This window comes from Marinobacter sp. UBA2688, from assembly GCF_002352785.1.
Classification (GTDB): Bacteria; Pseudomonadota; Gammaproteobacteria; order Pseudomonadales; family Oleiphilaceae; genus Marinobacter; species Marinobacter salarius.
Window position 1 is genome coordinate 477384 of record NZ_DELU01000026.1, and the last position, 44356, is coordinate 521739.

Consider the following 44356-nt stretch of genomic DNA (forward strand, 5'->3'; position numbering starts at 1 on the left):
TGGCGTAACCATCCAGCAGGGAGGCCAGCTTCAAGGGCTCTTCTGCCAACCCCCATTCCGGCGGCCGATTCTGCCGGTGGCGGGCCACCCGCCGGGTCATTTCCTCATCGTCGGCGATCGCCGTTGCAACATAGACCACCGGTGAACCGGCGTCACAGGCAATACGCTCCGCCAGCGCGGTTTTGCCGGATCGAATGCCCCCAAGGACCAGTGTATGAATAGCAGACAAAACCCAACCTCTCGTGTGTAAACCAACTCTATCTTGCCCAACATCATGGCCGTAAAACAGCGCCACTGCTATATTGCGTGATAAATTCCAGAGGCGTAACCGGTGCGAAAAGGAAGCGAACAATGCAGGCAGAGCTGATCGAGATACGCAACCACCTGGCCCAGCACGCCCCGTTTGATGAAATGCCGGAGAATGTCCTGGACCGTATCGTCTCCAGCATCGAAGTCGCCTATTTCCGCGCTGGCACAGACATTCTCACGCTGGGCGAACGAAACACCTACCTGCACTATGTGCGCAGCGGCGCCGTCGAGATTTATCGCCGCTCTGGCGAGCTATACAACCGCATTACCGAAGGTGAGATTTTCGGTCAGTTTGGTCTGCTGATGAACAAAACCGTGCGGTTTCCGGCCAAGGCTATTGAAGACTCCCTGATCTACCTGATTCCCGACGAAATATTTCAATATTTGTGGGAAAACGACGAGAATTTCACCGATTTTGTCGAAATTGAAGACCATTCACGTCTTCGGTCGGCACTTTCACGGCGGGAGAAATCGAATCAACCGATGACAGCACGGGTGACCCGGCTGATTTCCCGCGAGCCCGTGATGGCGCCCAACACCGTGCGCCTTCAGGAGGCCGCCCGAATCATGACGGACCGGGGAGTGTCGGCCCTCTTGCTGATGGACGAGAGCGGCAAACAGCCCCGGCTTTCAGGCATCATTACCGACCGTGACCTGCGCACCCGCGCCCTCTGCGAGGCACTGCCGTCGGAAACACCCATCAGCGACATCATGACGGAAGAGCTGATCACCACCCGTTCCGACGCCTTCATTTTCGAGGCCATGCTGACCATGCTGCACAACAACGTGCACCACCTGCCGGTAATGGAGGGTGACAAGGTGCGGGGTGTGATTGCACTGTCGGACATCGTCAAACACGAATCCCAGAGCAGCCTGTATCTGGTCAGTAACATCTATCATCAGCAGGATGTGAAGGGCCTGAAGCGCCTGAGCAAGGACGTGCCCAACACCTTTGTGCGCATGGTCCGTGAAGATGCGAACTCCCATATGATCGGCAGTGCCATGGCTGGCATCGGGCGCACCTTCAGCCAACGACTGCTTGAGCTGGGAGAGGAAAAGCTGGGGCCACCACCCGTGCCTTATTGTTTTATGGCACTCGGCTCCATGGCCCGGGACGAACAACTCGTTGTCACCGACCAGGACAACGCCATGGTGCTGGACGACAGCTTCGATCCGGCCCAGCACGATGAGTATTTCCTCGCCCTGGCGAAGTTCGTCAGTGATGGCCTGGCAGAGTGCGGCTACAGTTACTGCACCGGCGATATCATGGCCACCAACCAGAAGTGGCGACAACCGCTGCGGGTGTGGAAGGAATACTTCGCCGACTGGATCGAAAATCCCAAGGCGGAGGCGCTGCTCAATAGCAATATCTTCTTCGACCTGGACGGCATCCATGGCCGCACCGAATATACCGAAGAGTTGAAAACCTTCATTGCGGATAAAGCGAGCAATAGCCAGCGCTTCCTGGCCATGCTGGCCCGCAACGCCCTCAACCGCACGCCACCGCTGGGCTTTTTCCGTACCTTTGTGATGGAGGAAAGCGGCAAGCAGGCCAAGACCTTCAACCTGAAGCGTCGCGGCACGGCACCGGTGTCGGATCTGATCCGGGTGCATGCCCTGGCCTGTGGCTCACGGGCACAGAATACCTTCAACCGGCTCAAGGCCATTGGGCAAACCAAACTGATCCCGGAAGATGGCGTTGATAACCTTCGGGATGCCTTCGAGTTTATTGCCATAGTACGTATTCGACATCAGGCCCTCTCCATCGAAGCAGGAAGAGAGCCAGACAACAATGTGCGGCCGGAAGACCTTTCGCCATTCGAACGCAGTCACCTGAAAGACGCTTTTCAGGTGGTCGGCCAGGCACAAAAGTTCCTCAAATTCCGCTACAACCCCCAGGCTACCCGGAATGTCTGATGGTAAGACAGCACAGATCGACACTTTGTCCTGGCCCGAACAGTACCGGGAACTGGCAACACAAACGAAAGACCCGCGACTGAAGACGTTCTACGGGGCAGGTTGTGTGGCGCCGGAAACGCCTCTGAGCGACGTCCCGTTTGTAGCCGTGGATTTCGAAACCACCGGCCTGGACCCTGACAGTCACTCCATCGTCAGTATCGGTGTGGTGCCCTTTACCCTTGACCGTGTGCAACTGGGTGGTTCGCGGCACTGGCTGGTGAAACCGCAACTGCCGTTACACCAGACCTCTATCACGATACATGGCATAACCCATGCCGATATCGACAAGGCCCCTGATCTGGCCGACGTACTGGACGAATTTCTGGAAAGCATGGCCGGGCGCGTACCGGTGGTGCACTACCGCAATATCGAACGTCCGTTCCTGAACATGGCACTGAAGTGGCGAATCGGGGAGGACATACGCTTTCCGGTGATGGATACCATGGCCATTGAGGCTTACCTGCATCCGAACCGGAAACGCTCCTGGTGGCAGAAGTTGAAGGGTCAGCAGCCGATCTCAATTCGGCTGGCAGACAGCCGGCGGCGGTATGGGCTGCCACACTACCCACCGCACAATGCCTTGGTGGATGCGCTGGCCAGCGCCGAGTTGCTGATGGCGCAGGTCCAGCATCACTTTTCGCCAGAGACCCCCATCGGGGATCTCTGGCTGTAACGGGTTGTTTTAGTTGGAAGCGGTACGGCTGGCTTCTTTCACTTCACTGATCAGCGCGCCATACCCTTCCTTCTCCATGTTCTCCAACGGGATGAACCGAAGCGCGGCCGAGTTCATGCAGTAGCGCAACCCCGTTGGCGCCGGGCCGTCGTTGAACACGTGCCCGAGGTGGGAATCCGCATAGCGGCTACGGATCTCCGTACGGGTCATGAAGAAGCTGTTGTCCTCTTTCTCCACCACCATGTCCGGGCTGATCGGCTTGGTAAAGCTGGGCCAGCCAGTGTTGGACTTATACTTGTCACGGGAAGAGAACAGCGGCTCGCCGGACACAATGTCCACGTAGATACCGGCCCGTTTTTCATCGTAATACTCATTACGATAGGCAGGCTCGGTGCCATCCTCCTGGGTGATTTCGTACTGCGTCTCGGTCAACCGTGCCTTGAGTGTTTTGTCGTCAGGCTTGGTGAACGTGTCCGGATTGAATGCCTCAACCCGGCTGAGGTTCATGCCGGTATTGCCCTCAGATGCTTTGTTAACAGTGGCCTGTGCGGAACCACCGTTGTTCTCGGGGCGATACTGCGCATAGTCCACTTTCTCGTCCTCGCCCCAGACTTTCTCGATAAACTGGTAGCGGCCGGAGTTGAAGGTGTAGAACTGGTAGCGCACCGGGTTCTTCTTGTAGTAATCCTGATGGTATTCCTCGGCGTCGTAGAACGCTTCGAAAGGCACCACTTCAATCTTGACCGGATGATCGTAACGGCCGGATTCTTCCAGTGCCTTTATCGAGGCTTCGGCGGCGCGCTTCTGGGCGTCGTTGTGATAGAAAATCGCCGGCCGGTACTGTTTGCCCCGGTCCACATACTGGCCTTTCACGTCGGTCGGGTTGGCCGTACGCCACAGAGCCTGGAGCAGGCCTTCATAGGTGATCGTGTCAGGGTCGTAGTACACCTGGACCGCCTCGGTATGGCCTGTGCGGCCACCAGCTACCTGTTTATAGTTCGGGTTCTTCTCATCGCCGCCACTATAACCAGACACCGCCTCAACAACGCCGGGTACTTTCTCTTCATACGCCGCTTCCACGCACCAGAAACAGCCACCAGCGAACGTAGCAACCGCCAGGCCTGGGTCATCCGGGGCGTATTGTGATTCCGTCCCTTTGGAGGCGCCAACCTGGAAACCGGTCAATGCGAACGCTGCCGCAATAGACGTCAGTAACAGATACCGTTTCATAACCTTAACCTCTTGCCTTTTGAATACTGAGACCAGTTTGCACGGGATTCATCACATCACTTTCTCCAGTTTATTACGTTTGTATAACGCCGGAGAGATCATTATGGATGCAGGCAGCCCTATTCGGGTGGCCCTACCGGTAAGCGTATGCAGAAGGATGCCCCGCCGGAGCTCAGGTTCTCAACGCAGATATCACCGCCCTGAAGACTCATGATCCTACGGGCGATAGCCAGCCCCAGGCCGGCGTGGCCGGAACCGCCGGACGATTCGCCCCGGTAGAAAGGATCGAAAATGTGGGGCAGGTCCTCCTCCGGAATACCGGGGCCACTGTCGTGCACACAGACCTGCGGCAGCCCATCCGCCTGCCCGAACACCACTTCAATGCGGCTCTCTGAGGGACTGTAGGCAATGGCATTGCCGATCAGGTTGTCCAGTACCCGCTCGGTCATGGCCAGGTCCGCGTACGCCAGGGGGAGGTCCGGATCGCCATCCACCACAAGTTCCAACTGCCGGGTGCTGGCTTCCTGTCCATGTTTCTGGACTACATCGTGCACCAACTCCGCCAGCGGAAAGGGTTCCGGCACGGGCTGCTTTTCCCGGGCCTCGAGAGCAGCAAGCTCAAACAGCTCGTCCACCAGGCGGCTCAGGCGTCGGCCCTCCTTGAGGGCAATGTCGAGAAAGCGATCTTGCTCTTCCGCTGTCAGCCGGTCACGCCTGAGCTTGAGGCTTTCGATATAGCCCTGCATCGAGGCCAGCGGCGTACGCAGGTCATGGGACACCTGGGCCACCAGTTGCCGGCGCTGGGCGTCTTTTTCCGTCAGCAGTTCGATCTGGGACGCAATTCGGCTAGCCATGTCATCAAAGGTGGCACCCAGGTAGTCAATTTCGTCGCGCACCACTGGCCGCCGGCCCCGCCAGGTGCTCTGTAGGGCCTGTCGACTCATGTCACTGTGCTCGAAATCTTCCACCAGCCGGGTCAGCAAGGTCAGCCGGCGTGTCAGCAGCCGGAAGACCGCCAGCCCCGCTATCATCACCACCGCCAGACTGATAATCAGAGCCCAGGCGCTCAACTCCACCAACTGGCCACCCCGGGCCATGGTTTCCGCAGCATCGTATTCCTCGCCGCGCAGCACCACATAGAGATACCCTTCAGGGTTTTCAGCCGACGGCACCGGCGTTACGGAAAAGACTTTCTGCCGGTCATGGCTGCGGGGGTCGTCGCCCAGTACCGGGTAGCTGTCCATATCGTTCATCAGGCGGCGGATGGGTTCGAGCGAGACCTGCTTGCGTTTGATCTTCGCCGGATCAGCGGAGTAAGAGAGAATGGTGCCGTCCAAATCCAGCAGATAGATTTCAATGCTGGGATTGATGGTCATGTACAGCGCAAAGAGTTCTTTCAGGGCGCCGCGGTCGAGTTCCCCTTCACTGACCAGATTCCTGTCTGCCACCAGGTCTTTCGCCAGATCCCGGTGCAGCTCCTGATTAACAGACGCGTTGTACTCCCGCAGGGAATACAAGCTGAAAAAGGTGTACAGCAGACCAACGGCCAACAGGAGCAGGAAAAGACCTAACGTCAGCCGGGTGTAGAGTGTCTTCAGCATGGTTCAGTCCCGGAAGCGATAGCCCACCCCCCAGACGGTTTCGATAAACTCCGGTCGCGCCGGGTCTTGCTCAATCTTGCCGCGCAGACGATTAATGTGGGTATTGACGGTATGCTCGTACCCTTCGTGATTGTATCCCCAGACCTTGTCCAGCAGCTGAACCCGGCTGAAGACTCGTCCCGGGTGGCTGGCAAAGTGCCAGAGCAGGTCGAACTCGCGGGCCGTCAGTTCCACCTCCTGTTCCCATACGAACACTCGGCGCCTGGCCGGATCGATACGCAAACCTTCAGTGTCCAATTCACCCAACTCTTCGGGCCCGGACGTTTCGCCTGACGAACTCGACATGGCGTCCACCCGCCGGAACAGGGCTTTCACCCGTGCCGACAGCTCGGCCACGCTGAAGGGTTTGGTGAGGTAATCGTCCGCCCCCATCTCCAAGCCCAGTACACGATCCAGCTCCGTGCTTTTCGCTGTCAGCATCAGCACCGGCACATACCCGGGGCCGGAGCGAATCTCCCGACACACCGAGAGACCGTCCATTCCAGGCAACATCAGATCAAGCACCACCAGGTCGATGTCCCCTTCGCGAAAACGCTCCAGCCCGGTATCGCCCCGGTCACAGAGAACAGCATTCATGCCAAGGTCCGCCACGTGCATTCGCACCAGCTCCCCGATACCCGGGTTATCCTCAACAATCAGTACGTTTCGTGTCATAAGTTACTGGCTCTGGAAGCTCGCAAATTACCGTTAGTTGATACCAGTGTAGAGCCAAAAGTTCACAAATGTATCACGCCGATATCAGGCCTCCAGGCTGCCCAGCAGGCGTTGACGGATAATATTGTCTGCTTCATCCATAATGCGGCCAATCAGTTCCTCACAACTGGGAATGTCGTGAATCAGTCCCGCCACCATGCCACAGCTCCAGGCGGCCTCATCCATCTTACCTTCCTGAAGCACCAATCTGCCTTTCACTCCAGTGACCAGATGGCGAATGTCATCAATGGTTTCGGTACCGGCTTTCGCGTGCTCGATGCGGATGATTTCTTCCACGGCAGCGTTGTTCATTACCCGCTCGGTGTTACGGAGGTTCCGCATAATGAGGCGGGTCTGGAGTTCGTCCGCTTCGACAATGGCCTGCTTGACGTTATTGTGGATGGGGGCGTCTGTGGTGGCCAGAAAACGGGTACCCATGTTCATGCCCTCTGCACCCAGTGCCATCGCGGCTACCAGGCTGCGACCATCCGCCATACCACCTGACGCAACAAATGGAATGGTGAGTTCTTCCGCAGCGCGGGGCAGCAGGATAAAGTTGGGAATGTCATCCTCGCCCGGGTGGCCGCCACATTCGAAGCCGTCCACGCTGACCGCATCGCAACCAATTTTTTCGGCCTTCAGGGCATGGCGCACCGAGGTGCATTTATGGATAACCTTGATACCCGCGGCCTTGAGCTGCGGCATGTATTGCTCGGGACTGCGCCCGGCGGTTTCCACCACCTTGACGCCACCGTCGACAATGGCCTGGATATAGTCCGGATAGGGGGGCGCCTTGAAGGATGGCAGGAAGGTCAGGTTTACTCCGAAAGGCTGGTCGGTCATCTCAGCACAACGTGCAATTTCCCGAGACAGGTCTTCCGGGGTAGGCTGGGTCAGCCCGGTGATTATACCAAGACCACCGGCGTTGGAGACGGCTGCTGCCAGCTCTGCATAACCCACGTGATGCATGCCACCCTGGATAATCGGGTGACGGATACCAAACAATTCGGTGATTCTGGTCTTCATAGCGGGCTTCCTGTTTTGTCGTTAGAATGAAATCGAGTACCGATACGAGGTTGCAGTGACAGAAAAAACAACAACAAGGGCGACACCAGCAGATGCCTTCCGGCGTGCACGGAGAATGTGGCTGAAAGGTGAACGAATTCATCTGGCATCGCTGTCTGCAGAATTGAATATTGGCAGGGCCACCCTGTTTCGCTGGGTTGGCAACAAGGATTTACTGCTGGGGGAAGTGCTCTGGTCACTCTACGAACCCCTGAGGCTGGAAGCGCTGAACGCAACACCGGGGAACGGCGTCGACTTTGTCGTCGGGGTATACCGTCACATTAACTCCACCCTGTTGCACTCTGAACCTTTGCGGCGGTTTATCCGCGAAGACCCGGAGTACGCACTCAAAATCCTGACGTCATCCCAGTCCACGCTTCACAGCCGTACTGTTGAGGCCAACACCCGCACCCTTCGGGATCAGATTGCGGGCGGACATATTAATCCACCCCTGAACGTGAACAGCCTGTCCTACTTCATGGTGCGCCTGGCCGAATCCTGCCTGTACAGCGACATCATCAACGGTCGCGAACCTCGTGAAGAGGAGCTGGAGGACGCCTGTACCGCTGTTCGTGTAATGCTTGGCGGAACGGCCTGAACAGAGACCTATCCGCCACAGTCCGTCAGGCACGGGGTGGGGCCCTTTTCTGCCGGGAAAAAGATGTCTGAGCGAAGCGAGTTCTTTTTCCCAGAAGAAAAGGGCCCCACCTCGGGCCTTGCCCGCTGACGAGCAGGCTTAAAGCTGCAGGGACCGCACCTCCAGAAACTCTTCAAGTCCCCACTTACCAAACTCACGCCCGATACCGGAGTGGCCGAAGCCGCCAAACGGCGCCAACGGGTTGAAGTCCCCACCGTTGACGAACACCTGCCCGGTGCGCAGTTTGCCTGCCACTTTTTTCGCGTGGGCGTCATCGGCCGACCAGACAGCGCCGGACAGTCCATAGGCAGTGCCATTGGCGATCTCGATGGCCTCGGCTTCGTCCTGATAAGGAATCACGCACAGCACTGGGCCGAAGATCTCCTCCTGGGCAATGCGGCTGTCAGGTTTGACGTTGCCGAACACCGTGGCCTTGACGAAGTAGCCCTTGTCGCAGCCTTCCGGAGCTTCCGGGCCGCCGGCAATCAGGGTGGCGCCTTCTTTGATACCGATGTTGATAAAGTCGATGACTTTGTCCCGCTGCTGGGCCGAAGCCAGCGGGCCCAGGCGTGTGGTTTCTTCCAGCGGATTGCCCGGCGTCATTTTCGCCACCGCATTAGCGGCCAGTTCGCAGGCTTCGTCATGCTTCTGGGCCGGCACCAGCATGCGGGTCAGCGCCGTACAGGTCTGACCTGAGTTCAGCAGGCAGTTGTTGACGGTTCCCTTGACCGCTTTCGCCAGGTCGGCATCCGACAGGATAACCGAGGCGGACTTGCCGCCCATCTCCAGGGCAAAGCGCTTGAAGTCATCGGCAGCAGCGTGGGCAATCAGGCTGCCGGTGCGGGTGGAGCCGGTGAACGACACCATGTTGACGTCCGGATGTTTGATCAGGGTGTCGCCCACGGTGTGGCCTTCGCCGCAGACCAGGTTGAAAACACCCTCGGGCAGGTCTGTCTGGTCCAGAATATCCGCCAGGATATAGGCACTCTGGGGCGCGATTTCAGACGGCTTGAGCACCACCGTGCAACCGGCGGCAATGGCCGGAACCACCTTGAGGATGACCTGGTGCAGAGGGTAATTCCAGGGGGTGATGCATCCCACCACACCCACCGGCGTGTACTGCACCTCGGAGTTGCCGACCTGTTCGGCAAAGGTGAATTCCGGCAGCATTTTCAGGTAGCTTTTGGTGATGGTGGCCGGCAGCCCCGCCTGAATACCGGTGGCCAGTTTGATAGGCATCCCCACTTCCCGGCATACCGTTTCGGCTATCTCACCCGCCCGTTCTTTCAGGCCGGCATGCAATTGCTCCAACACGTGCAATCGCTTTTCCAGTGTGCTTTCCGACCAGCTTTCGAAAGCAGTGCTGGCAGCGGCGATGGCCTTTTCCATTTCCTCGCGACCGGAGGCGGGAACCTTGGCAATCACGTCGCCAGTGGCCGCTTCGTGAACATCAATGGTCTCACCATTCCAGTTCTGCCATTGGCCGTTGATGTAGTTTTTGCTGAGATCATTCATGGTTCTGCTCCTGAATCAGTCGAACACGATCACGCCACGGGCGTTCTTGCCAGCCAACATATCATCGAAGGCCTGGGGTGCGTCATCAATGTGGTAAGTGCGGGTGACAAGTTCGTCGAGTTTGAGCTTGCCCGCCTTGTAGAGCCCCAGGATACGTGGGAAATCGTATTGTGGACGTGCGGAGCCCAGCCAGCTGCCCTTGAGGGTTTTCTCGTCGGCTGGAAGCGTCAATGTGGTGATAGAAGTTCTATCCTTTGGGTCTGAAACGCCCACCACCACGGCGGTACCACCCCGACCCAGGCATTTGTAAGCCTGTTCAACCACTGCGCCGGCGCCCACGCATTCGAAGGCGTAGTCCACGCCGCCCGTGAGTTTTTTCACGGCTTTGGCGCCGTCCTCCACCTCGCTGATATTGACGGTGTGCGTGGCACCGAACTCACGGGCCATTTCCAGCTTTTTCTCGTTGTTGTCCACTGCCACGATCATTTCCGCGCCGGCGGTGACGCAGCCCTGAATGGCGTTCAGCCCCACGCCGCCTATACCGAATACCGCCGTGCGGGACCCCGGTTCAACGTTGGCGGTGTTGAACACGGCACCAACGCCGGTCATCACCGCGCAGCCCACCAGAGCGGCGTTCTGCATGGGCACGGATTCATCCACTTTGACGCAGTTGTCCACGTGCATGGTGGCATATTCCGCCATCACGCCGCAGGCGCCGAACACGTTGAGATCCTCACCATCCGCGCCTTTGGTGCGAACAGTGCCATCGGGCAGGGTAAACATGGCTTTACGGGCGTTTTCACAGAGCACCGGGCGGCCACGAACACACTGACGGCATTTGCCGCACATGGAAATAAAGGAACTGACCACGTGGTCGCCTTCCTTGAAGGCGGTGACACCCTCGCCCACTTCAATAACAACACCGGCGGCTTCGTGACCGAGCACCAGGGGCGCGGGGTAGGGAATTTTGCCGGTGGTGGCGGACTGGTCACTATGGCAAACGCCACAGGCTCCGATCCTGATGGTGATTTCGTCCCGCCTCGGACCTTCCACGGTAATGGTTTCCACCTGAACGGGTTGGCCCCATTCGCGGCAGACGACGGCTTTGGCTTTTCTGTCCATTCTGTTTACACCACCTCGAAAAGACCAGCCGCGCCCTGGCCACCGCCAATGCACATAGTTACGACCACATACTTGGCACCACGGCGCTTACCTTCGATCAGGGCATGACCGGCCAAACGAGAGCCCGTGACACCGTAGGGATGGCCAATGGAGATAGAGCCGCCGTTGACGTTCAGCTTTTCCATGGGAATGCCCAGGCGATCACGGCAGTAAACTACCTGCGACGCGAAGGCTTCGTTCAATTCCCACAGGTCGATATCGTCCATCTTCAGGCCATTCCGCTCCAACAGGCGTGGAATCGCGAAAACAGGGCCAATACCCATCTCATCCGGCTCACAGCCCGCCACCGCGAAGCCGCGGAAAATACCCATGGGCTCGATGTTGTTTTTCTCGGCATAGGCGCTGTTCATCACCGTACACACGGACGCACCGTCAGACAGCTGGGACGCGTTACCGGCGGTGACGAACTGATTGTCTCCGCGCACCGGATTCAGGCCCTGGAGGCCTTCCAGAGTGGTGTTGGGGCGGTTGCACTCGTCACGGGTCAGGGTGACGTCCTTATAACTGACATCCCCCGTTTCCTTGTCCTTCACCATCATAGTGGCGTCAAAGGGCACGATTTCATCGTCAAACCGACCCGCTTCCTGAGCTGCGGCGGTGCGCTGCTGGGAGATCAACGCGTACTCGTCCTGAGCCTCACGGCTAACGCCATAGCGCTGCGCGACAATGTCGGCGGTCTCAATCATCGCCAGATACAACTCGGGCTTGTTCTTCATCAGCCAATCGTTGGTAGCGTGGAAGCTGTTGAGCTTCTCGTTCTGCACCATGGAAATGGATTCGACGCCACCCGCCACCATGGCCGGTACCTTCTCCGACACCACCCGCTGGGCGGCAATGGCGATGGACTGAAGGCCGGAACTACAAAAACGGTTGATCGAAAGGCCAGCGGTGGTTACCGGCAGACCGGCACGAATCGCCGCCAGCCGAGCGATGTTCTTGCCCTGGGCGCCTTCATGGAACGTAGCGCCGAGGATGACATCTTCAACAATATTCGGGTCGATACCCGCACGCTGCACAGCCTGCTGGATCACATGGCCGGCCAGATCCACGCTGTGGGTGTTGTTCAGTGCGCCACGGTAGGATTTACCAAGACCGGTACGGGCAGTGGAAACAATAACGGCATCAGACATAACAAACTCCTTCGTAAACGTGTAGGTGGCTCAAACCTCGGCAGTATGGTCGGTCACGGGGTGGGGTGCCTTTTCTGCCGGGAAAAAGATGTCTGAGCGCAGCGAGTTATTTTTCCCAGAAGAAAAGGCACCCCGCCTCGGGACCAGCCACCACACCAGCAGGCCAGGCTTTTAAAGGTCCGAAAACTTGCGCCCTTCACTGACCAGTTTTTGCAACAGGGCTGCTGGCTTCCACTGCTCGCCCCCCAGGTCATCGTAGAACTGTTCAACGGTGCCAAGTATGTTGTCCAGACCAATCTGATCCGCCCAGAACATCGGCCCACCCCGATAGGCCGGGAAGCCATAGCCGTAGATCCAGGTAATGTCGATATCCAGGGACCGGTCCGCAATGCCCTCCTCCAGAATCTTGGCACCCTCATTGACCATCACGTACATGCACCGCTCCAGAATCTCCTGGTCGGTGATCTCGCGGGACTTGATACCCTGCTCCTGACGGAACTCGGCAATAACCCGGTCCACTTCCGGATCGGGAATCGGCTTGCGATTACCCTCTTCGTACCTGTACACGCCCGCCTGGGTCTTCTGGCCAAGGCGCCCCTGCTCCGCCAGCTTATCCATCCAGCTCGCCGGCACGTCCTCACCTGCCTTGCGACGCTCCTGACGGATGCTGTAGCCAATATCGATACCGGCCAGGTCCGACATCGCAAACTGCCCCATGGGGAAGCCCAGGTCGGTCAGTACCTTGTCCACCTGTTGCGGGCTCGCACCTTCGTTGACCAGCGCCATGGCCTCTGCGCCTCGCTTGTGCAGCATGCGATTGCCAACGAAGCCATAGCAGTTGCCCACCATGACCCCGACCTTGCGAATCTTCTTCGCCAACGCCATGGCGGTGGCCTTGACCTCATCAGAGGTTTTTTCGCCGCGCACAATTTCCAGCAGCTTCATCACGTTGGCGGGGCTGAAGAAGTGCAGGCCAATCACGTCCTGCGGACGTTTCGTTGCCGCCGCAATGTCATCAATACTGAGGGTGGAGGTGTTGGACGCCAGAATCGCACCCGGTTTGCAGGCGTCGTCCAACTGACCGAAAATCTTTCTCTTCAGTTCCATGCTTTCAAACACCGCCTCGATCACCAGATCCACATCGCTGAAATCGTCATAGGTCAGGGTGCCGCTGATCAGGCTCATGCGCTCCTCAACCTGGGCCTGGGTGATACGGCCTTTCTTCGCGGTGTTCTCGTAGTTTCGGCGAATCACTGCCAGACCCTTGTCCAGCGCCTCCTGCTTGACCTCGGCGATGGTCACGGGTATCCCGGCGTTGGCGAAGTTCATGGCAATGCCGCCACCCATGGTGCCTGCACCTATAACACCCACTTTATGGATGTCACGAACAGGTGTTTCCTTGGGAAGACCTTTCACTTTGGAGACTTCCCGCTCGGCAAAGAAGGCATGAATCAGGCCCGCACGCTGTGGGGACTCCATGCACTCCATAAACAGTTCACGCTCACGCTTCATACCGTCTTCAAAGGGCAGGCTGAAGGCGGCTTCCACCGCATCCACGCACTTGAACGGGGAAAACTGGCCCCGAGCTTTCTTCTGCAGGCCAGCGCGGAACTGTTCAAACACCTCGCTACCCTTGTCGGCCTCAAGCTTATCGGTCAGATCCCGTACGCGACGAACTGGCTTTCCTTCATCGGCAATGTTCTGTGCGTAGGCCAGGCCAACGGCCTTGATGTCATTGCCATCTTCAACCGCATCAACAATGCCCAGGGCCAGAGCGTCTTTAGCGCCAACAAACTCACCGGAAGTGATCATTTCCAGGGCTTTCTGCGCACCCGTCAAACGTGGCAGGCGCTGAGTGCCCCCGGCTCCGGGCAACAAGCCCAGCTTTACTTCCGGCAATCCCACCTTGGCGCTGCTCAAGGCCACCCGGTAATGGCAACCCAAAGCGGTTTCCAGGCCACCGCCCAGCGCAGTGCCATGAATTGCCGCAACAATTGGCTTGTCGCAGTTCTCATATTGGTCAACAACGGACGGCAGCCCCGGATCCTGCATGGGCTTGCCGAACTCGCTAATGTCGGCCCCGGCAATAAAAGTGCGGCCTTCGCACACCAGCAACAGTACCTTGGCGTCGGCGTCTTTCTGGCCCTGCTCCAGTGCAGCCACCAGGCCGGAACGAACCGCATGGCTGAGGGCGTTCACCGGCGGATAATTCACGGTGATCACGCCGATGGAGCCTTCCCGGTTATAAGTCACGACCTCAGACATAATATCTCCTCGCCATATATGGAATGTAGTTTTAACAAGCGAAACATAGTCACGATTTAATACAAGTTTTCGGCAGGTTTCAACCATGAACTAAAATGCAGGCATAAAAAAACCCCAGAACGAATTCTGGGGTTTTTCGAGAAAATCGGCTCGGGGAAGGCCCGGACGGGGATCTCTCTCCGAAACACGCTGTAAATACATCCCTGTACGCTCGGCTCCGCCATCCATGGCTCCGCACGGTTTCGGAGAGAGATCCCCGTCCGGGCCCACGCTTTATCAGTTAGCCCGCAAAATCAAACACCGAGCGATTCAATATCGCTGGCCAGCATCGCCAGTTGGTGAGCAATGGATTCCCGCAGCTTTTCCCCGGAAATCAGATAGGAAGGCGCCGCACAAGTCAGCGCCATAATGGTGCCATCCTGCAGGTGAATGGGCACACCCGCAGAGTTGATGTTGCGATCCCACTCGCCGAGCGACAGGCAGAAGCCATACTTCTTGTAGTCTTCCATCGAGCGCTCAAGGCCCTCCTGCTTCTCCGGCCAGGCGTCACCATACTTGGCTTCCATGGCATCCGTGATGACCTTGCGGCCTTTATCCGAAATGGCACAGTAGTAGGCTCGACCGGCCGATGTGGTGGCCATGGGCAGCTTCAGACCGATATCCATACGCAGCAGCGATGCTTCCGGCGGCAGGCGATTTTCCACATAGATCATGTGCAGACGATCGCGGCACGTCAGGCCCACGGACATGTTGGTCTGACGGGCAAACTCGTCCATGTAAGGCTTAGCCAGCTGGCGCACTTTAAGGTTGGAAACGTAGGCGTAACCAAGAGCCAATACACCGGAGCTGAGCTGGTACTTTTCCAACTGGGCGTTATAACTGAGGTAACCCAGCTTGGTCAGGGTGTAGGTCATGCGCGAAACGGTGGGTTTCGGCAGCCCGGTCAGGCGCGCGATGTCCTGATTGCCCAGAATCACCGAGCCCTGGCTAAAGGCGCGAAGCACATCCAGGCCACGGGAAAGTGCCTCTACAAACTTGCGATCTTTCTCAGGCTTTACCGGTTCACCATCACCGGATGCTGCCAGGAGTTCCGGCGGGGTGGCTTGTGCTTTTGTCATAAACGGGCGTCCTCCAACAGCTGCGCCTGATCCGCTGTGCCCGGACTACCGGGGCTATGTTCGGATAGTAAGAAAAGATGCGGTATTTTAATCGCTGCAGATATCAAGTACCAGAAACCATTATCAAAAGTCGTGCCAAATATGAAACACTCTTCCTTTATGTTTCAATTCTCTTCCAATATCGCGACACAAGACCCCGGGTTTACGGATAGTTTGCGGTATATTATTCTGCAATGTGAAACTTGGTAACTGAATTAGAAGCCGATGACAACCCCGGAGAGCACATGAAAGTTCTATTTGTAGCAGGAGACCCCAAACCGGAGCGCTGGACCGTTCCCATAAAGGAGCTGCTTCCGGAAGCCGAGGTTCACGTATGGGACGCCAACGGCCCGGCGGTGGATGCCGATTACGCCATTGTCTGGCAACCACCGGAACAACTGTTTGAGCGCGAGAAAAGGCTTAAAGCCGTGTTTAACCTGGGCGCGGGAATCGATGGGTTGCTGGCCGTGCCCAATCTGCCACCTCAACTGCCCATCGTGCGTCTGGAAGATGCCGGCATGTCCGCGCAAATGGCGGAATACGTGTTGCACCAGCTACTGGAAGCCAGCCGGGGCATGGAAACCTACCGCGAGCAGCAACGCCAGGGTACCTGGAAAATTCATCGCCCGATCAAGCGCAGTGAGTGGCCAGTAGGCGTCATGGGCCTTGGCCATATTGGCAAGCGGGTGGCACGTACCCTCGCCGGCCTGGATTACCGGGTCAACGGCTGGGCCCGCAGCAAGCACGACCTGGACGGCGTCTCGACCTTTTCCGGTACCGAAAACCTGACCGATTTCCTGCAATCAACCAGGGTTCTGGTGAACACTCTTCCACTGACCGACGAAACCCGGGACATCCTCAATCATAAGCACCTCAGCCAACTCATGCCCAATGCCGTGGTGATCAACGTGGGCCGGGGAGAACACCTGGTGGAAGAGGACCTGATCAAAGCCATCGAAGACGGCCATGTCGCCCGGGCGTCCCTGGATGTGTTTCGCCAGGAACCCCTGCCCGCGGATCACCCCTTCTGGCAGCGGCCGGAGATCACCATTACGCCACATATCTCGGCGCGCACCCTGAGGGAGGCCACCCTGGAGCAGATCACCGGTAAGATCCAGGCACACTATAATGGTCAGCCGATTTCCGGCATCGTGGACCCCAGCCGGGGCTACTGAACCACTGAACATTGGCGCCGCTCGTTGTATGCATCAATCAGCTCGTGGCCGGCGCCATCACAAACATCCCCCACAGCATCAGCAATAACAGCGGAATGGAGAGCAGGACAAAAGCGCCGTTCCAGCCAAACGCCACCAGCCAGCGTGACACCTGCCCGAATCGTGACAGCAACATGACAGCCGGGCCGAACGGCGACAGCATCATGGCCAGGGAGAAACCAATCACCAGGGCGACCGCAATCGGCAGGGGGTTCACACCCTCGGCGACCAATTGTGGCATCAACCCCGCCTGAACACTCAGCACAGTAATCGGGATGATGCCGATGGCTGAGAGCATCGGCATCATTAGTAACCCACACACTGCCAGTAAAAATACTCCCAGTTCACCAGTGGCCATGCCTGCCAGGGCATCCGCCGGAATCACCGAGACCAACGCCACGCCTAACCCGGCGGAACCTGCGAAGATAGACATCTCGTTGCTCATACCGAGCATATTGTCAGTGGCTTCCCGTATCGCCATAGCTGGCGAGCGATCGTGCCAGAACATATAAAGAAGGGTGGCCACCGGCACCGTCAGCATGGCGGCCACCGACACCTTCAGTTCCGTTAACTGCACCAGCAGTCCCATCGACGTAAAGATAACCAATACCAGCAATACTAGCCGCCCACTTCCGGCCGGCCAGGCTTCCAGCGGTTCGCGCTCAACGCTGACCCTACGAAAACGCTTATGCTCCAGCCCCCATCCCACCAGAACCAGCAATACCGCACTGCCAATGCCATAGGGCAGCAGGCCCGACCAGCTCAGGGAGGGTACTTCACGGGTAATAATGGCGACCGCAACACTGGTTGGCGCAACCAGCGGCACCAGCGCAAATCCTCGCAATGTACTGATCAGCACACTGCGCAACCAGCGCACCCGCGAAGCCCCGGTAATACCCCGCTGCCGCAGGGTATCCGACAACGTGCCGCAAAGCAGGTTCATCACGCCGAAGTTCAGCACTGACGCAATGCCGCAACTCACCACCGCGTATTTCGGGTACAGCAACGCCGGGCGACCACCTAGCAGCACATCGTGTATACGCTGCAGCACCTCAAGCCGTCGAACCAGGCATTGCATCATCCCCAGGCTTCCCAGGAACGCCGCATAAAAGGCAGCGTTGGACGCGGCACGCATCAGATCCTCGGCGGTCAGTTGCCGGATAACCCCCAGATAACCGATCACAACCAGCGAGATCAGGAACAGGTAACGGGAATACGATTGCAGCCGCCTCAGCGCCAGCGTGAAATAAAGCACAAACAACACACCCGCAAAGGCACTGACCTTTATGCTGGAAAGGCAAAGCGCCAAAAGCTCCAGAAAAACCGCAGCAGGAACCAGAAAACGGCTCATAGCAGATTACTGACCTTGGTTGGTGGTATCGGTTGCATTTCAAACAGACCCGGATTAGTCTTCAACAATCAATATACAAAACTTAATTCCGCTATACGAAACTATATCAACACTAATGACATGACAAGCCCACCCCTTCCCTCCTTACAAACGGAAGATCACAATGGGAACCATGTCTGATCAAATGGGAGATGCCATGAGCGCTTTCATCTACGATGGGCTACGAACACCCTTCGGTCGACACGCCGGCGCACTGGCCAGGGTTCGCCCTGACAACCTTCTGGCCAGCGTTATCAAAGCGCTGGTTGAGCGCAACGCCTTTGCCCTTGAGGCCTACGAAGACGTTATTGCCGGTTGCACCAACCAGGCCGGCGAGGACGCCCGAAACCTGGCCCGCCACGCCGGACTGTTGGCCGGCCTTCCTGTTGAAACCGGTGGCCTGACCGTTAACCGCCTGTGTGGCTCTGGCCTGGCAGCCATCATCGACGCCGCCAGGGCGGTTCGCTGCGATGAGGGCGAGCTGTTTGTCGCCGGCGGCGCTGAAAGCATGAGCCGGGCACCGTTTGTGATGGCCAAGAGCGAAAGCCCGTTCAGCCGCGACTTTCGTGCCTTTGACAGCACCATCGGGGCCCGCTTCCCCAACCCTCGCATTGAGGCCGACTTCGGTGCCGACACCATGCCCGAAACCGCCGACAACATTGCCAGGGAGCTCAACCTCAGCCGGGACACCGTGGATCAGTTTGCCGCTCAGAGCCAGGCCCGATACGACGCTGCCCTGAAAGATGGCTTCTATAATGAAGAGATTATGCCCATTGACGTCCCTCAGGGCCGGAAAAAACCACCCGTCAGCGTGAACAGCGATGAGCATCCGCGGCCTCAGTCCACCCACGAGGCACTGGCCGGCCTGCGCCCGCTGTTCGAAGGAGGCGTGGTGACTGCCGGCAACGCCTCGGGTATCAACGATGGCGCCGCGGCCCTGATCATCGGCTCTCGCAAAGCCGGCGAAAAGGCCGGTATTCAGCCCCGTGCCCGTATTGTATCCGCAGCGATCGCGGGTGTTCCGCCACAGGTCATGGGCTACGGCCCGGTACCCGCCAGCGAGAAGGCCCTCGCCCGTGCGGGCCTCGGCATCAACGATATGGACGTCATCGAGATCAACGAAGCCTTTGCGGCCCAGGTTCTTGGCTGCACCCACAAACTGGGCATCGACCCGACCGATTCCAGGCTGAACCCCAACGGTGGCGCCATTGCGGTTGGCCACCCCCTTGGGGCGTCCGGTGCACGGATTGCATTGACCGCCACCCGCCAGCTTGAACGCAGTGGCGGACGTTACGCATTGATCAGCATGTGCATTGGCGTTGGCCAAGGCATTGCCGCTGTTATTGAGCGAGTATCTGATTAAAAGAGCAACCGACTAATTTTCTGAGGAGACACACCATGGCTTCCGCACCCTGGGATGACCTGTTGCAGTTCGACAAGCAACTGGATGAAACCGAGCGTCAGGTACGTGACAGTATCCGTTCGTTCTGCGATCAGCGCCTGATGCCCGGCATTACCGAAGCGAACCGGCATGAGAAGTTCGACCGTTCCATTTTTACCGACATGGGCGATCTGGGCATGCTCGGCGCTACCCTGCCGGAAGAATACGGCGGCCCCGGCCTGAACCACGTGTGCTACGGCCTGATTGCCCGCGAAGTGGAACGGGTTGATAGCGCCTATCGTTCAGCCCTGAGTGTCCAGTCGTCATTGGTTATTCACCCGATTCACGCCTTTGGCCAGGAAGCCCTGAAAAAACGCATCCTGCCCCAACTGGCATCCGGCGAAAAAGTGGGCTGCTTTGGCCTGACCGAGCCCAACCATGGGTCTGACCCGGGCAACATGGAAACCCGCGCCAAGAAAGTCGACGGCGGCTATCTGGTCAGTGGCTCCAAAACCTGGATCACCAACTCCCCCATTGCCGATGTTTGTGTGGTCTGGGCCAAGCTCGAGGGCAAAATCACCGGTTTCGTGATTGAACGCGAAGGTGCCAAGGGCCTGGACACGCCGAAGATTGAGGGTAAGTTTTCCCTGCGGGCTTCCGAGACCGGGTCCATCTTTATGGACGAAGTCTTTGTCCCGGACGAGAACAAGCTCGACGTAGAAGGTCTGAAAGGTCCTTTCAGTTGCCTGAACAAGGCCCGTTTCGGCATCAGCTGGGGCTCCATGGGCGCTGCCGAGTTCTGCTGGCACGCGGCCCTCAATTACACGCTCGAGCGCAAGCAGTTTGGCAAGCCTCTGGCGGCCAACCAGCTGATCCAGAAGAAGCTGGCGGATATGCAGACCGAGATCACCCTGGGCCTTCAGGGCGCCTTGCAACTGGGCCGTATGATAGACGCCGGCAACTACTCGACGGACGCCATCTCCATGCTCAAGCGCAACAACTGCGGCAAGGCCCTGGACATCGCACGGGTAGCCCGTGACATGCACGGCGGCAATGGTATCGCCGACGAATACCATGTCATCCGCCACGTGATGAACCTGGAAGCGGTGAATACCTATGAAGGTACTCACGATGTCCACGCCCTGATTCTGGGCCGCGGACAGACCGGGATTCAGGCTTTCAGCTGATCCTGCTACCCATAGCGCCAAAAAGCAGAGCTCCGGCTCTGCTTTTTTTATGCCCACAAAAAAGCCCCGGAGCGGGGGGAGCACTCCAAGGCAAGGATGCATAAAAGCACCTGAGAATTGATTTATGTCAGACGTTTATCGATCAGAAGCTCAGTTTCGCGGAGGCCATGACCTGCTCATACTGCATGCTGCTACTGGTGGCAATCTCACCGAAATCCCAATAGGCGTACTCCAGCCCCAGCGTCAGATTGCGGTGGGCAGACCATAGTATGTTGGCGTGAACCGAGGTCGACGAGTCGAAGTAACTCAACGTTCCGGCAGGCGGTGCAACCAGATCATCAACAATTTCCGTGTGCGAGACCGTCAGGGTGCTACGCCATGCAGGCGACCAGAAGTGGCGATAGGCCGCTGTGGCACCATAGGTCTTGAGAGGTTCGACATCGCCTTGGGCGAGAGCTGCCAGATCCACGTCCGGGTATGTCAGCAGGCCCATGTACCGGCCGAGCGCGCCATAGCTGTACTGCAGGCGCAGATCATCACGGCCAACCGTCGGAATGCGGGCACTCAAAGATACGGCTCCGTCAGTTATGGTTTCATCCGCTGCGTTGTCTTCAAAATTCCGCAGCAAACCGGCAATGGAGTAAAACCCGTAGTTACCTCGGATCTGGTACCGCATTGCGAGATCCGGGTAGGACTGATCGTCGTAGGAGTTGCCGTAGTAGCCGTCTTCGGGATTCTCCAGGGAAACCATCAGCTTCCCGCCGGGCGCAGCCATGTTGTAGCGAATCATAGGCTGGGTTGCGTAGATAAAAGCCGCTTGCTTACCCTGATCAAGAATTTCCGGCATGGCCGCCAGGTCGGTGAACGTGGTGTAGGTCTGACCAAAATCCCAGCCGTTCCAGGAACCGTAGGCCTGGCGCAAACGGGGGGAATAACTGTTGGACACGATCTCGTTACCGGTTTCATTCATGCCGTCGTTAAGGTCCTGGTTAAAGTCCATCTCCAGGTAGGTGGTCAGCGTGTGACCGACGACATCCTCGGTTTTGGTGCCGATACTGATCCGTGATTCCCGGGCCGAGAAACCGGTCTTCCAGTCGCTTTCATCCGAAGCCGCGGCACTCGCGAAGGTTCTCGGCAAACCAATGCTGTAGCTGTTCAGGCTGCCATTCCCGTGGGAACCAAAAATAGCGTCGGCCTTGATAAAACCACCGAATGAAATCGTTGTGCTTCCAATCTTGATCCCGTCGCCGTCTCGCAGCAAATAGGGGTTGTCTTCTGTCAATTCAGGCGCGGTAGACACGGCGCCTTCCAGTTTGTTTTCCAGCTGTTGGACCCGCTCTCGCAGTTCGTCCAGCTCAGTGCTTTGCGCCAGCGCGGAGCCGGAACCGATGGCCATCAGCGGCAGCCCGGCAATAGCCACGGCTCGGAGCAAGGGACGCACCTGGGAAGGTATTGTTGTTGTCATCTCAAACCTCTTAACGGAGTTGATTTCATGTCGTTGTTATTGGACGTTCCGGTGCCGGCACTGGGACACACCAAATCAATCACGCTGTTTCACTGTGCGGTATTTTGTGATTGTTAGGTTTCGCATAGCAGTACCAGCTTCCGTGTTTTCGAATATAGACAATACTTTTGTTATCAACAAGTGAGTGAAACCAAATTTTAATGAAATCGGTAATTACTCTGTGTTTTGTTGTTTCATTAGCATTGACAGACGAGCAACCCATGAAAGATCATTGAGTAATTCTGCTATGCGGTATATATTTTCGCTGTAATGCATTAACGAGGTTGATTCGATGAACATGAACTACACCGCCGAGGAACTCGCCTTCCGTGACGAAGTGCGTGCGTTCCTGGATGAAAAGCTGCCGGCCGACATCGCCGCCAAAGTGAAAGGATTCCGCCGCCTGTCCAAAGAGGACCATCAGCGCTGGCAGAAAATCCTTTGCGAGCAGGGCTGGTACGCGACCCACTGGCCGGAAGAGTACGGCGGTGTAGAGTGGACGCCCGTGCAAAAGCACATCTGGGACGAAGAATCCTGCCGTTACGGCGTTCCCCGCTCCATCCCGTTCGGGGTGAATATGGTGGCGCCGGTGATCATCAAGTTCGGCAGCGAGGAACAGAAACAGGCGTACCTGCCGCGCATCCTCAGCGGCGAGGACTGGTGGTGCCAGGGGTATTCCGAACCCGGCGCGGGCTCTGACCTGGCGTCTCTTAAAACCCGTGCTGTGCGTGATGGCGACCATTACATTGTTAACGGCCAGAAAACCTGGACCACCCTGGGCCAGCACGCCAACATGATCTTCTGCCTGGTGCGTACCAACACCGAGGTCAAGAACCAGGAAGGTATTTCGTTCCTGCTCATCGATATGGACACACCGGGCATTACCGTGCGCCCCATCATCACTCTGGATGGTGAGCATGAAGTTAACGAAGTGTTCTTCGAGGACGTGAAGGTGCCGGTTGAGAACCTGGTGGGCGAAGAGGATAAAGGCTGGACCTATGCCAAGTATCTTCTGACTTACGAGCGCACCGGCCTGGCCGGTATCGGTATGTCCAAGGCAGCACTGTCGCACCTGAAAAACCTGGCATCACGCCGCCTGAAAAACGGTCGGCCGCTGCTTGAGGACCCCTCATTCAGTCAGCGCATCGCCAAAGTGGAAATCGACCTCACGGCAGCCGCCATCAGCAACCTGCGTATTATTGCCTCTGTTGAAGGTGGCGGTGTGCCGGGTGCGGAAAGTTCCATGCTGAAAGTAAAAGGCACCGAGATCCGCCAGGCCATCAATGATCTCGCCCGCCGCGCGATCGGGCCCTATGCCCTGCCGTTCCTCGAAGAGGAGATGAATATGGATTACGAGGGCGACTTCCTGTCGGATAAAGATGCCGCTCCCCTGTCGGCCCAGTACTTCAACAACCGCAAGCTGTCGATCTTCGGCGGATCCAACGAGATCCAGAAGAACATCGTGTCGAAAATGATTCTCGGGCTTTAAGGAGACGACCATGGATTTCCGACTTAATGAAGAGCAGCAGATGCTGCAGGACACCGTGGAACGGCTGGTGCGCGGTGAGTACAGTTTTGAAAAACGACTGGCGTTCAGTGAGACGGAACTGGGCTTCAGCGCCGATTTCTGGCAGCAGCTTAGCGAGCTGGGCCTGACCGCTGTACCTTTTTCCGAGGAACTCGGTGGCTTTGGCGGCAGCGGTGTGGAAGTTCAGTCCGTTATGACTGAGCTGGGCCGCGGGCTTTGCCTGGAGCCATATGTGCAGTCCATTATTCTGGGCGGCGGCCTGATTGGCCAGGCAGGCAACGACCCCCAGAAAGACACCTGGCTGGCCGGCATCGCCAGCGGCGAACTGAAAGCCGCTGTAGGCCTGCAAGAGCCCCAGAGCTTCTATGACCTGAATAACGTGGAAACCCGTGCCGAGAAAAACGGCGAGGGCTATGCTCTGAACGGCCGCAAGGCCGTGGTGATCAGCGGCCACTGTGCCGACCTGATCGTGGTGTCCGCACGCACCTCAGGCGACGCCCGCGATGCCGACGGCATCAGCCTGTTTGCCCTGAGCCCGGATACCGCTGGCGTTGAGCGCCGAGCTTACCCCACTATCGACGGCTCCCGCGGCTGTGACATTACCTTGAACAACGTCCAGGTCGGTGCCGACGCGTTGCTGGGAGAAGAAGGCAAGGCTAGCGGGGTGATCGAGTATCAGGCCGGTCGCGCCATCGCCGCCATCTGCGCCGAGGCTGTGGGTGTCATGGAAATGGCCAATGAGCTGACTCTGGATTACCTCAAACAGCGCAAGCAGTTTGGCGTGCCTATCGGCCGGTTCCAGGTGTTGCAGCACCGTATGGTGGATATGATGTCGGAACTGGAGCAGGCTCGTTCCATGGCAATTCTTGCCGCCAGCGTCGCCGACAGCGAACCCAGTGATGAACGCCGCCGCGTGCTGGCCGCCGCCAAGAACGTGATTGGCCGTGCCGGTCAATTCATCTCCGAGGCCGGCATTCAGTCCCACGGTGGTATCGGCATGACCTGGGAGTATAACTTTGCCCACTACGCGAAGCGGCTGATCGCCATCAATCACCAGTTGGGGGATGACGATTACCATCTGGAGCAATACGCCACTTTGTTGCAGGCAGGCTGACAGCTGAGGCTCTCATCATGACGACAACCGACGATCAGTCATCACAACGGGATCTGAGAAAAGCCGAATGGAAGGTCCGTACCGAGCTGGCCGCCGCCTATCGCCTGGTGGCGCTGTTTGGCTGGGACGATCTGGTGTTCACCCACCTTTCGGCACGGGTGCCAGGGCCGGATCATCATTTCCTGATCAACCCCTATGGGCTTCTGTTCCATGAAATCACCGCGTCGTCACTGGTGAAGGTGGATAAGGATGGCCAGGTGGTGGAGTCTGGCGGCCTCGCCCGTGTAAATCCGGCCGGATTCACCATTCACAGTGCCGTTCACATGGGCCGCGAGGATGCCGGAGCGGTGATGCACCTGCACGCGCCGGATGGGGTGGCTGTGTCGGCGCACCGGGATGGTCTGTTGCCCCTGAGCCAGACGGCGATGCTGTGCCTGAATCATCTGAGCTATCACGATTATGAAGGTGTGGCACTGAACCTGGATGAGCGCGAGCGGCTGATCAGGGATCTGGGTGACAAGTCGATGATGATGCTGCGCAATCACGGCGTGCTGACGGCGGGCAAGGACGTGCCGGAGACGTTCACCTATCTGTATTTTCTGATGAAGGCCTGCGAGATCCAGGTCAAGGCCCAGAGTTGTGGGCCAACCTGCATGCCGTCAGAGCAGGCCATTCAGACAACCGCTGACCAGTCTCAGTCGCTGGGTAGTGCGGCGGCATTGACCTGGCCCGCATTGGTTCGGCTTCTGGATAGCAAGAATCCCGGGTACGCTGTTTGAGTCTCTGACTTTGCACCTTGTGCACCATGGAAGCAGATATGCTCTCTGTTGAATTAAACGATCTTGAACATTTTTGCGGCACTACCATTGGCCACAGCCCTTGGAAAACCGTCACCCAGGAGATGATTCAGGCGTTTGCGGACGCCACGGGCGATCACCAGTGGATTCATCTGGATGTTGAGCGGGCCACGCGGGAAACGCCGTGGAAAAGCCCCGTCGCCCATGGGTTTCTGACAGCGTCGCTGATTCCACTGCTGAATCAGGAGGTCATTGACGTGCAGGGCAAAGGCGCCAGCATAAACTACGGCATCAATAAGCTGCGCTTTCCTGCGGCGGTGAAATCCGGGGCGGATATCCGTAGCAAGATGGAATTGCTGGATGTGTCCAGGGTGGATGATCAGCGCACGCTGGCCACCTACCGAACCACCGTGGAAATCCGTGGAGAGGACAAGCCTGCCTGCGTGGCAGAGAACCTGGTGATGTACGTGGCCTGAGCGGTCAGACGCCCGAAGCAACACTAAAAAAGGGGCCCTTGGGCCCCTTTTCTCATTCAGATGGGTGCTGAACCCCCATCACTTGATCTCTTCCCGAACAATCTCGCCGTCTTTCACCACGGCCAGGGTCGTCTCCGTCACGAAACCACCGTTTTCGGTGACTTCGGTGACTTCGTACGGGTTCTTGCGGGTGTCCATGTTTTTCAGGGCATCGCCGATCGCAGCACGGATGGTTTTCGGGTCGGTGGACTCGGTGGCGTCCATGGCTTCCACCAGGGCGTGCAGCGCCAGGTAGTTGTAGGCGGCTTCGGATCCGGGCATTTTGTCGTACTCGGCCTTGTAGCGCTTGATGAAGTCTTTGGCCGCCGGGGTGTCATAGACGCTCAGTGGAACCACGCCGATGGCGCCTTCCACCATGTCCAGGCCACCGGCTACCTGGGCCACTTCGTCAATCTTGGCCTGGTCCATCACGATAAAGCCGCCCTGAAAGCCCATCTGGCGGGCCTGTTGCACCACCAGACCGGTCGGCTCGGAGGCGCCGCCCACAAACATCACGTCCGGGCTTTCTGAAATGATACGGCTGACGCCGGTAAAGAAATCCGCCGATTTGTTGTAGTCCATGGGGTTGTCAGAAACCACTTCTCCCCCTTTGGACTCCCACTCTTTCTTGATCATGGCACCCCAGATTTTGGCGTATTCGTGGGTTGCGCCGCCCATGCCCAGCTTCTTGCCCTCGTGCTCAAGGGCGTAGTCGGTAAAGGCCCGCACGTAGCCATCAAAGGTAGGAGGAATACGCAACGTCAGGCTGTTGCCCTTTTCGGTGATGCTGGGCACGCTGGAGTAGGCCATCACCAGAAAATTGTCTTTCTCGTTGAAGTCCTGGAGGGCAAAAATACCACCGGAGTGAGGCACGAACACCGCCGACACGTTGGACTCCTGCTTCAGTCGCTTGGCATTGGTCGCCGCCTGCGCCGGTGAGTAACGATCGTCCAGGGGGACCAGGTTGACCGTGGTCTTTTCGCCGTTCAGGTCAAAACCGCCCGCCGCGTTGATTTCCGCCACCGCCATTCGCAGCCCGGACAGCGTGTTTTCACCGTATAAAGCAGCGCCGCCACTCAGCGGGCCGGTGAATCCGATGTTGACTTCGCCCGCCATTGCACCGGCGGACAGGCTCATCCCAAGGGTTGCCGCCGCGACAGCCTGACCCAGTTTTCTGACTATTTTCATTGTTGTCTCCTGGTTGTGTTGTGCGTGTCACTCTGATTGTTGTTGTAGGCCGGTCAGGCCCCGATATACGCCTTGCGAACCTGTTCGTTGCCCAGCATCGTCTCCCGGTCGCCTTCCATGACCAGATGGCCGTTCTCCATAACATAAGCACGGTGGGCAATCTTCAGGGCCGCAAACGCATTCTGCTCTGCCAACAGCACGGTTGTGCCCAGGCTGTTGATTTGTTTGACGGTTTCGAACACTTGCTTGACCACCAGGGGAGCCAGGCCAAGGGATGGCTCATCCAGCATCAGCAAGCGGGGGCGGCTCATCATGGCGCGGCCGATGGCCACCATCTGTTGCTGCCCCCCGGACAGAGATCCGGCAGGCTCATCGGCCTTGTCTGCGAGGATCGGGAACAGCTCCAACACTTCGTTCAGGCGCTTGCGGTTGCCCTGCCGATCACGTCGGTGCACGTAGGCCCCCATCATCAGGTTCTGCATGACGCTCATCTGCGGAAACAGTTTTCGGCCTTCGGCACACTGCACTACGCCGCTGGCGACGACCGCACTGGCTTTCATACCGTTGAGCTGTTTGTCTTCGAACTGGATCTCGCCGGCCGTCGGCTTTACCAGGCCACTAATGGCATTGAACAGGCTGCTTTTACCGGCGCCATTGGCCCCGAGTAGAACAACCAGCTCCCCGGCATCCACCGTCATCGAAATATCGGTCAGTGCCTTGAAGCTGCCATAGCAGACGTCGACATGGTTAAGCTGCAGCATCTTCGTCACCTCCCAGATAGGCTTCGATCACCACCGGGTTGTTGCGTACTTCTTCCGGCGTGCCCTCGGCAATCTTTTCACCGTGATCCAGCACCATGATCTTGTCTGCCAGGCTCATGATCATGTCCATCTTGTGCTCGATCAGGCACACGGTGAGTCCTTTTTCATCCACCATTTTCCGCATCAGCGCGGCGAATCCGACGGTTTCTTCCGGATTAACCCCGGCCGCCGGCTCATCCAGCAGGACGATCTTGGGGTCGGTCGCCAGTGCCAGGGCAAAGGCCACCCGCTTGCGTTCTTCCTGGGTGATGTCGGCAATAAACTGCCCGGCAACGTGGGCAAGGCCCACAAATTCCAGGGCTTCCATGGCCTTGTCCCGCGCCGCCTTCTCTTCACGTTGCAGGCGTTTGCTGTTGATCAGCACGTCCCACAGGCCGGATTTCGTCCGCAGCCGGTGCCCCACGATCAGGTTGTCCAGCACGGTTGCCTGCTCAAACAGGTTGGTCGTCTGGAAGGTCCTTCCCACACCCAGGCGTGCGACCCTGTCGCTGGGCAGGTTAGTGACGTCCACGCCGTCCAGCAGGATACGGCCGGAGGTGGGCTGGTGCAGGCCTGAAATAAGGTTGAAAAAGGTGCTCTTGCCAGCACCGTTGGGGCCGATAATGGCGTTGATCCTGCCGGCTTCGAACTCCACCGACACATCGCTCACCGCCGCCAGACCGCCAAACATTTTGGTGACGTTTTCTACCTTAAGCATTGCTCTCTGCCTCCCGGTTCTGTGCGGTGTTGACCTTGTTCTCCTGGCGCTTTTTCGTAGGCGCCAGTGCCTGGGACTTGCGATGCATCCAGGTCAGGAAGGAGCCGGTAATGCCCCGGGGGAAGAAGATCACCAATAGCACCAGCAGCGGCCCGAAAATGATCATTCGGTACTCTTCCAGGAACTGCAGTGACTGGGTAATCCACACAATGCCCACGGTGCCCAGCAACGGCCCCATAATGGTGCCGATACCGCCCACCAGCAGATAGGTGATCATGTCGAAGGTGTGGTTGATATTGGCCTCTTCCGGGCCGATGAAACGGACCATCCCGGCATACAGGGCACCTGCCAGACCGGCATAGGTCGTGGACAGTACAAAGGCGAGGACTTTATTGCGCATCAGGTTGATCCCGAGGGACTGGGCCAGTTCATCACCGTTGCGGATGGCAATGAAGGTACGACCCAGCAGGGACTTGGACAAACGCCCCATGAACCAGATTGCGAACACCAGGAAGGCCAGCACCAGGTAGTAGAACGGGGTGGTGTCTGTAAAGTCCACCAACCCAAAGCCATAGGGTGCGGCGATATCTCGGACACCGATGGCACCATGGGTCAGCTCTTCCCACTTGTCGATCAGCAGGTAGATGATAAAGCCCACACACAGGGTGAATATCGCAAAGTAATGCTCTTTCAGGCGCAGCGAAACGATGCCCACGAGAAACCCGAGCACCGCCGTCATCACCAGCGCACCCAGGAAGGCAGGCCAGAAACTCCAGCCATAGTCGGCAGTCAGCAGGCCAAGGGTGTAGGCTCCGATGGCAAAAAAACCGCCGTGGGCCAGGTTCAGCTGGCCGCAAAAACCGGTAATGATGTTCAGGCCGTAGACCGCGATCGCCCAGACAAAGGCGGTCGCCATCACGTACACCTGGTACTCATTCGCGGCGACCAGCGGGAACAGTATGGCGAAGGCCAGCATCAGGTACTTGGCGGCTGGCGTCATCAGCAGGGAAGCGACTTTGAACATGATCAGTGCGCCCCCTTCGCGAACAGGCCCTGTGGACGAACTGACAGAATCAGCACCAGCAGACCAAAGGCAATAATGTCTTTATAGGACGTCGAGATGTAAAAGCCGCCGAGGGCTTCAGCGAAACCGATAATCATGCCGCCGGCAATGGCGCCAGGCACGCTACCCATGCCACCGAGTATGATAATGACGAAGGCTTTCATGATGACCAGGTGCCCCATGGCGGGATACACCAGATTGATGGGCGCATAGAGTGTGGCGGCAAACGCGGCCAGCATGCCCGAAATCGCAAACGTCATCATCGCCACCCGGTTGGCATCAATGCCCACCAGGAAGGCACCTTCACGACTCTGCGCCATGGCGATAATGGTCGCCCCCGTCATGGTCTTGCGCAGGAAAAGCTGCAGGGCCACTACCAACACGAACGCCCCCGCAATGATCAGCAGGCGCTGTTCAGGAATAATCAGTCCGTCGAAATTCATGATGCCGGTAAATGGCGATGACATACGGCGGAAGTCCGACCCCCAGAACATCTGCACCACCGCTTCCAGAAACAGCAGAATACCAATGGCGGCGATCTTGTCGTGGATCGGTGGCGAATGCCTCAGTGGGTGGAACACCAGACGCTCACACAGTATCGCCAGGACAGCGACCACCGCGGCCGAACCGGCCATGGCAATCCAGTAGTGCGCGCCCAGGTCCACCATGAAAAAGTAGGACATGAATGCCCCGACCATATAGAGCGCGCCATGGGCAAAATTGGGGATATGAAGTATCCCGTAGACCAGGGTCAGGCCCAGGGCTACGAGACCGTAGATACTCCCCAGGGTTAACCCGTTGATGATTTGTTGTAGGAAAAGGCTCAAGTGTGCTCCTCCGCTGTTTTGTTGTTGTTGCGAGTTATGCGGTTTTGGGCAGGGCCTTGCGACCCATCTATCAGCTTAATGAAACAATTGCACCGAACGTCTCGTATGTCAATATTTAGAACGTTATTCCGCAGTGCGGAATAATTAGCATGAATTAACGCTTAGGCTTTAGCCTTCCACTCTTCTTCCTGCAGCGCTCGCCACATCAACTTGCCCGTGGGTGATTTCGGCAACTCATCCACGAACTCGATGATTTCTGGCACTTTGTAGGCAGCCATCTGCTCCTTACACCAACTGACGATGTCCGCTTCGGTGGTACTGGTCTCCGCATCCGGTGTCAGTACGATGCAGGCTTTCACAGTCTCACCGCGTTTGGGGTGGGGCGATGAAATGACGCACACTTCGTGGATGGCCGGATGCCGGTACATCAATCCTTCCACTTCCGAGGGCCACACCTTGAAGCCTGATGCGTTGATCATCCGTTTGACCCGGTCCACCATGAAGAAATAGCCCTCTTCGTCGTAATAAGCGAGGTCACCGGTGCGGAAAAAGCGTTTGCCGTCGATGTCCACGAACGCCGCCTCGGTTTCAGCCGGGCGATGCCAGTACCCCTGGGTTACCTGAGGACCATTGGAAACAATCTCCCCCACTTCGCCCGGGCCTTTCTCTTCCAGGGTCTCAACGTCAATGATGCGGCTATCCACATCGAATACCGGAATACCCAGGCACTGGGGCTTGGGATGATCCGACGGGTTGATGTGGGTGGCGGCCATGGTTTCCGACAGGCCATAACCCTCGATGTAATCCAGGCCGGTCATGGCTTTAAGCTTGGCAGCCACCGCTTCCGGCATTGCCGCTCCACCACCGCCAATGGTGTTGAGGCTGGAAAGGTCGTATTGCCCGATGTCCGGATTCGACAGAAAATCCACCGCCATGGTGACAATGTTGGTCCAGCCGGTGACCTGGTAACGTTCTATCAGCCGGGCGGCGGTTGTGCGATCCCAGCGCGTCATAATGATGGTAGTTGAACCACTGTAGATGGGGCTGTTCATGGAGCCGGTCATACCGGTCACGTGGAAGAACGGCAACGTCGCCAACTGGACAGTGTTGGCGGTGCTCAGATTCCAGAACGCCCGGTGAACCGCTGTGGCCATGACACTGCGGTGCGTATGCATGCATCCCTTGGGCGCGCCGGTGGTCCCGGAACTGTAGGGGATCACCGCCAGGTCGTCCGGGCCTGCGGTGTGCTCTGCCGGCTTGTGATTACCGGCCAGCGCCTGTTCCCAGCTCACCACGCCGGGTACGTCTTTGGACCAGGCCGGTGCAGCCACCTCTGCCGGCAAATCCAGGTCGGTGTCCTTATTGATGTAGGTGTTATAGGACGCCACCACCACCCGCTCAAGATCCGTGCTGTCCAGCATCGGCAGGATAAAGTCGGCCAGTTCCTGACCGGCCAGGCACACCCTCGAACCGGTATCGGCAATGTAGTGTTCCAGCTCTGCAGCCCGGTTCATCGGATTCACCGGAATCACCACGGCGTCGGCTCGCAGTATGGCGTAGTAGGCAACGGCATACTGGGGGGAGTTCTGCATGTAGAGCAGAACACGGTCACCTTTCTTCACTCCTTGAGCCTGAAGATAGCCGGCCATCGCTTCCACTTCCGTCAGCAGCTGCCTGTAGCTCATGGGCGCATCGTAGTAGATGGTCGCTGTATGGTCCGGATACCGCAGGGCAGATATTTGCAGGTTGATGAAAACGCTGGTGTCAGGCAGTGTCATGCTCTTTGGTAATTCTTTTGGCCAGACGCTGTGGTGGCGTGTAAATGTCATTGTTGTCATCCCCTCAGTCAATTCAGTGAGCCGCAGCGGCGGCCAGATCGAATATTCCAGTACCACCGGGCAGGGCTTCCCGGTGACGCAATGGCGTTATCGCAATGGCTTTTTCCCGCAGCACGGTGACGTCTTCATCCGGTGCCGTAATGTGCCGGGAACTGCGATCGAACCCCAGCCACCAATAAGGCAGGCTACGGGCATCCTGCCCTGCCAGCAGGCGGGGCCGCTGAATGGAGCCGGTGGATTGGTTGCACCATTGCGCTTGCCGGATCACACCGGCGTCGCAGGCCGGAAAGTTCACATTCCAGGCCCGGTTTTCGCCCGGTTGCCAGAGCTTGCGGATTACCTGCTCGCCGAACGCCGACACCGGCGACCAGTCAACGCCTTCCCGGCTCAGGAAGGCCTGGCTCAGCGCAATGGCGGGTATGCCCATATGTTCGGCGCTGAGCACCGCGCCCACGGTTCCGGAGTACTGCACCGAATCACTGATATTGGCGCCGCAGTTCACACCGGACAGCACCAGATCCGGCGGGTTATCACCAAACCAATGGGCCAGCGAGTACAACACACAGTCTGCGGGGGTACCGGACACGGCATAGCGTTTCTCACCGTTTTCATACACCCGCAGCGGGTCGTGAATGGAGATGCTCTGCCCTGCGCCACTGCGATCATGCTCCGGCGCCACCACCCAGACTTCTTCCGCCAGATTGCGGGCAATCCGTTCGAGAATCGCCAGCCCAGGTGCGTTGATGCCGTCATCGTTGGTGATCAGGATGCGACGGACCATCGGTTCCGTGATTGCAGCAGTCTGGCTCATGACCGGTCTCCTTCACTGGCTATTTTCCAGCCCGCTTCCGCCAGCTGGCTTGCACGTTTGCCAACCTGCAGGGCATCGGCATTGGCGGCATTTCCCTGCAACGCGCGGGCATAGACCCCCTGAACAATCGCCGCCAGACGGAACAGGGAAAACGCCAGGAACACATGCCAGTCCGCAATGCCATCGCGACCGGTCTGTTGGCAGTAACGGGCAATGGTTTCCTGCTCAGTGGGAACGCCCAGTGCCTCCAGATCCTCCCCCAACAAACCGCGGGAACCTTCCATGTCCGAAGGCAGGTGGTACGGCAGGCAGTAATAGGCAAGATCCGCCAGCGGATGACCAAGAGTAGACAACTCCCAGTCCAGAATGGCGATCACGTCCGGTTTGTCCGGTGCCAGCATCAGGTTGCCAAAGCGGTAGTCACCATGGGCAATAGCGCACTCATCGGTGGATGGCAGGTTTTTCGGAAGCCACTCCATGAGTTTGTTCATGGCGGACTGCTCGTCCGTTTTCGACGCCAGGTACTGCTTGGTCCAACGGGATACCTGCCGTGCCACATAGCCTTCCGGACGGCCATAATCCCCAAGGCCGATTTGGTTAACATCCACCGAGTGCAGTGCTGCCAGGGTGTCGATAGCCGACCGATGGGCCGACATCCGCTCCTGACGATCCAGCGCCCGCAGTGCCGGATGACTAACTATGCGGCCTTCCAGATAATCCATAACGTAGAACGGCGTACCGATGATGCTGCTGTCTTCACACAAAGCCCGGGTGGCCGGCACGGGCACGCTGGTGTGTTCGGACAAAGCGCGCATGACTTTGTATTCCCGCTCCACCATGTGGGCGGAGGGCAGTGTTTTTCCCGGTGGCTTTTTGCGCAGAACGTACTGACCGCTGTCGGTGTCCAGTAGAAACGTGGGGTTCGACTGCCCGCCCTGGAATTGCTGTACGTCCAGCTTGGTGCCGAAACCTGGTATGGCTCGCTGTAGCCAGGTCCGGAGGCTGTCTTCATCAAATTGGTGGGCTGGCAAAACGTCTACCAACTCTGGGTTCATGGCCATCTTTTCTGTTGCCTTCATTTATTGCGTGACAGCCCCGTCATGGGGGCGGCGGCCGGCGGGTGGGGGTGTCTTTCTTCCGGGAAAAAGAACTCGCTGCGCTCGGACACCTTTTTCCCTGCACAAAGACACCCCCACCCACCTGCCTCGGCGTGCTTTCGTTGATGCCTTCTTAACAAATGGTTTCGCCGCCGTCGGCTACGATGACCTGTCCGGTGACGTAGGCACTCGCCTTTGTTGACAGGAAGACGGCCAGGCCGGCGATGTCGACCGGGTCACCGATTCTGCGCAGTGGGGTTTTGTCTTCGGCGCGTTTAACGCGGACCGGGTCTTCCCACAGGGCTTTGGCAAAGTCGGTTTTGATCAGGCCGGGGGCGATGCTGTTCACTCGAATGCCCTTTGGCCCCCACTCCACTGCCAGATTCCGGGCCAACGCCGCTTCCGCTGCCTTGGAAACACCGTAAGTACCGATGGTGGTATTGCCACGGATTCCGGCGATGCTGGACAGAAGAACAACCGCACCTTCACCTTTCCCGGCCATCTGCGGCAGCACCATGTTGGTGAGCCAGAAGGTGCCTTTGACGTTGGTGTCCATGATCTTGTCCCAGGCTTCGTCGGTCATTTCGGCGGTGGTGCCGTAGACCGGGTTGGTGGCGGCGTTGCACACCAGCACATCGATAGAACCCCAGGCTTCGTTGGTTTTATCCACCAGGTTCTGCAGGTCTTCCTTCTTACCCACATGACAGGGAATGGCGATGGCCTCGTAGCCCTGCTCTTTCAATTCATTGGCGACCTGCTCACAGGCATCGGCCTTGCGGCTGGAGATGACAACTTTGGCACCCAGGCGAGCCATTTCTTCGGCGATGGAACGGCCGATGCCTTTGGTGGAACCGGTGATCAGGGCGACTTTTCCGGTCATATCGAAAAGCGGGTTGTTCATACAGACACCTCATTGTCGAAAATCTTTCTCAGAGCTATGGGAACGAACGGGGAGGAACCTGCCGGGACCGTCAAAAACATGGATGTTTTTGTCGAGCGTACATGGACGTATTCACAGCGCGTCCCGGCAGGTTCCTCCCCGTTCGTTCACGCACCCGACAAAGCGGGCCAAAACAATTACCGGTATTGTTTGAGCTCCAGCTTGGCAACAGAATCAAGATGCACCTCATCCGGCCCGTCCGCCAGCCGCAACGTCCGCACCTTGGCCCAGGCTTCGGCCAGGAACGTGTCCTGAGACACGCCCGCGCCACCGTGAACCTGAATCGCCCGGTCCAACACCTTCAGCGCCATGCTCGGTGCGATCACCTTGATCATCGCAATCTCCTGACGAGCCACCTTATTGCCAACGGTGTCCATCATGTGCGCCGCTTTCAGGGTCATCAGCCGAGCCTGTTCAATCTCCATGCGACTGCGGGCAATATCCTTGCGAATGGAATCGAAACTCGACAGCGGCTTACCGAAAGCCTCGCGGGCATTGGCACGCTTGCACATCAGCTCGAGGGCACGCTCGGCAACCCCGATGGTGCGCATACAGTGGTGAATACGGCCCGGCCCAAGGCGGCCCTGAGCAATTTCAAAACCACGGCCCTCACCCAACAGAATGTTGTCCACCGGCACCCGCACATTGTCATACTGAATCTCAGCGTGGCCGTGAGGGGCATGGTCGTAGCCAAACACCGTCAGCGGGCGGATCATCTTCACGCCCGGCGTGTCCAGCGGCACCAGAATCATCGACTGCTGCTTGTGCTTCTCAGCCCCCGGATCGGTCTTGCCCATAACAATGGCGATTTTAGAGGTGGTGGTCATGGCACCTGACGACCACCACTTACGGCCATTGATCACATACTCATCGCCTTCGCGACGGATTTCACAGGCAATATTGGTGGCATCGGAAGAGGCCACGTCAGGCTCGGTCATGGAGAAGCAGGAGCGGATTTCGCCATCAAGCAGGGGCTTCAGCCACTTGTCCTGCTGCTCTTTGTTGCCGTAGCGGGCGATGGTTTCCATGTTGCCGGTGTCCGGCGCGGAGCAGTTGAACACCTCCGGCGCCATGGCCGAGCGCCCCATGACTTCACACAGATGGGCGTACTCATAGTTGGTCAGACCGGCACCGAATTCACTGTCGGGCAGGAACAGGTTCCACAGCCCCGCGGCTTTCGCCTTGACCTTCAACTCCTCGACGATCGGTACCGGCGCCCAGCGATTCTCCGCCTGCTCGACCTGTTCATGGTGCTTGTGCTCATTCGGGTAAATATGGGCGTCCATGAATTCGTGAAGCTGCGCCTGCAGTTTTTTGGCTTTGTCAGACAGCTCAAACATTCCAGTACCTCATTGGTTGAAGGATCAGATTGGCACGCCTTCCGGTTTCTCACTCCCGGAGCGAATGCGGAAGGTGCCTTCGGCGATGGCCAGGAGGTTACCCTTGTCGTCGTGAACCTCTCCGGTGCTGTTAAAAATTCGGGTACCGCCGGCCCGTTTGCGGCCGGTGACCCGGATAGTTCCACCGGAACACTGCCCGGTGAACGTTGTCGTCAGCGACAGGGTAATGGCTTTGCGTATCCGGCCGGGATACGGACAGTAGGTGCCGGCCTCGGCCATTGCGATATCCAGCAGCGACGTCAACACACCGCCATGAATCACGCCGCCCAGATTAAGGTGGCAAGGCTGCAGCTCCAGGCCAATCACCGCTTCGTTCTCCTCCCAGGACACCTGGTGATACCCCAGCAGATTGTGAAATCCTGGCAGGTCCTGGCCACCACGGATATGCAGGCTGTCTTCACTCATTACACTTTCATTCCAGGCAGGTTAAGAGAAGCGGTGTTGCCACCGTCCACGGGCAAAGACTGGCCAGTGATGTAGCTGGCGTCATCACTGGCCAGGAACAGAATGGCGGCGGCAATTTCTTCCGGCGCACCATAGCGCCGCAATTCACACCGTGATCCAAGCTTATGGGCTTTCTCATTGGCGTGGGCATAGTCAAAAACAGCCTGGGTCATGCCGGTTTCCACCAGCCCCGGGCACACCGCATTTACGCGTACATTGTCGTTCCCCAGATCGCAGGCAGCAGTCATGGTGAGGTTAACCACACCAGCCTTGGACGCGCTGTAAGCGTTACCACCGGCACCGGAGCGAAGACCGGCCACCGAGGCGGTATTAACAATCGAGCCCAGCTTGCGGGCCTGCATGTGGGGCGCGACATGCTTTATAAACAGCATGGTGCCAATCAGGTTCACCGCCAGCACCTGTTCCCATTCGCCCCGGTCGTTACCGGTAATATCGGGGTGACCACCATTGGTGCTGGCGATGCCGGCAACGTTGCACAGCACGTCAATGCGACCGAAGGTCGAGACAGTCTCGCCCACCAGTGCGCTGACCTGCTCCTCATCAGCCACGTCTCCAATGCGACGCAGGGTTTCCGCTCCCTCGGGCATCAGGCCCTCGGTATCCAGCAGGCCCGCTTCGGACATATCCATCATCACCACCTGCGCACCCTCCCGCGCCAGGCGAACCGCCGTGGCCCTGCCGATACCACTGCCGGCCCCGGTGACGATGGCTACCCGCTTGTCGAAACGCCCCATGCCGATGCTCCTTTTTATAGTTTGTTGCGTCGTCGCGAATTCACCTTCTACTGTAATTTGTCACGCCTTCCGGTTTTGAGTCAATATATTCGGAAGTAAATTTCACTAGATAAAACATCAGAACCACAATAGGCGAAAAAATGAAAAACACGCAGCACATGCCCGTCTATGCCCCCACCGATCCCGATGAGTCCATGGACGCCATTGGCCAACGCATCCAGCACCTCGCCCTCGAACGCCCGGACCATATCGCACTCATCGATGGGGAGACCCAACTCAACTGGCAGGCGCTTGTCAGGCGAGCCAACCGCATCGCCAACCGGCTGCGATCCGCCGGCCTGAAACAAGGTGACGCCGTAGCGGGTTTGTCAGAAAACAGCATCCATTATGTTGCTCTGTACCTGGGGACGTTGGTGGCCGGCGGTTGCATGGTGCCGCTTTCAGGCATGGCGAGTGGCAGCAGCCTGGCACTGATGCTGAATGACTGCAGAGCCCGCTTCCTGTTTGTTTCCAAGAAGAACATCGAGCTGTTTGAAGGCATTGCCGATAAGCTCGATACGCTCGGGCGCGATCAATGTATAGCGCTCGATGGCCACAGCCCGGGAATGCGCCTGGACCTTGCGTCCTGGCTGGGCGATATTGGCGCGGAGGCGCGCCCGGCCACGGTCACCCTGGATGATCCGTTCAATGTCATTTACAGCTCGGGCACGACCGGCACCCCCAAGGGCATTCTTCACGATTACCGTTTCCGCCAGCGCCAGATGGTCCGAATGAGTCGCTTCGGGCTTGATGGCAACGCCGTTAACCTGGTGTCCACGCCGATGTACTCCAACACCACGCTGGTGTCCGTACTGCCAACTCTGTTCTACGGCGGGACCCTGGTGCTGATGGCAAAGTTCGATGCCCGGCGGTTCCTGGAAATGGCCGAACGCTACCGCGTGACCCACGCCATGCTGGTGCCGGTCCAGTACCAACGCATCCTCGCCGATCCGGAATTCAATCGCTTCGACCTGTCCGCGTTCCAGCTCAAGTTGTGCACCAGCGCTCCCCTCAGGGCGGACGTCATCCGGGAAGCCATGGAGCGCTGGCCGGGCAACATCCGCGAGGTGTATGGCCTGACCGAAGGCGGCATCTCCACCAGCCTGGACTGCGCGGCCCACCCGGACAAATGGGACTCCGTGGGAAAACCCACCGAAGGCGCGGAAGTTCGGGTAATTGACGAGGAGGGCAACGAGCTGCCCCGGGGCGAGACCGGGGAGATCGTGGGCCGCGCCATCTCCATGATGCGGGGATATATCAACCGCGAGGAACAGACCCGGGACATGCTCTGGACCAGCCCCGAGGGCCTGGTCTTCTATCGCAGCGGTGATATGGGCCGAGTCGATGAAGAAGGTTTTGTGTATATCCTGGACCGACGCAAGGACATGATCATCTCCGGCGGTTTCAACATCTACGCGGTGGATCTCGAAAAGGTACTGCTGGCCCATCCGGCCGTCGCCGACGTTGCGGTGATTGGCATTCCCAGCGAACAATGGGGCGAAACCCCGCTGGGGCTGGTGGTGCTCAAGCCCGGCTGCACAGAGGATGAGGCGGAGATCCTCGAGTGGACCAATGGTCAACTGGGCAAGGCCCAGCGCCTGACGGCCATTGAATTCCGCCCGGAGCTGCCCCGTTCCACCATTGGCAAGGTGTTGAAGCGCGATCTGCGGGCGCCTTACTGGCCCTGAACTAGCCCTTGCCCATGCGCGCAAGGGCGGCCCGGCAGTCCTCCGACCGCAGTCTGTCGGCAAACACGGAGCGTTCCCTCTCAAGGGCCTCGCTCACCGCTTCCCGCCAGGGCGCCTTGATGAGGCGCTTGGTGGCCCGCAGGGCTTCCCGGGGTTTAGCCGCGAGCGCGTCAGCCTGTGCCAATGCTTCATCCACCGCCAGCCCATCATCAACCACATGACTGACCAGGCCACATTCCCTAGCTTCCTCGCCGTTCAGAGTGTCTCCCATCAGTAGCAGATCCGCGGTACGCCGGGAACCCAGATGCAACGGCATGGTCACGGTAGAAGCCGCCTCCGGCACCAGCCCCAGATCCACAAAGGCGGTTTTGAAACGTGCGGAGCGGCCAGCGATGACGGAGTCACAATGCAACAACAGGGTAGTGCCGATCCCGATGGCAAGTCCTTCCACCGCAGCAATGATGGGCGTATCGCACACCATCAGGGCTTCGATAAAAGCCAGACCCGCAGAGGGCTTCGGATTCTTATCCGTAGCGCGGGCGCGGAAATCATCGAGATCATTGCCGGCGGTAAAAACACCACCGTCACCGCTGAGCACAATGGCATGCACGCTTGTATCTGCCGCTGCTTTGCTCACACCTTCGGCCAGCGCCCGGTACATATCGCGAGTCAATGCGTTTTTTTTGTCCGTCCTGCTGATCACCAGGTGGGCCACACCTGGCTGATTTTGGGTGATGATCACGATGAATGCCTCCATGAACTAAACTTTGGTAATGGAATATCGGCAACCATCCTATTGCAAAAAGCAAAGTGTGTGATAGATTCAGATACACGGATTCATTCTGCAGTCACTAATTCCGCACAGTGAAATCACGAACAGGACGTCCAACACAATAATGATCGAGGTCCAGCAATGAAGATACTAACAACCGCCAGAAAAACCCTGATCACGTACGGTTCTGCCCTGACCCTGGGCCTGACCGCCGCACTGGCCAGCGCTCCGGCAGCTGCCGCTGAAGAAAGCTTTACCTGGAAGGTCCAATCCCATTGGCCTGGCTCCAGCAGTTCCTATGAAGACAGTCTGGTTCGACTCAAGACCATTCTTGAAGAGCGCACCGATGGCCGTCTGGAGCTGGAACTTTACGAAGCAGGCTCGCTGTTTAAAGCCAAGGAAATCTTCAACGCTGTCAGCCGGGGCATCCTGGAAATGGGCACCATTTCCCCGGCTTACGCCCAGGACAAGATCACCCTCGCGGGTATTGCCTCGGGCCTGCCGTTTGCCTTCCGTAATGTCTGGGAAGCCGCCTATTTCCATCAGGGCCTCGGGTTCGAACAGATGCTTCGCGATGAAGCGGCCAAACACAATGTCTATTGGGCGACTGACAAGGTCTACCCGACCGAGATGGTGGTCAAGCAGCCTATTAATAGCTGGGAAGACTTCACCAAGCTGAAAATCCGCTCCTCTGGTGCGCTGCAAAGCTTTCTGACCGACGCCGGTGCCGCCGCATCCTACATCCCGGGCAGCGAACTCTACTCCGCCCTGGACTCCGGCATTGTTGACGGTGCCCACTGGGGGGCTTCTCAGGGCGCATTCAGTATGGGCCTGTATGAAGTGGCCAAATACCACGTGCAGCCAGCACTGAACATTGCCGGCACCGACGTCATCATTGTCAGCCAGAAAGCGTTGAACAAGTTGCCCGAGGATATGCAGAACATCGTCAAGCAGGCCCTTGAGGAACAGTTCTGGTTCCGTACCAACGAGTATCAGTACAAGGAACGCATCACGCTGGCCAAGGCCATCAGCGAACACAATGTTCAGGTCAACACCTTGCCGGAGGACGTTCAGAACCGTCTGACCCAGACCGCACAGACGTTGTGGGATGAGGAAGGCAAGCGCAGCGACAACGCCCAGAAGGCGCTGGACATGCTGAAAGACTACCTGTCAGAGCTTGGTTACCTGTAAACGCCTGACACCTGAAACCGGCCGGGCCAGCTTTTCAGGCCCGGCTTTGCTTTTGAACGAACCGTTTCCCGGAGAATACCAATGGGTGTGTTGAGCGCATTCATGAGAGGGGTTACCCGTCTCAATGATGTCATCGGGCGCGGGATAGCGCTGATCGTTTTTGCCATGTTCGCATTCCTGATCATGGAGGTGGCGTTTCGCTACCTGTTCAACTCACCCACGGTATGGACCAACGAACTGACCCAGATGCTGTTTGGCATCTACGCCGTCATGTCCGGGGGTTACATCATGGCTCACCGTGGCCATGTGAATGTTGATCTGCTGCACTCACACCTTCCGCCCCGCGGCCGTGCCGTGCTCGACATTCTGACTTCAACAATATTCTTTATATTCACCCTGGCCCTGCTTTACTTCGGCTACGACATGGCCAGTGAGTCCATTGCCAGCTGGGAAACCTCCTATTCCGCCTGGAACCCGCCTATCTGGCCGGTGAAAGCTGCCATTCCATTGGGCACTGGCCTGCTGGTTCTGCAAGGCATCGTCAAGTTACTGGAAGATATCGCAGTGGCCTTCAACCTCAATTACTACACCCCCGAACCCCAGGACGACGCCAAAGGAGAGCCATTGTGAGCATTGAAATCCTCACGCTGCTGTTCTTCGGCTCCCTGCTGTTTTTCCTGCTTCTGGGCCTGCCACTGGCCTTTGTGCTGGGCGGCGTATCCGTTGTCTTCCTCTACTTCACCTGGGGATTCGACTCCTTCTACATGGTGTCCTCGCAGATCTGGGGCACCATGGAAAGCTTTACCCTGGTGGCGATCCCCCTGTTTGTCTTCATGGCGATGATTCTGGAGCGAACCGGGGTTGCCAAAGACCTGTACCGCATGATGCATCTTTGGTGCGGCGGCCTGCGGGGCGGCCTCGCGATTGGCACCCTTGGCATCTGCGCCGTTTTTGCAGCCATGGTCGGCATCAGTGGCGCGGCGGTCGTCGCCATGGGCACCATCGCTCTGCCCTCAATGCTTGAACGGGGCTACGACAAGAAGATGGCCCTGGGTGTGATCAACACCGGTGGGGGCTGGGGCATACTGATTCCTCCCAGCATTCTGATGATCCTCTATGCCCTGATTACCGGTGTGTCGGTGGGCAAGATGTTCGCTGCCGGCATCATGCCCGGTATTCTGCTGATGGTACTGACCGCCATCTACATCCTGGTGCGCTGCCACCTGCAGCCCGAACTGGCCCCGGCGCTGCCCAAGGAAGAGCGTGGCACCTGGCCGGAGAAGTTGCGTGCCCTGCGGGCGGTACTGCTGCCCATCGGTGTTGTGATCATGGTTCTGGGCTCTATCATTGGCGGCATTACCACGCCAACCGAAGCCGCCGCCATGGGCGTGCTCGGCGCCCTGATATCCGCTGCGGTGTACCGTCAGTTCAAGTGGAGCATCCTGCAGGAAGCGGCGATCCGCACCTTCAAGCTCACCGGTATGATCATGTGGATCCTGTTCGCAGCCCACGCCTTCAGTGCTGCCTATCAGAGCATGGGGGCCCAGGATCTGATCGAGGGGCTGATGAATATGATTCCCGGCGGCCCCTGGGGCATCATCGTCGCCATGATGGTGATCGTGTTCCTGCTGGCCATGGTGCTGGACCCGGTTGGCATCATGTTGATCACGCTGCCGGTATTCATGCCCATCGTTGAGTCCCTGGGATTTGACCCGATATGGTTCGGCATCCTGTTCGTGATCAATATGGAAATCGGCTACATGACGCCGCCTTTCGGTTTCAATCTGTTCTATCTGAAAGGGGTGGTGCCACCGAGCATCACCATGAAGGATATCTACTCATCGATCATTCCCTTTGTGATTGTTGAAATTGTGGGTCTGGGGTTGATCATGATCTTCCCGCAAATTGCCACCTATCTGCCGGATCTGCTGTTCTGAGCCGAGCCTGATCATGGCCGATCATAACCCGGCATGGGTTGTTGCAGGCGGTTTAACAGAGGACTACCTTTAGGGAATCCCGATCAATGGAACCGGGATTCCCAATCACAAGGAGACGTTCTCATGAACCGATTCAGCCCTGCCTTAGTGCCCCTGCTTCTCCTGCTCTTGCTTGCCCCCTTCGCGGCCCAGGCTGAGACCCTGACCGACCAGACCATCCGCTCATTCATCAGCAGCCTGGAAACCCTTCAGGGGATGGAGAGTGAATTCGATGAGATGACGGAGGATTTCCCGGCCGAGAAAGGTGAGCGCGGTGGCGAGATGCCAGACATGTCGCGAATATTCTCATCGTCCATCGAGCGCATGAAGGGTCATGACCTATATAACCGGCTGGAAGACGTGGTGGAGCAACACGGATTCGCCAATCCCGAGTCGTGGGCGAAAACCGGTGACCGCATCTTCCAGGCCTGGAGCGCCCTGGAAATGGGCGAGCAGTCCAACACCATGAATCAGGAAATGGCCAAAGCCATGGAAGAGATCAACAACAATCCACACATGAGCGAAGCCCAAAAACAGCAGATGCGGGACATGATGGGTGGCGCCATGTCTGCCATGGAAACGGCAAGCAACGCACCGGAAGCCGACAAGCGTGCCCTGCGACCGCACCTGGACGCACTGCGCGCCGCAACCGATTCAGACCGTTAAGCAGCACACGCCCCGAATCGAGTAGGAGGGGGAGTTA

The 44356-nt window shown here is 58.0% G+C and carries 40 protein-coding genes (1 of these 40 running past the window's edge); 15 read left to right on the forward strand and 25 right to left on the reverse strand.

Annotation, left to right across the window (positions count from 1 at the left end):
* Window positions 1-220 carry the 5' portion of a bifunctional adenosylcobinamide kinase/adenosylcobinamide-phosphate guanylyltransferase gene (cobU, locus tag B3M52_RS17640; protein ID WP_075195565.1) on the reverse strand. 296 nt of this gene lie to the left of the window's left edge, so the window shows 220 of its 516 coding nt (coding positions 1-220); the start codon lies at window positions 218-220; its stop codon lies beyond the left edge, outside the window.
* A 131-nt stretch (window positions 221-351) separates the two neighbouring features.
* Here cobU and B3M52_RS17645 point away from each other — a divergent pair, with 131 nt between their 5' ends.
* Both B3M52_RS17645 and B3M52_RS17650 read left to right on the forward strand, forming a co-directional pair.
* Entirely contained in the window at window positions 352-2226 is a 1875-nt protein-coding gene (locus B3M52_RS17645; protein WP_036202158.1) for a putative nucleotidyltransferase substrate binding domain-containing protein, read from the forward strand.
* On the forward strand, window positions 2219-2941 hold the full coding sequence (locus B3M52_RS17650) for a 3'-5' exonuclease (RefSeq protein WP_075195527.1): 723 nt from the start codon (window positions 2219-2221) through the stop codon (window positions 2939-2941). Before B3M52_RS17645 ends, B3M52_RS17650 begins: the two co-directional genes overlap by 8 nt.
* A gap of 9 nt (window positions 2942-2950) precedes the next feature.
* Here the strand turns inward: B3M52_RS17650 and msrB are convergent, their stop codons facing one another.
* The 4 genes from msrB to B3M52_RS17670 form a co-directional block, all read right to left on the reverse strand.
* Window positions 2951-4171, reverse strand: coding sequence for a peptide-methionine (R)-S-oxide reductase MsrB (gene msrB, locus B3M52_RS17655; protein ID WP_075195528.1), 1221 nt, complete (start codon window positions 4169-4171; stop codon window positions 2951-2953).
* Window positions 4172-4290: 119 nt separating this feature from the next.
* Window positions 4291-5772 carry a sensor histidine kinase gene (locus tag B3M52_RS17660; protein WP_075195529.1) on the reverse strand — a complete coding sequence of 494 codons (1482 nt, stop codon included), beginning with the start codon at window positions 5770-5772 and terminating at the stop codon, window positions 4291-4293.
* Window positions 5773-5775: 3 nt separating this feature from the next.
* Window positions 5776-6486, reverse strand: a complete 711-nt coding sequence (locus tag B3M52_RS17665) for a response regulator transcription factor (RefSeq protein ID WP_036202148.1) — start codon at window positions 6484-6486, stop codon at window positions 5776-5778.
* Between the two features lie 84 nt (window positions 6487-6570).
* Entirely contained in the window at window positions 6571-7551 is a 981-nt protein-coding gene (locus tag B3M52_RS17670; RefSeq protein WP_075195530.1) for an NAD(P)H-dependent flavin oxidoreductase, read from the reverse strand.
* Window positions 7552-7666: 115 nt separating this feature from the next.
* Between B3M52_RS17670 and B3M52_RS17675 the strand changes: the two genes are divergently transcribed.
* Window positions 7667-8188 carry a QsdR family transcriptional regulator gene (locus B3M52_RS17675; protein ID WP_174447638.1) on the forward strand — a complete coding sequence of 174 codons (522 nt, stop codon included), beginning with the start codon at window positions 7667-7669 and terminating at the stop codon, window positions 8186-8188.
* Between the two features lie 138 nt (window positions 8189-8326).
* Here the strand turns inward: B3M52_RS17675 and B3M52_RS17680 are convergent, their stop codons facing one another.
* From B3M52_RS17680 to B3M52_RS17700, 5 genes are all read right to left on the reverse strand, one after another.
* Window positions 8327-9742: an aldehyde dehydrogenase family protein gene (locus B3M52_RS17680; RefSeq protein WP_075195531.1), complete on the reverse strand. Its 1416-nt coding sequence runs from the start codon at window positions 9740-9742 to the stop codon at window positions 8327-8329.
* Window positions 9743-9757: 15 nt separating this feature from the next.
* Entirely contained in the window at window positions 9758-10864 is a 1107-nt protein-coding gene (locus B3M52_RS17685) for a zinc-binding dehydrogenase (RefSeq protein ID WP_041335596.1), read from the reverse strand.
* A gap of 5 nt (window positions 10865-10869) precedes the next feature.
* Entirely contained in the window at window positions 10870-12054 is a 1185-nt protein-coding gene (locus tag B3M52_RS17690) for an acetyl-CoA C-acyltransferase (protein ID WP_075195532.1), read from the reverse strand.
* A 171-nt stretch (window positions 12055-12225) separates the two neighbouring features.
* The gene (locus B3M52_RS17695; protein ID WP_075195533.1) at window positions 12226-14319 is read right to left on the reverse strand and encodes a 3-hydroxyacyl-CoA dehydrogenase NAD-binding domain-containing protein; all 2094 of its coding nucleotides are present in this window, start codon (window positions 14317-14319) and stop codon (window positions 12226-12228) included.
* A gap of 293 nt (window positions 14320-14612) precedes the next feature.
* Window positions 14613-15437, reverse strand: coding sequence for an IclR family transcriptional regulator (locus tag B3M52_RS17700; protein WP_041335593.1), 825 nt, complete (start codon window positions 15435-15437; stop codon window positions 14613-14615).
* Between the two features lie 284 nt (window positions 15438-15721).
* On the opposite strand from B3M52_RS17700, the gene B3M52_RS17705 reads away from it, so the two are divergent.
* A complete protein-coding gene (locus B3M52_RS17705; RefSeq protein WP_075195535.1) occupies window positions 15722-16651 on the forward strand; it encodes a 2-hydroxyacid dehydrogenase in 930 nt (309 codons plus the stop codon).
* 37 nt (window positions 16652-16688) lie between these two features.
* Here the strand turns inward: B3M52_RS17705 and B3M52_RS17710 are convergent, their stop codons facing one another.
* On the reverse strand, window positions 16689-18041 hold the full coding sequence (locus tag B3M52_RS17710; protein WP_075195536.1) for a hypothetical protein: 1353 nt from the start codon (window positions 18039-18041) through the stop codon (window positions 16689-16691).
* Between the two features lie 196 nt (window positions 18042-18237).
* On the opposite strand from B3M52_RS17710, the gene B3M52_RS17715 reads away from it, so the two are divergent.
* Together B3M52_RS17715 and B3M52_RS17720 are read left to right on the forward strand one after the other, a co-directional pair.
* Window positions 18238-19443, forward strand: a complete 1206-nt coding sequence (locus B3M52_RS17715; protein WP_036205534.1) for a 3-oxoadipyl-CoA thiolase — start codon at window positions 18238-18240, stop codon at window positions 19441-19443.
* Window positions 19444-19478: 35 nt separating this feature from the next.
* Window positions 19479-20648, forward strand: coding sequence for an acyl-CoA dehydrogenase (locus B3M52_RS17720; protein WP_036202119.1), 1170 nt, complete (start codon window positions 19479-19481; stop codon window positions 20646-20648).
* A 142-nt stretch (window positions 20649-20790) separates the two neighbouring features.
* Here the strand turns inward: B3M52_RS17720 and B3M52_RS17725 are convergent, their stop codons facing one another.
* Window positions 20791-22113 carry a DcaP family trimeric outer membrane transporter gene (locus tag B3M52_RS17725; protein WP_226909969.1) on the reverse strand — a complete coding sequence of 441 codons (1323 nt, stop codon included), beginning with the start codon at window positions 22111-22113 and terminating at the stop codon, window positions 20791-20793.
* A gap of 331 nt (window positions 22114-22444) precedes the next feature.
* On the opposite strand from B3M52_RS17725, the gene B3M52_RS17730 reads away from it, so the two are divergent.
* The 4 genes from B3M52_RS17730 to B3M52_RS17745 are packed head-to-tail and all read left to right on the forward strand — an operon-like array spanning window position 22445 to window position 26067.
* On the forward strand, window positions 22445-23641 hold the full coding sequence (locus tag B3M52_RS17730; protein WP_075195538.1) for an acyl-CoA dehydrogenase family protein: 1197 nt from the start codon (window positions 22445-22447) through the stop codon (window positions 23639-23641).
* Between the two features lie 10 nt (window positions 23642-23651).
* On the forward strand, window positions 23652-24794 hold the full coding sequence (locus B3M52_RS17735) for an acyl-CoA dehydrogenase family protein (protein ID WP_075195539.1): 1143 nt from the start codon (window positions 23652-23654) through the stop codon (window positions 24792-24794).
* Window positions 24795-24811: 17 nt separating this feature from the next.
* Window positions 24812-25573, forward strand: coding sequence for a class II aldolase/adducin family protein (locus tag B3M52_RS17740; RefSeq protein WP_091641502.1), 762 nt, complete (start codon window positions 24812-24814; stop codon window positions 25571-25573).
* A 38-nt stretch (window positions 25574-25611) separates the two neighbouring features.
* Window positions 25612-26067, forward strand: coding sequence for a MaoC family dehydratase (locus B3M52_RS17745; protein ID WP_036202105.1), 456 nt, complete (start codon window positions 25612-25614; stop codon window positions 26065-26067).
* 78 nt (window positions 26068-26145) lie between these two features.
* Here the strand turns inward: B3M52_RS17745 and B3M52_RS17750 are convergent, their stop codons facing one another.
* The 12 genes from B3M52_RS17750 to B3M52_RS17805 all read right to left on the reverse strand — a co-directional run bounded on the left by B3M52_RS17750 (window position 26146) and on the right by B3M52_RS17805 (window position 37987).
* A complete protein-coding gene (locus B3M52_RS17750; protein ID WP_075195540.1) occupies window positions 26146-27294 on the reverse strand; it encodes an ABC transporter substrate-binding protein in 1149 nt (382 codons plus the stop codon).
* 53 nt (window positions 27295-27347) lie between these two features.
* Window positions 27348-28055 (reverse strand): ABC transporter ATP-binding protein, encoded by a 708-nt coding sequence (locus B3M52_RS17755; RefSeq protein ID WP_007155440.1) that lies wholly within the window; start codon window positions 28053-28055, stop codon window positions 27348-27350.
* Complete coding sequence (locus B3M52_RS17760; protein WP_036202098.1) at window positions 28042-28812, reverse strand: ABC transporter ATP-binding protein; 771 nt, start codon at window positions 28810-28812, stop codon at window positions 28042-28044. The genes B3M52_RS17755 and B3M52_RS17760 overlap by 14 nt, the downstream gene beginning before the upstream one ends.
* On the reverse strand, window positions 28805-29836 hold the full coding sequence (locus B3M52_RS17765; RefSeq protein WP_085681908.1) for a branched-chain amino acid ABC transporter permease: 1032 nt from the start codon (window positions 29834-29836) through the stop codon (window positions 28805-28807). The genes B3M52_RS17760 and B3M52_RS17765 overlap by 8 nt, the downstream gene beginning before the upstream one ends.
* A gap of 2 nt (window positions 29837-29838) precedes the next feature.
* Window positions 29839-30702 (reverse strand): branched-chain amino acid ABC transporter permease, encoded by an 864-nt coding sequence (locus tag B3M52_RS17770; RefSeq protein WP_007155443.1) that lies wholly within the window; start codon window positions 30700-30702, stop codon window positions 29839-29841.
* Window positions 30703-30863: 161 nt separating this feature from the next.
* Window positions 30864-32531 (reverse strand): long-chain fatty acid--CoA ligase, encoded by a 1668-nt coding sequence (locus tag B3M52_RS17775; RefSeq protein ID WP_091641499.1) that lies wholly within the window; start codon window positions 32529-32531, stop codon window positions 30864-30866.
* Window positions 32532-32553: 22 nt separating this feature from the next.
* Window positions 32554-33333, reverse strand: coding sequence for a 5'/3'-nucleotidase SurE (surE, locus tag B3M52_RS17780; protein WP_075195566.1), 780 nt, complete (start codon window positions 33331-33333; stop codon window positions 32554-32556).
* Window positions 33334-33347: 14 nt separating this feature from the next.
* A complete protein-coding gene (locus tag B3M52_RS17785) occupies window positions 33348-34412 on the reverse strand; it encodes a phosphotransferase (protein WP_075195543.1) in 1065 nt (354 codons plus the stop codon).
* A 169-nt stretch (window positions 34413-34581) separates the two neighbouring features.
* On the reverse strand, window positions 34582-35349 hold the full coding sequence (locus B3M52_RS17790; protein ID WP_075195544.1) for an SDR family NAD(P)-dependent oxidoreductase: 768 nt from the start codon (window positions 35347-35349) through the stop codon (window positions 34582-34584).
* A 176-nt stretch (window positions 35350-35525) separates the two neighbouring features.
* Window positions 35526-36728 (reverse strand): acyl-CoA dehydrogenase family protein, encoded by a 1203-nt coding sequence (locus tag B3M52_RS17795; protein WP_075195545.1) that lies wholly within the window; start codon window positions 36726-36728, stop codon window positions 35526-35528.
* Window positions 36729-36752: 24 nt separating this feature from the next.
* Window positions 36753-37193 carry a PaaI family thioesterase gene (locus B3M52_RS17800; RefSeq protein WP_036202088.1) on the reverse strand — a complete coding sequence of 147 codons (441 nt, stop codon included), beginning with the start codon at window positions 37191-37193 and terminating at the stop codon, window positions 36753-36755.
* Window positions 37193-37987, reverse strand: coding sequence for an SDR family NAD(P)-dependent oxidoreductase (locus tag B3M52_RS17805; protein WP_075195546.1), 795 nt, complete (start codon window positions 37985-37987; stop codon window positions 37193-37195). The genes B3M52_RS17800 and B3M52_RS17805 overlap by 1 nt, the downstream gene beginning before the upstream one ends.
* Before the next feature lie 140 nt (window positions 37988-38127).
* On the opposite strand from B3M52_RS17805, the gene B3M52_RS17810 reads away from it, so the two are divergent.
* Entirely contained in the window at window positions 38128-39714 is a 1587-nt protein-coding gene (locus B3M52_RS17810; RefSeq protein ID WP_075195547.1) for a class I adenylate-forming enzyme family protein, read from the forward strand.
* Between the two features lies 1 nt (window position 39715).
* Here the strand turns inward: B3M52_RS17810 and B3M52_RS17815 are convergent, their stop codons facing one another.
* Window positions 39716-40456: an enoyl-CoA hydratase/isomerase family protein gene (locus B3M52_RS17815; protein WP_227662326.1), complete on the reverse strand. Its 741-nt coding sequence runs from the start codon at window positions 40454-40456 to the stop codon at window positions 39716-39718.
* A gap of 171 nt (window positions 40457-40627) precedes the next feature.
* Between B3M52_RS17815 and dctP the strand changes: the two genes are divergently transcribed.
* From dctP to B3M52_RS17835, 4 genes are all read left to right on the forward strand, one after another.
* On the forward strand, window positions 40628-41677 hold the full coding sequence (gene dctP / locus B3M52_RS17820) for a TRAP transporter substrate-binding protein DctP (protein ID WP_075195549.1): 1050 nt from the start codon (window positions 40628-40630) through the stop codon (window positions 41675-41677).
* A gap of 81 nt (window positions 41678-41758) precedes the next feature.
* On the forward strand, window positions 41759-42307 hold the full coding sequence (locus B3M52_RS17825) for a TRAP transporter small permease subunit (RefSeq protein WP_036202080.1): 549 nt from the start codon (window positions 41759-41761) through the stop codon (window positions 42305-42307).
* Window positions 42304-43614, forward strand: a complete 1311-nt coding sequence (locus B3M52_RS17830) for a TRAP transporter large permease (protein ID WP_007155586.1) — start codon at window positions 42304-42306, stop codon at window positions 43612-43614. The genes B3M52_RS17825 and B3M52_RS17830 overlap by 4 nt, the downstream gene beginning before the upstream one ends.
* 123 nt (window positions 43615-43737) lie before the next feature.
* Window positions 43738-44319, forward strand: a complete 582-nt coding sequence (locus B3M52_RS17835; RefSeq protein ID WP_075195550.1) for a hypothetical protein — start codon at window positions 43738-43740, stop codon at window positions 44317-44319.
* Window positions 44320-44356: the final 37 nt, after the last annotated feature.

Bases quoted from the DNA above. Each gene is read 5' to 3' on its own strand.
- B3M52_RS17810 (WP_075195547.1), top strand. From the start codon at position 38,128: ATGAAAAACACGCAGCACATGCCCGTCTATGCCCCCACCGATCCCGAT.
- B3M52_RS17670 (WP_075195530.1), bottom strand. From the start codon at position 7,551: ATGAAGACCAGAATCACCGAATTGTTTGGTATCCGTCACCCGATTATC.
- B3M52_RS17725 (WP_226909969.1), bottom strand. From the start codon at position 22,113: ATGACAACAACAATACCTTCCCAGGTGCGTCCCTTGCTCCGAGCCGTG.
- B3M52_RS17675 (WP_174447638.1), top strand. From the start codon at position 7,667: ATGTGGCTGAAAGGTGAACGAATTCATCTGGCATCGCTGTCTGCAGAA.
- B3M52_RS17785 (WP_075195543.1), bottom strand. From the start codon at position 34,412: ATGGCCATGAACCCAGAGTTGGTAGACGTTTTGCCAGCCCACCAATTT.
- B3M52_RS17720 (WP_036202119.1), top strand. From the start codon at position 19,479: ATGGCTTCCGCACCCTGGGATGACCTGTTGCAGTTCGACAAGCAACTG.
- B3M52_RS17835 (WP_075195550.1), top strand. From the start codon at position 43,738: ATGAACCGATTCAGCCCTGCCTTAGTGCCCCTGCTTCTCCTGCTCTTG.
- B3M52_RS17790 (WP_075195544.1), bottom strand. From the start codon at position 35,349: ATGAACAACCCGCTTTTCGATATGACCGGAAAAGTCGCCCTGATCACC.
- B3M52_RS17800 (WP_036202088.1), bottom strand. From the start codon at position 37,193: ATGAGTGAAGACAGCCTGCATATCCGTGGTGGCCAGGACCTGCCAGGA.
- B3M52_RS17715 (WP_036205534.1), top strand. From the start codon at position 18,238: ATGAGCGCTTTCATCTACGATGGGCTACGAACACCCTTCGGTCGACAC.
- B3M52_RS17685 (WP_041335596.1), bottom strand. From the start codon at position 10,864: ATGGACAGAAAAGCCAAAGCCGTCGTCTGCCGCGAATGGGGCCAACCC.
- B3M52_RS17730 (WP_075195538.1), top strand. From the start codon at position 22,445: ATGAACATGAACTACACCGCCGAGGAACTCGCCTTCCGTGACGAAGTG.
- B3M52_RS17750 (WP_075195540.1), bottom strand. From the start codon at position 27,294: ATGAAAATAGTCAGAAAACTGGGTCAGGCTGTCGCGGCGGCAACCCTT.
- msrB (WP_075195528.1), bottom strand. From the start codon at position 4,171: ATGAAACGGTATCTGTTACTGACGTCTATTGCGGCAGCGTTCGCATTG.
- B3M52_RS17700 (WP_041335593.1), bottom strand. From the start codon at position 15,437: ATGACAAAAGCACAAGCCACCCCGCCGGAACTCCTGGCAGCATCCGGT.
- B3M52_RS17805 (WP_075195546.1), bottom strand. From the start codon at position 37,987: ATGGGGCGTTTCGACAAGCGGGTAGCCATCGTCACCGGGGCCGGCAGT.
- B3M52_RS17660 (WP_075195529.1), bottom strand. From the start codon at position 5,772: ATGCTGAAGACACTCTACACCCGGCTGACGTTAGGTCTTTTCCTGCTC.
- B3M52_RS17745 (WP_036202105.1), top strand. From the start codon at position 25,612: ATGCTCTCTGTTGAATTAAACGATCTTGAACATTTTTGCGGCACTACC.
- B3M52_RS17795 (WP_075195545.1), bottom strand. From the start codon at position 36,728: ATGTTTGAGCTGTCTGACAAAGCCAAAAAACTGCAGGCGCAGCTTCAC.
- B3M52_RS17755 (WP_007155440.1), bottom strand. From the start codon at position 28,055: ATGCTGCAGCTTAACCATGTCGACGTCTGCTATGGCAGCTTCAAGGCA.
- B3M52_RS17680 (WP_075195531.1), bottom strand. From the start codon at position 9,742: ATGAATGATCTCAGCAAAAACTACATCAACGGCCAATGGCAGAACTGG.
- B3M52_RS17765 (WP_085681908.1), bottom strand. From the start codon at position 29,836: ATGTTCAAAGTCGCTTCCCTGCTGATGACGCCAGCCGCCAAGTACCTG.
- B3M52_RS17695 (WP_075195533.1), bottom strand. From the start codon at position 14,319: ATGTCTGAGGTCGTGACTTATAACCGGGAAGGCTCCATCGGCGTGATC.
- B3M52_RS17740 (WP_091641502.1), top strand. From the start codon at position 24,812: ATGACGACAACCGACGATCAGTCATCACAACGGGATCTGAGAAAAGCC.
- B3M52_RS17650 (WP_075195527.1), top strand. From the start codon at position 2,219: ATGTCTGATGGTAAGACAGCACAGATCGACACTTTGTCCTGGCCCGAA.
- B3M52_RS17645 (WP_036202158.1), top strand. From the start codon at position 352: ATGCAGGCAGAGCTGATCGAGATACGCAACCACCTGGCCCAGCACGCC.
- B3M52_RS17710 (WP_075195536.1), bottom strand. From the start codon at position 18,041: ATGAGCCGTTTTCTGGTTCCTGCTGCGGTTTTTCTGGAGCTTTTGGCG.
- B3M52_RS17775 (WP_091641499.1), bottom strand. From the start codon at position 32,531: ATGACATTTACACGCCACCACAGCGTCTGGCCAAAAGAATTACCAAAG.
- B3M52_RS17665 (WP_036202148.1), bottom strand. From the start codon at position 6,486: ATGACACGAAACGTACTGATTGTTGAGGATAACCCGGGTATCGGGGAG.
- B3M52_RS17760 (WP_036202098.1), bottom strand. From the start codon at position 28,812: ATGCTTAAGGTAGAAAACGTCACCAAAATGTTTGGCGGTCTGGCGGCG.
- B3M52_RS17705 (WP_075195535.1), top strand. From the start codon at position 15,722: ATGAAAGTTCTATTTGTAGCAGGAGACCCCAAACCGGAGCGCTGGACC.
- dctP (WP_075195549.1), top strand. From the start codon at position 40,628: ATGAAGATACTAACAACCGCCAGAAAAACCCTGATCACGTACGGTTCT.
- B3M52_RS17825 (WP_036202080.1), top strand. From the start codon at position 41,759: ATGGGTGTGTTGAGCGCATTCATGAGAGGGGTTACCCGTCTCAATGAT.
- B3M52_RS17690 (WP_075195532.1), bottom strand. From the start codon at position 12,054: ATGTCTGATGCCGTTATTGTTTCCACTGCCCGTACCGGTCTTGGTAAA.
- B3M52_RS17735 (WP_075195539.1), top strand. From the start codon at position 23,652: ATGGATTTCCGACTTAATGAAGAGCAGCAGATGCTGCAGGACACCGTG.